General features: G+C 62.1%; 51 protein-coding genes (1 of these 51 running past the window's edge). 25 read left to right on the top strand and 26 right to left on the bottom strand.

The genetic code is table 11. From position 1 onward, the window contains the following. A protein-coding gene (locus tag R3175_RS04900; RefSeq protein ID WP_318942754.1) for a nitrate/nitrite transporter crosses the window boundary here: on the bottom strand, positions 1-1,343 show its 5' portion. It extends 73 nt beyond the left edge of the window; the window shows 1,343 of its 1,416 coding nt (coding positions 1-1,343); the start codon lies at positions 1,341-1,343; its stop codon lies beyond the left edge, outside the window. Positions 1,344-1,599: 256 nt separating this feature from the next. On the opposite strand from R3175_RS04900, the gene R3175_RS04895 reads away from it, so the two are divergent. The 9 genes from R3175_RS04895 to R3175_RS04855 all read left to right on the top strand — a co-directional run bounded on the left by R3175_RS04895 (position 1,600) and on the right by R3175_RS04855 (position 10,678). Beyond that, positions 1,600-2,001, top strand: coding sequence for a putative zinc-binding protein (locus R3175_RS04895; protein WP_318942753.1), 402 nt, complete (start codon positions 1,600-1,602; stop codon positions 1,999-2,001). Beyond that, positions 1,998-2,402 carry a ribonucleotide reductase subunit alpha gene (locus R3175_RS04890; RefSeq protein ID WP_318942752.1) on the top strand — a complete coding sequence of 135 codons (405 nt, stop codon included), beginning with the start codon at positions 1,998-2,000 and terminating at the stop codon, positions 2,400-2,402. The genes R3175_RS04895 and R3175_RS04890 overlap by 4 nt, the downstream gene beginning before the upstream one ends. Before the next feature lie 161 nt (positions 2,403-2,563). Then, entirely contained in the window at positions 2,564-4,699 is a 2,136-nt protein-coding gene (gene nosR, locus R3175_RS04885) for a transcriptional regulator NosR (RefSeq protein ID WP_318942863.1), read from the top strand. Between the two features lie 59 nt (positions 4,700-4,758). Further along, a complete protein-coding gene (gene nosZ / locus R3175_RS04880) occupies positions 4,759-6,660 on the top strand; it encodes a TAT-dependent nitrous-oxide reductase (RefSeq protein WP_318942751.1) in 1,902 nt (633 codons plus the stop codon). A gap of 56 nt (positions 6,661-6,716) precedes the next feature. Further along, positions 6,717-7,982, top strand: a complete 1,266-nt coding sequence (locus tag R3175_RS04875; RefSeq protein ID WP_318942862.1) for a nitrous oxide reductase family maturation protein NosD — start codon at positions 6,717-6,719, stop codon at positions 7,980-7,982. A gap of 2 nt (positions 7,983-7,984) precedes the next feature. Then, positions 7,985-8,896, top strand: coding sequence for an ABC transporter ATP-binding protein (locus tag R3175_RS04870; RefSeq protein WP_318942750.1), 912 nt, complete (start codon positions 7,985-7,987; stop codon positions 8,894-8,896). A 1-nt stretch (position 8,897) separates the two neighbouring features. Beyond that, a complete protein-coding gene (locus R3175_RS04865) occupies positions 8,898-9,728 on the top strand; it encodes an ABC transporter permease (RefSeq protein WP_318942749.1) in 831 nt (276 codons plus the stop codon). Beyond that, complete coding sequence (locus R3175_RS04860) at positions 9,728-10,351, top strand: nitrous oxide reductase accessory protein NosL (RefSeq protein ID WP_318942748.1); 624 nt, start codon at positions 9,728-9,730, stop codon at positions 10,349-10,351. The genes R3175_RS04865 and R3175_RS04860 overlap by 1 nt, the downstream gene beginning before the upstream one ends. Before the next feature lie 12 nt (positions 10,352-10,363). Continuing rightward, positions 10,364-10,678, top strand: coding sequence for a c-type cytochrome (locus tag R3175_RS04855; RefSeq protein WP_318942747.1), 315 nt, complete (start codon positions 10,364-10,366; stop codon positions 10,676-10,678). A gap of 14 nt (positions 10,679-10,692) precedes the next feature. Here the strand turns inward: R3175_RS04855 and moaA are convergent, their stop codons facing one another. From moaA to ytfE, 3 genes are all read right to left on the bottom strand, one after another. Next, positions 10,693-11,685 carry a GTP 3',8-cyclase MoaA gene (gene moaA, locus R3175_RS04850; protein WP_318942746.1) on the bottom strand — a complete coding sequence of 331 codons (993 nt, stop codon included), beginning with the start codon at positions 11,683-11,685 and terminating at the stop codon, positions 10,693-10,695. Positions 11,686-11,969: 284 nt separating this feature from the next. After that, on the bottom strand, positions 11,970-14,255 hold the full coding sequence (locus R3175_RS04845; protein ID WP_318942745.1) for a nitric-oxide reductase large subunit: 2,286 nt from the start codon (positions 14,253-14,255) through the stop codon (positions 11,970-11,972). Beyond that, positions 14,248-14,931 (bottom strand): iron-sulfur cluster repair protein YtfE, encoded by a 684-nt coding sequence (ytfE, locus tag R3175_RS04840; RefSeq protein WP_318942744.1) that lies wholly within the window; start codon positions 14,929-14,931, stop codon positions 14,248-14,250. The genes R3175_RS04845 and ytfE overlap by 8 nt, the downstream gene beginning before the upstream one ends. A 129-nt stretch (positions 14,932-15,060) precedes the next feature. Between ytfE and R3175_RS04835 the strand changes: the two genes are divergently transcribed. The 3 genes from R3175_RS04835 to R3175_RS04825 all read left to right on the top strand — a co-directional run bounded on the left by R3175_RS04835 (position 15,061) and on the right by R3175_RS04825 (position 16,190). After that, complete coding sequence (locus R3175_RS04835) at positions 15,061-15,276, top strand: hypothetical protein (RefSeq protein ID WP_318942743.1); 216 nt, start codon at positions 15,061-15,063, stop codon at positions 15,274-15,276. A gap of 68 nt (positions 15,277-15,344) precedes the next feature. Continuing rightward, positions 15,345-15,707, top strand: coding sequence for a YbaN family protein (locus tag R3175_RS04830; protein ID WP_318942742.1), 363 nt, complete (start codon positions 15,345-15,347; stop codon positions 15,705-15,707). Positions 15,708-15,752: 45 nt separating this feature from the next. Next, entirely contained in the window at positions 15,753-16,190 is a 438-nt protein-coding gene (locus R3175_RS04825) for an Rrf2 family transcriptional regulator (protein ID WP_318942741.1), read from the top strand. Between the two features lie 89 nt (positions 16,191-16,279). Here R3175_RS04825 and R3175_RS04820 read toward each other — a convergent pair whose 3' ends face one another. After that, positions 16,280-17,359 carry an acyl-CoA desaturase gene (locus R3175_RS04820; protein WP_318942740.1) on the bottom strand — a complete coding sequence of 360 codons (1,080 nt, stop codon included), beginning with the start codon at positions 17,357-17,359 and terminating at the stop codon, positions 16,280-16,282. 70 nt (positions 17,360-17,429) lie between these two features. Next, positions 17,430-18,521, bottom strand: coding sequence for a ferredoxin reductase (locus R3175_RS04815; protein ID WP_318942739.1), 1,092 nt, complete (start codon positions 18,519-18,521; stop codon positions 17,430-17,432). Positions 18,522-18,862: 341 nt separating this feature from the next. On the opposite strand from R3175_RS04815, the gene R3175_RS04810 reads away from it, so the two are divergent. Continuing rightward, on the top strand, positions 18,863-19,498 hold the full coding sequence (locus tag R3175_RS04810; protein ID WP_318942738.1) for a TetR family transcriptional regulator: 636 nt from the start codon (positions 18,863-18,865) through the stop codon (positions 19,496-19,498). Between the two features lie 11 nt (positions 19,499-19,509). On the opposite strand, the gene R3175_RS04805 is transcribed toward R3175_RS04810, so the two are convergent. The 3 genes from R3175_RS04805 to R3175_RS04795 all read right to left on the bottom strand — a co-directional run bounded on the left by R3175_RS04805 (position 19,510) and on the right by R3175_RS04795 (position 22,641). Next, positions 19,510-20,952, bottom strand: a complete 1,443-nt coding sequence (locus R3175_RS04805) for a wax ester/triacylglycerol synthase family O-acyltransferase (protein ID WP_318942737.1) — start codon at positions 20,950-20,952, stop codon at positions 19,510-19,512. 310 nt (positions 20,953-21,262) lie between these two features. Then, entirely contained in the window at positions 21,263-21,856 is a 594-nt protein-coding gene (locus tag R3175_RS04800) for an HD domain-containing protein (RefSeq protein WP_318942736.1), read from the bottom strand. Positions 21,857-21,870: 14 nt separating this feature from the next. After that, complete coding sequence (locus R3175_RS04795) at positions 21,871-22,641, bottom strand: class II aldolase/adducin family protein (protein WP_318942735.1); 771 nt, start codon at positions 22,639-22,641, stop codon at positions 21,871-21,873. A 119-nt stretch (positions 22,642-22,760) separates the two neighbouring features. Here R3175_RS04795 and R3175_RS04790 point away from each other — a divergent pair, with 119 nt between their 5' ends. The 4 genes from R3175_RS04790 (at position 22,761) to R3175_RS04775 (ending at position 27,869) form a co-directional block, all read left to right on the top strand. Beyond that, positions 22,761-23,453, top strand: a complete 693-nt coding sequence (locus R3175_RS04790; RefSeq protein ID WP_318942734.1) for a Crp/Fnr family transcriptional regulator — start codon at positions 22,761-22,763, stop codon at positions 23,451-23,453. A 96-nt stretch (positions 23,454-23,549) separates the two neighbouring features. Further along, a complete protein-coding gene (locus R3175_RS04785) occupies positions 23,550-24,452 on the top strand; it encodes a bile acid:sodium symporter family protein (RefSeq protein ID WP_318942733.1) in 903 nt (300 codons plus the stop codon). A gap of 162 nt (positions 24,453-24,614) precedes the next feature. Then, positions 24,615-25,694, top strand: a complete 1,080-nt coding sequence (locus R3175_RS04780) for a putative solute-binding protein (protein WP_318942732.1) — start codon at positions 24,615-24,617, stop codon at positions 25,692-25,694. 36 nt (positions 25,695-25,730) lie between these two features. Beyond that, the gene (locus R3175_RS04775; protein WP_318942731.1) at positions 25,731-27,869 is read left to right on the top strand and encodes a TRAP transporter large permease subunit; all 2,139 of its coding nucleotides are present in this window, start codon (positions 25,731-25,733) and stop codon (positions 27,867-27,869) included. Between the two features lie 13 nt (positions 27,870-27,882). On the opposite strand, the gene R3175_RS04770 is transcribed toward R3175_RS04775, so the two are convergent. The 5 genes from R3175_RS04770 to R3175_RS04750 all read right to left on the bottom strand — a co-directional run bounded on the left by R3175_RS04770 (position 27,883) and on the right by R3175_RS04750 (position 35,199). Beyond that, positions 27,883-28,596 (bottom strand): transporter substrate-binding domain-containing protein, encoded by a 714-nt coding sequence (locus tag R3175_RS04770; RefSeq protein ID WP_318942730.1) that lies wholly within the window; start codon positions 28,594-28,596, stop codon positions 27,883-27,885. Then, positions 28,590-30,290, bottom strand: coding sequence for an ABC transporter substrate-binding protein (locus R3175_RS04765; RefSeq protein ID WP_318942729.1), 1,701 nt, complete (start codon positions 30,288-30,290; stop codon positions 28,590-28,592). Before R3175_RS04765 ends, R3175_RS04770 begins: the two co-directional genes overlap by 7 nt. Before the next feature lie 131 nt (positions 30,291-30,421). Beyond that, complete coding sequence (locus R3175_RS04760) at positions 30,422-31,966, bottom strand: SpoVR family protein (protein WP_318942728.1); 1,545 nt, start codon at positions 31,964-31,966, stop codon at positions 30,422-30,424. Continuing rightward, on the bottom strand, positions 31,963-33,249 hold the full coding sequence (locus R3175_RS04755; protein ID WP_318942727.1) for a YeaH/YhbH family protein: 1,287 nt from the start codon (positions 33,247-33,249) through the stop codon (positions 31,963-31,965). The genes R3175_RS04760 and R3175_RS04755 overlap by 4 nt, the downstream gene beginning before the upstream one ends. Before the next feature lie 27 nt (positions 33,250-33,276). After that, a complete protein-coding gene (locus R3175_RS04750; RefSeq protein ID WP_318942726.1) occupies positions 33,277-35,199 on the bottom strand; it encodes a PrkA family serine protein kinase in 1,923 nt (640 codons plus the stop codon). 447 nt (positions 35,200-35,646) lie between these two features. Here R3175_RS04750 and R3175_RS04745 point away from each other — a divergent pair, with 447 nt between their 5' ends. After that, positions 35,647-35,976, top strand: a complete 330-nt coding sequence (locus tag R3175_RS04745) for a CPCC family cysteine-rich protein (RefSeq protein ID WP_318942725.1) — start codon at positions 35,647-35,649, stop codon at positions 35,974-35,976. A 15-nt stretch (positions 35,977-35,991) separates the two neighbouring features. Here R3175_RS04745 and tmpT read toward each other — a convergent pair whose 3' ends face one another. After that, positions 35,992-36,651, bottom strand: a complete 660-nt coding sequence (gene tmpT, locus R3175_RS04740) for a thiopurine S-methyltransferase (protein WP_318942724.1) — start codon at positions 36,649-36,651, stop codon at positions 35,992-35,994. A 97-nt stretch (positions 36,652-36,748) separates the two neighbouring features. Between tmpT and R3175_RS04735 the strand changes: the two genes are divergently transcribed. Next, on the top strand, positions 36,749-37,711 hold the full coding sequence (locus tag R3175_RS04735) for a D-2-hydroxyacid dehydrogenase (protein ID WP_318942723.1): 963 nt from the start codon (positions 36,749-36,751) through the stop codon (positions 37,709-37,711). Positions 37,712-37,777: 66 nt separating this feature from the next. After that, entirely contained in the window at positions 37,778-39,097 is a 1,320-nt protein-coding gene (locus R3175_RS04730; RefSeq protein WP_318942722.1) for a YihY/virulence factor BrkB family protein, read from the top strand. A gap of 22 nt (positions 39,098-39,119) precedes the next feature. Here R3175_RS04730 and R3175_RS04725 read toward each other — a convergent pair whose 3' ends face one another. The 4 genes from R3175_RS04725 to R3175_RS04710 all read right to left on the bottom strand — a co-directional run bounded on the left by R3175_RS04725 (position 39,120) and on the right by R3175_RS04710 (position 43,811). After that, positions 39,120-40,145: an HDOD domain-containing protein gene (locus tag R3175_RS04725; RefSeq protein ID WP_318942721.1), complete on the bottom strand. Its 1,026-nt coding sequence runs from the start codon at positions 40,143-40,145 to the stop codon at positions 39,120-39,122. Between the two features lie 144 nt (positions 40,146-40,289). After that, positions 40,290-41,525, bottom strand: coding sequence for a hypothetical protein (locus tag R3175_RS04720; protein ID WP_318942720.1), 1,236 nt, complete (start codon positions 41,523-41,525; stop codon positions 40,290-40,292). Positions 41,526-41,708: 183 nt separating this feature from the next. Continuing rightward, a complete protein-coding gene (locus tag R3175_RS04715) occupies positions 41,709-42,458 on the bottom strand; it encodes a 16S rRNA (uracil(1498)-N(3))-methyltransferase (protein ID WP_318942719.1) in 750 nt (249 codons plus the stop codon). Between the two features lie 3 nt (positions 42,459-42,461). Next, entirely contained in the window at positions 42,462-43,811 is a 1,350-nt protein-coding gene (locus R3175_RS04710; protein ID WP_318942718.1) for an adenosylmethionine--8-amino-7-oxononanoate transaminase, read from the bottom strand. A gap of 272 nt (positions 43,812-44,083) precedes the next feature. On the opposite strand from R3175_RS04710, the gene R3175_RS04705 reads away from it, so the two are divergent. Beyond that, positions 44,084-44,572, top strand: a complete 489-nt coding sequence (locus R3175_RS04705; RefSeq protein ID WP_318942717.1) for a DUF2505 domain-containing protein — start codon at positions 44,084-44,086, stop codon at positions 44,570-44,572. A gap of 62 nt (positions 44,573-44,634) precedes the next feature. On the opposite strand, the gene R3175_RS04700 is transcribed toward R3175_RS04705, so the two are convergent. The 7 genes from R3175_RS04700 to R3175_RS04670 form a co-directional block, all read right to left on the bottom strand. Further along, complete coding sequence (locus R3175_RS04700) at positions 44,635-45,381, bottom strand: amino acid ABC transporter ATP-binding protein (protein ID WP_318942716.1); 747 nt, start codon at positions 45,379-45,381, stop codon at positions 44,635-44,637. A 13-nt stretch (positions 45,382-45,394) separates the two neighbouring features. Next, positions 45,395-46,066 (bottom strand): amino acid ABC transporter permease, encoded by a 672-nt coding sequence (locus tag R3175_RS04695; RefSeq protein ID WP_318942715.1) that lies wholly within the window; start codon positions 46,064-46,066, stop codon positions 45,395-45,397. A 104-nt stretch (positions 46,067-46,170) separates the two neighbouring features. After that, positions 46,171-46,920: a transporter substrate-binding domain-containing protein gene (locus tag R3175_RS04690; protein ID WP_318942714.1), complete on the bottom strand. Its 750-nt coding sequence runs from the start codon at positions 46,918-46,920 to the stop codon at positions 46,171-46,173. 212 nt (positions 46,921-47,132) lie between these two features. Next, the gene (gene metF / locus R3175_RS04685; protein WP_318942713.1) at positions 47,133-48,002 is read right to left on the bottom strand and encodes a methylenetetrahydrofolate reductase [NAD(P)H]; all 870 of its coding nucleotides are present in this window, start codon (positions 48,000-48,002) and stop codon (positions 47,133-47,135) included. Positions 48,003-48,027: 25 nt separating this feature from the next. Then, entirely contained in the window at positions 48,028-49,422 is a 1,395-nt protein-coding gene (gene ahcY, locus R3175_RS04680; RefSeq protein ID WP_318942712.1) for an adenosylhomocysteinase, read from the bottom strand. Between the two features lie 144 nt (positions 49,423-49,566). Further along, complete coding sequence (metK, locus tag R3175_RS04675; protein WP_318942711.1) at positions 49,567-50,757, bottom strand: methionine adenosyltransferase; 1,191 nt, start codon at positions 50,755-50,757, stop codon at positions 49,567-49,569. 146 nt (positions 50,758-50,903) lie between these two features. Beyond that, positions 50,904-51,911 (bottom strand): metalloregulator ArsR/SmtB family transcription factor, encoded by a 1,008-nt coding sequence (locus R3175_RS04670; protein ID WP_318942861.1) that lies wholly within the window; start codon positions 51,909-51,911, stop codon positions 50,904-50,906. Between the two features lie 211 nt (positions 51,912-52,122). Between R3175_RS04670 and tkt the strand changes: the two genes are divergently transcribed. From tkt to R3175_RS04650, 4 genes are all read left to right on the top strand, one after another. Next, entirely contained in the window at positions 52,123-54,123 is a 2,001-nt protein-coding gene (gene tkt, locus R3175_RS04665; RefSeq protein WP_318942710.1) for a transketolase, read from the top strand. Next, entirely contained in the window at positions 54,123-55,151 is a 1,029-nt protein-coding gene (gene gap / locus R3175_RS04660) for a type I glyceraldehyde-3-phosphate dehydrogenase (protein WP_318942709.1), read from the top strand. Before tkt ends, gap begins: the two co-directional genes overlap by 1 nt. A gap of 35 nt (positions 55,152-55,186) precedes the next feature. Next, entirely contained in the window at positions 55,187-56,347 is a 1,161-nt protein-coding gene (locus R3175_RS04655; RefSeq protein WP_318942708.1) for a phosphoglycerate kinase, read from the top strand. Between the two features lie 43 nt (positions 56,348-56,390). After that, a partial coding sequence (locus tag R3175_RS04650) for a class II fructose-bisphosphate aldolase (RefSeq protein ID WP_318942707.1) occupies positions 56,391-56,702 on the top strand: 312 nt, incomplete at its 3' end.

Genomic DNA, 56,702 nt, shown 5'->3' with positions numbered 1-56,702 from the left:
GCAGCAGGTTCTGGCTCGCCGCCTTCGTGGCCGTAGTCCGGCTGGATCTCCGGCAGGTAGCGGGACGTTTCGTCGTTCTGGATCTCGGGGTAGCGGCGGGCCTCCATCCGCACGATGGCGCCGTGCATCCACAGGACGGACACCAGGACGATGACGAACAGCAGCATGAAGCAGCTGGTCCAGACACCCACCAGGTCGTTCATCAGACCGAAGGTAATGGGCAGGATGAAGCCGCCCAGGCCGCCAATCATGCCGACCAGGCCGCCGACGGAGCCAACGTGGTCCGGGTAGTAGACCGGAATGTGCTTGTACACCGCGGCCTTGCCCAGGGACATGACAAAGCCAAGGCCGACCGTCAGCACCACGAACAGAGAAACCGGTACCACGATGGAGAATTCAATCGGCCCCTCGATGCCGCTGACGACATAGTCGGTGGCGGGGTAGCTGAGGATGAACAGGCACAACAGGGAAACCGCATACATCCAGTACATCACCCGGCGGGCACCGAAGCGATCGGACATCCAGCCGCCCAGGGCTCGGAATACCGAAGCCGGCGCCGTGTAGAGGGCGGCCAGCATGCCGGCCTGCTCCAGGGTCATGCCGTAGGCGCCAACGTAGTAGCGCGGCAGCCAGGAGGCGAGCGCGACAAAGGCACCGAAGACGAAGAAGTAGTAGAGGGAGAAGCGCCAGACCTGCAGGTTCTTCAGGGGGGCCAGCTGGGCGCTCAGGGGCATGGCGGCAACGCCTTCCTCGGCGCGCTTCTTCAACCGGGGATCGTTTTCGGTCAGCAGGTAGAAGCCGATGGCGATGCCCACCAGGACAGCGGCGTAGACCTGGGCGGTGCTCTCCCAACCCAGCGCCACCACCAGGAACGGGGCGGCGAAGTTGGTCACCGCTGCACCGACGTTACCGGCCCCGAAGATGCCCAGAGCCGTGCCTTGATGGTCCTTGTCGTACCACTCGGAGATATAGGCCACCCCGACGATGAACGAGCCCCCGGCCAGGCCAACCCCGAGGGCCGCCAGCAGGAAGAGTTCGTAGGTCTCGACGGAGGAGAGCAGGTAGACCGCCACCGCGGTGGTCAGCATCAGTACCGTGAACACCAGGCGACCGCCGAAGCGTTCGGTCCAGATGCCCAGGAACAGGCGGCTGATGGAGCCGGTCAGGACCGGTGTCGCCACCAGCAGGCCAAACTGGGTCTCGGACAGGCCGAGTTCCTGTTTGATCTTGACCCCGATGATGGAAAAGATCGTCCACACAGCAAAGCAGGTGGTGAAGGCGAGCGTCGAAAACAGCAACGCCTTGTGGGCTTTGGGCGGGTTGTAGTCCCTTTCACTCAACATGGTGTAAACCCCCGGTTTCAGTCAGGTGTGAGCCGATTACGTCACACCGGCGCTTTCACCAACCTTGATGAAAATCAAAAAGCCTGGGGGCCTACCCCATAAGCGCCATCGGGGGTACCTCCCTATCCGGCCGGGGGGTATCCGGGCTACCCACAGCTATCCATTTTGCTCCTGCCAACTACCTCCAATGGGGAAGCGTCATCCGCAATCCGATTTCATACCATGGTTTGGAATGTACCGATTGGGGGAGGGCGTTATGGCTGCCCGCAAAGACCGACCACTGGTCTATGCCTGTTCCGGGTGTTCGGACGTGGCGCAACTGGCCAACAACGCGGCGGTGAGTCTCGACCACAGCGGCGAGTTTGAGATGTCCTGCATTTCCGGCGTTGGCGGCCAGGTACCGGCATTGGTCCGGGTTGCCCGTTCCGGTCGTCCCATCACCGTCATTGACGGTTGCCCATTGCACTGCGCCCGGGCTTGCCTGGCCAATCTCGGCATCGAACCGGATGACCATGTGCGACTCTACGAATTTGGCTTTCGCAAACGCTATGGCCGCAGCTATGACGAGGACACCGTCGATTCGGTGTGCCAACTGATCCGCGAGCGCCAGGGCGGTCGCGACCAATCCCCGGAAAACACCGTCAGGACACTCTCATGATCAACAGCTACCCGGACCTGATTCACGCCGCCTGCCACCAGCCACTGCCCCAGCGCCTGCTGTTCGTTTTCTGTCGGGCGGAACTGCCGGAGGATGCCAGCGAGTCCGAACGCAGGGCCTTCGAGGCCGGTGAGGGCGGGGCCCTGGTGCCGGTGGTCTGCGTCGACAAGCTGCCGCAGGAGGTGGTCGAATTCGACCGGTTACGGGAGGAATCCCGCCATACGGGGCAAGCCTGGGACATCGTCTTTGTGGCTGCCATGGAAGGACGCGGCGGGGTCGCGCCGTCGTCGGACGAAGCCCAGCAGCCGCTCACCATGATGGTGGAAACGCTGCGGCTGGGGCAGCCCGGAAACTACCTGCCGTTCGACCAGAATGGCGAGCTCGTGTCCCTGGGTCCGTGATGTCTCGGTCCCGGCGCCAAGTTTTACCCATTGAGATTCAGGGGAGGCTGCTTTTAGGGGCTCCCCTGGCAGTGTTATTTGGTTTTTTACAACGTCGGGTCTTAGCTGAAAGGTGGTCAAGGTATGGACCGGAGCGCCCCGTGAGTTGGCAACATGCAGGGATGTGGTTGTTACTTGCTTTTGTTCTTGCCCTGATCGATGTCCAGCCGGCAAGGGCGGAGGATTTGTCCGGACTGGAACCGGTGGCTCAGCGCCTGGTGATTCAGGAGGTGTTGCCGACGGTTGAAGAGGTCCGCCCCCGGGACGGCAACCGCTCTGTCCTGGAACTGTACGGGCAGGACCAGCTGCTCGGCTACGCCTACCAGACCCTGGACTTTGTCCAGACTCCTGCTTATTCCGGCAAACCCATCAACGCGGTGGTGGTGCTGGATACCGAGGCCAACCTTCTGGCCGCCACAGTGATCGAGCACCACGAACCCATTTTGCTGGTGGGCATCCCCGAACAGCGGCTGCACGATTTTACCGACCAGTACATCGGCCTGGCGGCGGACCAGCGGGTCACCGTTGGCGGCAGTGGATCGCAAAGCCGGGTAGCGGTGGACGGTGTCTCGGGTGCCACGGTCACGGTGATGGTGGTTAACGAAGTGCTTATGCGCTCCGCCCACAAGGTGGCGGCGAACCTGGGCCTGATTGCCGACCACGGCCAGCAACGACCGCCAATGGCTGAGATCGGCCACTCGGGCTTCCAGCCCAAAAGCTGGCAGACCTTGACCGGAGAGGGCTCTATCCGCCGCCTTCACCTGAGCCAGCAGCAGGTCGATGACGCCTTTGCCGACAGCGCAGGGGGGGAACGCCAAAGGGCCCGACAAGGTCGTCAGGATGGGCCGGTGATCGACCTGTACACCGCCTACCTCAATGCCCCGGACATCGGTCGCAACCTGCTGGGTGAGCGCCAGTACGAATGGCTGATGTCAGAACTGCAGGAAGGCGAGCACGCCATCGCGGTGCTGGCCAACGGTCAGTATTCCTTCAAGGGGTCCGGTTATGTCCGGGGTGGTATTTTCGACCGGATCCAGATTCGCCAGTTTGGCGACACCTTCAACTTCCGTGATCTGGACCACTACCGGTTGAGCGACGTGTACGCCGAGGGAATGCCCCGTTTCGGGGAAATGGCCATCTTCATTGTGCGCCAGCAGTACCAATTCGATTCCGGCAGCGAATGGACCCTGGAATTGACCGTCAAACGCCAGACCGGCCCGCTGGACAGCGAGTTCCGGGTGTTCCCCCTGAGTTACCAGCTACCGGACCAATACTACCAGCGGCCGGAACCGGCGGTCTCGGAAGCGGATACCCTGGCGGAGCAGCCCATGTGGGTGCAGGTGTGGTACCAGCGCCAATTCCAGATTGCGGCCCTTGGAGTGGGGATCGTGGTGTTGCTGTTTATCCTGTTCTTCCAGGATTGGCTGGTACAGAGGCGGCGGCTAATGCGCTACATCCGTCAGGGATTCCTCATCTACACACTGGTCTTTATCGGCTGGTACGCCCTGGGCCAGTTATCCATCGTCAATGTGTTGACCTTCGTGCACAGCGTGATTGATGGCTTTAGCTGGCAGACCTTCCTGATTGACCCCATGCTGTTCTTACTGTGGACGGCGGTGGCGGGCATTGTGCTGCTGTGGGGACGGGCGGTGTATTGCGGCTGGCTGTGTCCGTTCGGCGCCTTGCAGGAACTGGTCAATGAGGTTGCCCTCAAGCTCAAGGTGCCGCAGTTCAACCTGCCGTTCGCCGTCCACGAGCGCTTGTGGGCCATCAAGTACCTGGTCCTGCTGGTTTTGTTCGGGGTGTCGCTGGAGTCCATGGCCACTGCCGAGAAACTGGCCGAGGTGGAACCGTTCAAGACCGCCATCACCCTCCACTTCGACCGGTCCTGGCCGTTCGTCACCTACGCCCTGTTGCTGGTGGGGGTGAATGTGTTCACCCGCAAGGCTTTCTGTCGCTACCTCTGTCCACTCGGGGCGGCCCTGGCCCTGCCCACCCGTTTCCGCATCTTCGACTGGCTCAAACGTCGCCGGGAGTGCGGCAACCCCTGCCGCCGCTGCGAGAAGGAGTGCGAGGTCCAGGCCATTCACCCGGACGGCACCATCAATTACATGGAGTGCCACTACTGCCTGGATTGTCAGGTGACCTATTTCAATGACCACAAGTGTCCGCCGCTGATCACCAAGCGTCGTGGGCGCCGGCGCGGCCAGAATGCGCCGGACAGACCGGAGCAGATACCAGCGGTTCAGCTCGACTGAACCCGGCTGTCGCAAGAACGCACACACTGTCTATCGCAACAACAACGGAGTTGGATGCCATGAAAAACGAAGAATCGAAGGTCGAGGGAGCAAGCGAACCGTCAAAGGGCGGGTTGAGCCGCCGGCATTTCCTGGGGGCTACCGCTGCTGCCGGGGTTGTGGGTGCCACCGGTTTGGGCTCGGCGGTGATGTCCCGGGAAACCTGGGCCGCCGCGGCTCAGGAGGCGATGAACAAGGCTGTAGTTCATCCCGGTGAACTGGATGAGTACTACGGTTTCTGGAGCGGCGGCCATTCCGGGGAGGTCCGGATACTGGGGGTGCCGTCGATGCGTGAACTGATGCGGATTCCAGTATTCAATGTGGATTCCGCCACCGGCTGGGGCATCACCAATGAGAGCAAGGACGTGCTGGGCCACGACAACACCTTCCTCAACGGCGACGCCCACCATCCTCACATCTCCATGACTGACGGTCGCTATGACGGCCGCTACCTGTTCATCAACGACAAGGCCAATACCCGGGTCGCCCGCATTCGCCTGGACATCATGAAGTGTGACCGGATCACTCACGTGCCCAATGTACAGGCGATTCATGGCCTTCGCTTGCAGAAAGTACCCAAGACCAACTATGTGTTCTGCAACGCCGAGTTCGTGATTCCTCAGCCCAATGACGGTACCAACATGGAGAACATGGACGGTCACTACACCATGTTCAACGCCATCGATGCCGAGACCATGGAAGTGGCGTTCCAGGTCATCGTCGATGGCAACCTGGACAACACCGATGCCGACTATACGGGGCGTTTTGCCGCGTCCACCTGTTACAACTCCGAAAAGGCCCTGGACCTGGCGGGCACCATGCGCAATGACCGGGACTGGGTGGTGGTGTTCGATATCGAGGCGATTGCCGCGGCGGTGAAGGCCGGCAACCACCAGACCATCGGCGATTCGAGTGTGCCAGTGGTGGATGGCCGCCACGGCTCCGAGTTCACTCGCTACATCCCGGTGCCAAAGAACCCCCATGGCCTGAACACCTCGCCGGATGGCCAGTACTTCATCGCCAATGGCAAGCTGTCGCCGACCGCCACCATCATCGCCATCGACCGGCTCGGTGACCTGTTTGCCGGCAGCCTGGACAACGAGCGGGATGTGGTGGTCGGCGAGCCGGAGCTTGGCCTGGGACCCCTGCACACCACCTTCGACGGCCGGGGCAATGCCTACACCACGCTGTTTATCGACAGCCAGGTGGCCAAATGGAACATCGAGGATGCCATCCGCCACTACAACGGCGAGGATGTGGACTACATCCGTCAGAAGCTGGATGTGCACTACCAGCCAGGCCACAACCACGCCTCGCTGACCGAGTCCCGGGATGCCGACGGCAAGTGGCTGGTGGTACTGTCCAAGTTCTCCAAGGACCGTTTCCTGCCAGCCGGACCGCTGCACGCCGAGAACGACCAGCTGATCGATATTTCCGGGGAAGAAATGAAGCTGGTGCACGACGGGCCCACCTATGCCGAGCCCCACGATTGCATCCTGGTGCGCCGGGACCAGATCAAGACCCGTAAGATCTACGACAGGGACGACCCCATCTTTGCCTCCGCCCGGGCCCAGGCCGAGAAGGACGGAGTGACCCTGGAGACGGACAACAAGGTGATTCGCGACGGCAGTCAGGTGCGGGTGTACATGACCTCGGTGGCGCCCACCTACGGGATGACCGAATTCAAGGTCAAGCAGGGGGATGAGGTGACCGTGTACATCACCAACCTGGACACCGTGGAGGACGTCAGCCATGGCTTCTGCATGGTGGACCATGGCGTGAGCATGGAGATCAGCCCACAGCAGACCAGTTCCGTGACCTTTACCGCGAACAAGCCCGGGGTCCACTGGTATTACTGCAACTGGTTCTGTCACGCCCTGCATATGGAGATGCGTGGCCGAATGATTGTGGAGCGGGCCTGAGGCGTTTCGGCCCGCCGGACTTCTCCGGTGGGCCGATACCGGTGCCTGATCGCATGATGTTGATGAACCTTTGCCGTTGTCTGGTTGTCGTGCTGGCCGCAGGCTGGTGCCTGGCCGCCGAAGCTGGTGTTCAGGCCGTCCTCGATGGTCTTCAGCCTGGCGACACCCATACCCTCCCACCCGGGGACATTCCACCGTTCCGTGTCCCGGTGGCGGACGTTACCGTACGCTGCTCCGGCGCCACGGTGATCGACGGTGGGGGCACTGGCAATGCCGTCACGATTACCGCGCCGGGGGTAAGGCTGACGGGCTGTACTATCCGCAACTGGGGGGCGGATCTCAACGAGCTGGATACCGGCATCTTCGTGGCCCGCGACGCCACCGGGACGGTAATTGAGGGTAATACCCTGACCGGTCCGGGTTTTGGTATCTGGCTGGATGCCACCCCGAACGTGACCGTGCGGCACAACCGCATCCAGGGTGATACCAACCTGCGGTCCCAGGACCGGGGTAATGGCATCCACCTGTTCAACACCCAGGCCGCCCGGATCGAGGGCAACCACATTCGCCAGACCCGGGATGCCATTTACGTTGAAACGGCCAATCACAACGAGATTCTCAACAATGTCATGACCGACCTGCGTTATGGCATCCATTATATGTATTCCCACAGCAACCGCCTGGAGGGCAACCTGACCCGCAATACCCGCACCGGCTATGCCCTGATGCAGAGCAAGCGGCTGACGGTGGTCAACAACCGGTCCGAGGGCGACCGCAACTACGGCATCCTGATGAATTTCATCACCCAGTCCGAGATTCGTAACAATGTCATTACCGGCGTCCGCCAGGGCCAGAGTGCCGGGGTGGACATTGAAGGCGCGGAAGGCAAGGCGGTGTTCATCTACAACTCCCTGTACAACACCTTCAGTGGCAACGTGTTCCGGGACAGCGACATCGGCATTCACCTGACCGCCGGCTCCGAGGATAACCGGGTGTTCGCCAATGCCTTCATCGACAACCGGCGCCAGGTCAAGTACGTCGCCACCCGCACCCAGGAGTGGTCCGAGGCCGGCCAGGGCAATTTCTGGAGCGATTACCTGGGGTGGGACCGCGACCAGGATGGCGTGGGCGACGTGGCCTACGAGCCCAACGACCAGGTGGATCGGCTGCTGTGGACCTACCCGGAGGCACGGGTGCTGATGTACAGCCCGGCGGTGGATACGCTGCGCTGGGTGCAGCGGGCCTTTCCCGTGGTCAAGGCGGCGGGGGTGGCGGACCATCACCCGTTGATGCGGGTACCGACAACGCTCGAGGTGGAGTAAGCATGCGCTGTTTTGAACTGGACGGGGTGCACTTTGGCTACGGTCGTCAGCCGCTGTTGCAGGATATTGGCCTGAATCTGTATCCGGGACGCATCCTTGGTCTGTTTGGCCACAACGGTGCCGGCAAGACCACCACCATCAAGCTGATCCTGGGCCTGATGCGCCCGGACCGGGGCCGAATCCGGGTACTGGGAGGCATGCCGGGGCAGCCGGAGATCGCCCGGCGGATCGGCTACCTGCCGGAGAACGTGGTGTTTTATCCACAACTGACCGGGCGGGAGATCCTCCGTCATTTCGCCCGCCTCAAGGGCGCACATGAGAGCCAGGTGCGGGAACTGTTGGCACAGGTCGGCCTGACCGAAGCCGGCGACCGCCGGGTCAAGACCTATTCCAAGGGCATGAAGCAACGACTGGGCCTGGCCCAGGCGCTGCTGGGGCAGCCGGAGCTGCTCATGCTGGATGAGCCCACGGTGGGGCTGGACCCGGTGGCCACGGCGGAGCTGTATCGCCTGTTGTGCCGGCTGCGAGAGCAGGGCACGGGGATCGTACTCTGCTCCCACGTGCTGCCGGGAGTGGAGCCCTATATCGACCAGGCGGCCATTCTGGTCGATGGCCGTGTGTGGGCGTTGGGCGATCTGCCATCGCTGCGCGAGCAGGCCCGCATACCGGTGCGGCTGACGGTTCGCAGTCGCGATGGCGAGGCGCTGTTGAATCGGCTGAATGGGAGCGTACCGCGGCTGAGCACCCTGGCCCGGGACAGTCATACCATCGAGCTGGATGTCCGGCCCCAGGACAAGATGGCCGCCATCCGCTCCTTGATGGCGGCGGAGCCCGAGGACCTGCAGATTCACCAGCCCACCCTGGAAGACCTGTATTGCCATTTCACCGGCAGTGACCGGCAGGGAGGAGCCTGACGTGTATTGCATCTGGACCATTGCCCGTAAGGAACTCAGCGATAGCCTGCGCAACCGCTGGCTGTTGGCCATCAGCCTGGTGTTTGCCACCCTGGCCCTGGGCATTGCCTGGTTTGGCGCCGCCGCCTCAGGTAGCGTCGGCTATGGCACCACGCCTGCCACCATCGCCAGTCTGGCGAGCCTGGGGATCTTCCTGATTCCGTTGATCGCCCTGTTGCTGTCCTATGACGCCATCGTGGGGGAAGACGAGAGCGGAACCCTGCTGCTGTTGCTGACGTACCCCCTGACCCGGGGGCAATTGCTGCTGGGCAAGTTCCTTGGCCACGGTTTTACCCTGGCCCTCGCCACTGTGTTGGGGTTTGGGCTGGCCGGGGTCGTTATCGCTACGCTGGTGGAAGAGGTGGCGGTGGTATCACTGCTGGAGGCCCTGGCGCGTTTCATCCTGTCGTCGGTGTTGCTGGGCTGGGGATTCATTGCCCTGGCCTACCTGGTCAGTGTCCGGGTGAGTGAAAAGCCGGTGGCGGCGGGGCTGGCGCTGGGGCTGTGGTTCCTGTTTGTGCTGGTGTTCGACTTGTTGTTGCTGGGGACGCTGGTGGCCAGCAAAGGGGCGATCAACCCGGAGTTGTTGCCGTGGTTGTTGATGCTCAACCCAACGGACGTTTATCGTTTGCTGAATATTGTTGCTTTCCAGGACGCAGGACAGCTGACCGGAGTATTGAGCCTGGGACACGACCTGCCGGTGGGGCCTGCCGGACTCTGGACGGCGCTGATGGTCTGGGTTGCTGTGCCGTTTGCTGCTGCCTGGGGTTTGTTCCTGAAACGGAGGGTTTGATGTTTACAAGTGGCCGTAGTGTTGTACTTGATCATGGGTATTGGGTCGGATTGGCCCTGTTGCTGATGTGGTTGGCAGGCTGTTCGCCTTCTGGTGACGGTGTAACAGGTGCCCACAAGCCTGTGCATTTTGAGTCTGGCGATGAGTGCCACGTTTGCGGGATGGTTATCCAGCGCTTTTCCGGGCCCAAGGGACAGGCCATTGGCAGCAATGCTGAAGAGGGAGAGATCGTCCGTAAATTCTGCTCAACCCGGGATCTTTTTGCCTGGGTACTGCAACCAGAGAATATCCACCGGAACTTGACCCTCTACGTACACAACATGGCGCAAACGGACTGGAAGAACCCGGCGGATACGGCGTTAATTGATGCCCGGGAGGCGTTTTTCGTAGTCGGCTCCAGTCGTGAAGGTGCCATGGGGCCGAGTCTGGCTTCCTTCGCATCGCAGCAGGCGGCGGAAGATTTCGCCGAGCGGTTTGGCGGTTCTGTACTGGAGTTCAGTCACGTGACGTTGGCGCATCTACAATCGGGTACAGGTGGGCAGGGGACGCCAGGTAACCAGCCTGATCGTCGATCCATGGGGGCGATGACGCCCTATGGGGAAGATAACCAACACCCTGAATGAGAGGGGGGCATTATGAAAAGAACGTTGTTAGCCATTGGTATCACTGCAAGCGTTTGGGGTGCAGCACCGCTACAGGCCCAGGATGGCGAAGCCCTGTTCAACAGCAAGCCGTGCGTGGCCTGCCATCAGATCGACACTAAGATGGTCGGGCCTGCGTTGAAGGAAGTGGCGGCGAAGTACGCCGGTGAGGATGGGGCGGTAGAGATGTTGGCCACCAGCATCAAGAACGGTTCCAGCGGCAAGTGGGGGCAGGGGGTCATGCCCCCGAATCCGGTGACGGAGGAAGAAGCACGTACGCTGGCGGAGTGGGTGTTGAGCCTGAAGTGATGTCGGCTTGGGGGCTAGCCCCCAGTCATGTTCATGAACCGCAGGATCTGAACGTCGCCATCGCCGGCGAAGTGGTGGCGTTCGGGCTTGAGGTCCATGGCCCGGACAATGGTGTCTTTGAGTTTGTCATCGTTGACCGGGTGACCCCGCAGGATTCGCCGCAGATCCACCGCATGTTCGTTGCCAAGGCATAGCAGTAGCCGGCCTTCCACGGTGACCCTTACCCGATTGCAGGTGGCGCAGAAGTTGTGGGAGTGGGGCGAGATGAAGCCCACCCTGATGGGGCTGTTCGGCATGCGATAGTAGCGGGCCGGACCACCGCTGTCGGCGGTGGTGGGCACCAGCTCATGGTGCGGGTGGATCAGCGCTCTTACCTGGTCGCTGGTGCACAGGCTTTCACCGCGGTTATGCCCGGTGATCTGCCCCAGGGGCATCTCCTCGATAAAGCTGATGTCGATCCGTTTGCGGCGGGCAAATTCGATCAGCTCGGGCACTTCGTCGTCGTTGCGGCCTTTCATCACCACCACGTTGAGTTTGATCCCTTCGAAACCGGCGCCGCGAGCGGCGTCGATGCCGTCCAGGACCTGGTTGAGCTGTCCGGTACGGGTGATGGCGTGGAAGCGTTCGGCGTCGAGGGAGTCGAGGCTGATGTTGAGGCGTTTCAGGCCCGCCCGTTTGAGTGGTTCCGCCAACTTGCTCAACTGACTGCCGTTGGTGGTCATGGCGAAGTCGCGCAGGCTGAGGCTGCCGATCTCTTTAACCAGGTCGACGATGTCTTTGCGGACCAGGGGTTCGCCGCCGGTGAGGCGGATTTTTTCGGCGCCCAGGCTGGTGAAAGTGCGGGCCAGGCGGGCGATTTCTTCCAGGGTGAGGACCTGCTGACGGGGCAGGAAGGTCATATCTTCGGCCATGCAGTAGACGCAGCGGAAGTCGCAGCGGTCGGTGACCGAGAGGCGCACGTAGTTGATGGTGCGGCCGAAGCGGTCGGTCAATTTGGCTTGAGGCATGGTTAGTGTCCCGTCTGAAATTGGTGTCAGTATCGCAAATCCTTGGCGGTGGTTTGATACCTCTGGGGGGGTAACCCCGGTTTCGGAAAGTAGCCTGCTTGTATTGGGAGGTTGGCAGGGGGAGGCCACTGACGCCGCCGCTTGGACGGCACGTTCCTGTGCCGGCCAAGCTACCGGGGCGTCCATGCCCCTGCTCTGTCAGGGGCCTCCCCCTGCCTGTGGACTTTTGAGATATGTCTACCTGTTCAAATACAACGGGGAGCATATCCCATTAATAACTGCCGTCAGCGCTGTTCGGCAGTTGCTGCAGCCACCGGCAACGCCTCCTCTCTCAATATCGGGAAGAACAACCCCTTCACCACCTGCCAGGTCACCGCTAGGGCACCAACGATGAATACCACGTCGCCGAAGGTGCGGACCCAGCGCAGGGTCTGCAGGATGTCGGTCTGCATGAAGGCTTCGCTGCGGGCGTACCACAGGCCCTCGCCGGCGCTGGCCAGGAACTGGAGGATACCGACCGGCAGCAGGCTGGTGGCCAGCATCAGTACCAGGCCGCCATTGAGCCACCAGAAGCCGACCTTCATCAGGCGCTCGTCGAACACCAGTCCGGGCCGGATGTAGCGGAGCACCAGCAAGGTGAAGCCCAGGGCCAGGAAGCCGTAGACGCCAAACAGGGCGGCATGGGCGTGGGTCGGGGTGGTGTTCAGGCCCTGCACGTAGTACAGCGAGATCGGCGGGTTGATCATAAAACCGAACACCCCGGCACCGAGCATGTTCCAGAACGCCACGGCGATGAAAAACATCAATGGCCAGCGCACGTTTTCCATCCACGGGGCGCGTTGTTTCAGACGCCAGTTCTCCCAGGCTTCGTAGCCCAGCACCACCAGGGGTACTACTTCCAGGGCGCTGAAGGTGGCGCCGACGGCCATCACCGGGGTGGTGGTGCCGGCGAAGTAGAGGTGATGGAAGGTGCCGGGCACGCCGCCGAGCATGAACAGGGAGGCGGAGGCCAGGCTGGCGGAGGTCGCCACCGTGCGGGACACCAGGCCCATGCTGCAGAAGATGAAGGCCAGGGCAGTGGTGGCGAAGACTTCGAAGAAACCCTCCACCCACAGGTGGACGATCCACCAGCGCCAGTATTCCATGATGGAGATGTGGGTGCGTTCGCCGTAGAAGAAGCCGGCGCCGTAGAACAGGCCGATGGCCACCACGGAGGCGGTGAGCAGGGCCAGCAGGTTCTTGTCGCCGGGCTGGCGCAAGGCGGGGACGATCCCGCGCAGCATCAGGACCAGCCAGAAGGCGATGCCGGTGAACTTGCCGATTTGCCACAGCCGGCCCAGGTCGACGAATTCATAGCCCTGGTGGCCGAGCCAGAAGTTCCATTCCGGCGGCATGATCTGGGCGATGGCCAGGTAGTTACCGATGAAGGAGCCGACCACGACCACCACCAGTGCCCAGAACAGCGCGTCGACGCCCAGCTTCTGGAACTTCGGGTCCTTTCCGCCGTTGATGATGGGAGCCAGGAACAAGCCCGCGGCGAGGAAGCCGGTGGCGATCCAGAACAGTGCGGACTGGATGTGCCAGGTGCGGACCAGGGAGTAGGGGAACCACTCGGAGACGTTGATGCCATAAAAACCCTGGCCCTCGACGGTGTAGTGAGCAGTGAAGCCGCCGAGCATGACCTGGAAGGTGAACAGCGCTACCACCAGCAGCAGGTATTTGCCCAGGGCCTTCTGGGAGGCGGTCAGGGCGAAACCGGTCAAAGGGTCCTCGGAGGGGGTGGCCGGGTCGTGTTCGTCGTGGCGGCTAAGGAACGCCCAGGCCCAGACCAGGCCGCCGACACCAGCGATCAACAGCACCACGCTGACGATGGACCAGACCACGTTCTCGGCGGTGGGTTCGTTGTTGATTAGCGGTTCGTGGGGCCAGTTGTTGGTGTAGGTGGCATCGCTGCCCGGCCGTTCGGTAGCGGCGGCCCAGGCGGTCCAGAAGAAGAACTCGGTGAGCCGCTGCCGGCGCCCGGCATCCGGCAGGGTGTTCTCCTTCATGGCGTAGTTTTCCCGGGTGGGTTGCAGTGCCGGGTCATTGCTGAACAGGTCGCTGTAGTAGGCGGCGGTGTCGCGGATGGCTTCAACACGACGCTCGGAGAGTACCAGTTCACCGGAAGCCGGATTGAACGTGTTGGTCCGGTAGGCCTGCTTCAGCTCGTACTCCAACTGATTCTGCTGGGCGCCGGTCAAGTCGTGGAAGGCCTGGCCATAAGTATCGCGGGCGGCCAGGTCGAGCCAGGCCATCAGCTCCCGGTGCAGCCAGTCGGCGGTCCAGTCCGGGGCCTGGTAGGCACCGTGCCCCCAGATGGAGCCCAGCTGCATGCCACCGACGGATTGCCAGGCGGTCTGGCCGTCTAGGATGCTGTCTTCGGTCATCAGCAGGTTGCCGTGCTCGCTGACAACCCGGTCCGGGATCGGTGGCGCGGCACGGTATACCTCGGCACCAAAGTAGCCAAGCATGGCGAAGGTGATCGCTAGCACGGCGATCAGGGTGAACCAGAGGCGACGGTAGTTAGCCATGGTGTGCACCTCCGATTTGGCCGTCCACCCGCTGGAACAGCACGTTGTTCTCCAGGTGGATGTGTTCCATCAGGTCGTTCTTCAGGGTGTCCAGGCCCCGGTAGAGGGCCTGCCAGGTGTTGCAGGCGCCGTCCGGCAGGGTCAGGCCGTGGGCCAGGTCCACCAGCCGGTCCAGTGCGGCGCCGTGGTCGTCGTGCTCATGGCGCATGGCCTGTACCGGTGCCACTGCGATGCCGCCAACGCCCCGGGCAATCATCGGGAACAGGATCTGTTCTTCCTTTTGCATGTGCATTTCCAGCTCGTCCCGCATCTGCTCCAGGTGGGCACTGAGTCCCGCCGGACACTTGGGGTGGTCGCCGTGAACCCGCTCCACCCGCTGGGACAGGCGGATCAGTTCCGGAAACTGCTTGCGATGGACGTCGTGGAAACGGGTCAGGATGTGTTCGATCAGTTCCTTCGTGTTCAGTGCCGTCAGTTGTTGCTGGTTGGCGGCCGCCGGTTGCAAGGCCCTTAGCTCCGCCTCGATGGCTGCAGCTTCCAGGCCCTTGCGGGCGGCGGCGTCGGTCAGGGAACGGCTGCCACCGCAGCAGAAATCCAGTTTGTACTTGTGGAAGACCGCGGTGGCCCCGGGCAGGTCACGGGCCAGTTGTCCCAGGGATTGGTTGGCGAGTGTCATGGTCTGTCTCCTCTTCGCTCTCTCATAAAGTGGCTTTCAAAATACATCTTTAGTGAGTAAGATGTAAATCGAATATTTCTTTATGGGGGTGGCGATGCCGTGTCCCTATCCCCAAGGAGGTAACGTTCGATGATTCGACTGTTGAAACTGGCCAACGGTGGTCTGCTAGTGTGTCTGCTGGCTCTGGTGGGGACTCTGCTGCTGGCCTATCCTTTGGCAGAGCAGTTCTCGATGTCGGCACAGATAGCCGCCCATATTGGTACCCTGCTGTTCGCGACAGGAATCAAAGTGACCTATATCCTGCGACTGGTGTCGCTCAGAGCACTTGCAAGACCTGTACATTGAATACAGGTACACTGAAGGCTATGGTTCCTGACGGGACGGCGGAATCAGCAACGGGAATGTCGACAACGATGTCCATCAGCAAGGGCGGTTACAGGATTATTGCCTATCTGAGCGTGGGCCTGGCAATTGCAGGCGCCATCCTGCCGTTGTTGCCGACGACGGTCTTTGTGCTGATTGCTGCCTGGGCAGCGGGGCGCAGTTCCCCGGAGTTTGAAAGCTGGCTGCTGAACCATGAGCGGTTTGGTCCCACCATCCTGAACTGGCGTGCGCGGCAGGTGGTGCCTCCCAAAGCCAAGGCCCTGGCCTGTATCATGCTGGCGGTGAGTTGGTTAATCCTGTTCTACAACGGCGCCCCAGTCTGGCTCCTGGCGTCCCTGGGCGCGTTTTTTTGTGGCCTGGCGACCTATTTGCTGTCCCGCCCTTCCTACTAGTGAACAGGAAGTTAGCGTAATCCTTTCGCGCATCGGAGACGTTGGATGCACATCACCCGCTACACCGATTACTCCCTCCGGGTCTTGATCTATCTGGCTTTGCAGAAAGACCAACTGGTGACCATTCAGGAAATCTCGGACAGCTATCAGATATCCAAGAACCACCTGATGAAGGTGGTCCATCAGTTGAACAGGAAAGGCTACATCGAAACGGTTCGGGGCAAGAACGGTGGCATGCGCCTGCTGATGTCGCCGCAGGACATCAACATCGGGGTGTTCGTGCGGGAAACGGAGCAGGATCTGGATCTGGTGGAATGCTTTTCGCCGGGGAGCCAGTGCGCCATCACGCCGGTCTGCGGGCTCAAGGGCATCTTTGCGGAAGCTTTGCAGGCTTTCCTGACGACGCTGGACAAGTACACCCTGGCGGATATCCTGCCGGAAAAACAGAAACCGCAACTGGTGCGGCTTCTGCAGATTGGCTGATCCATCTGATTGGCGACAGACTGAAGTCTGTCTCATCCTCAACGATGATCTCGGGGACAGGTTTGAAATCTGTCCCCTCTAGCGGGTCGTTACGCCGGCTGGGCTTCCAGTTTCAGTCGCATCCGGTCCGGCAGCGAGAACTTGCCGATGCGCTTGAGCACGGTCCAGTACTGGCGGGCAAAGCTGTCGGTGTTGTAGTGGATGCCGTGCTTCTCGCACACCGCCTGCACCTTGGGTGAGATCTCCCGATAGCGGTGGGCCGGCAGGTCCGGGAACACGTGGTGCTCGATCTGGTAGCTCAGGTGCCCGCTGAGCAGATGCACAAAATTGCTGCCGGTGAAGTTGCTGGACCCGGTGAGCTGGCGCAGGTACCAGTGGCCCTTGCTTTCGTTCTCGCACTCTTGCTCGGTGAACGTCTCGGCGTCCTGGGTGAAATGGCCACAGAAGATTACCGTGGACGACCACAGGTTTCGGATCAGGTTGGCGCCGATGTTGCCCGCCAACACGATGGGTGCCACCGGGAAGGTCAGCAGCGGGAAGAACACATAATCCTTGAACGCCTGGCGCCCCCCCTTGCGGAAGAAGTCCTTGAGGAACGGCAGCTTGGATTTCCAGGTGATCTCCCGGCGACGCAGCCGCTCGCTCTCCAGCTCGTGGACCCCCACGCCCCACTGGAACAGCACCGTCAGCAGGATGTAGTTGATGAACTGGAACAGGTGACCCGGGTGCCATTTGACGTCGTCGCTCAATCGCAGCACCGCGTAACCGTAGTCCCGATCCTTGCCGATCACGTTGGTGTAGGTGTGGTGTTCGTAATTGTGGGTACGGCGCCAGGATTCGCTGGTACAGACGGTGTCCCACTCGTAGGTCTGGGAATGCAGGGACGGGTCGTTCATCCAGTCGTACTGGCCGTGCATGACGTTGTGGCCGATTTCCATGTTCTCAATGATCTTGGCCAGTCCCAGTGAAGCCGTAGCTGCTACGAACACCGGCGGAATAAAACCGAAGGGCATCAGGACGCGGCCACCAATTTCCAGAGTCCGGTGGAGCCGGACAACCCGGCGAATGTACTTGGCGTCGCGCTCACCGAGATCCGCCAGGACTTCGTCGCGGATGGCGTTGAGGTCTTGCTCCAGCTCCTGGAGTTGCGTTTCGTTCAGTTTCTTCATTGTCTACTCCTTGTCGGGCCCGCTATGGGACCCGTCCTTATGTTCTCGAATTCGGGTCAGATCGTGGTGATCAAAGATCGATGTTGACCGGTCCCTGTGGGACGGAAACGCACAGCTGGATGCTCTCCTCACCCGGGCCGGACGCCTTGCCGGTCAGTCGGTTGATCACCGTGCCGCTGGTCTTCTTGCAACTGCATTGATGACAGATGCCCATGCGGCAGCCGTATTGCGGGGACAGCTGAGCGGCTTCGGCGATGTCCAGCAAGTTGGCATCCCCTTCGGATTCCACTTTCACGCCGCTGCGCTCGAACTGCACTTCGCCGCCCAGGTCATCGCTGGGCAGGGCCGCCTGTGAGGCGGAGAAGAAGGTGCAGTGAATGCGGTCCTCGTGGATGCTGCGTTGGTGCAGCAGATCGTTGGCCAGGTCCATCAGGCCCTTGGGGCCGCACAGGTAACAGCGCCGCGCGCCAATGCCCGGTACCGCGTCCAGGTGGCCGTCGTTGAGGTATTCCGGAGTCTCGCCCACGTCAGTGGCCACCACGTGCAGGGTCAGGGCGGGCCAGCGTTGGCGCAGGGCGTGCAGCTTCTCGGCACCGATCACATCGGCCTGCGTGCGTACAAAATAGAGCAGGGTCACCGGCGCCCGGTATTCATCGGCGGCCAGGGTTTCCAGCAGGCTCAGCACTGGGGTCACACCGCTGCCACCGGCAATGAATAGCAGGGGTTCCGGCTGTTCAGGTGCCAGGAAGTCGCCGAAGGCGTCAGCAAGCCCCAGGGTAGAACCCACTTCCAGGTGGTCGTGCATCCAGTTGGTGACCTTGCCACCCGGCAGGCGCTTGATGGTCAGCGTTACAGTGCCGTGCTGCAGCCACTGCTTGGGCGAGCTGGACAGGCTGAAGGTTCGGTTGAGCCGGACGCCATCGATTTCGATACAGATGTTCACATGTTGCCCGGCCTCGAAACCGGTCCAGCGAGCAGCCGGCTTCAGCACGAATGTTTTGGTGTCGGCGGTTTCGTCGACAATGGCGGTTACCTTGGCCGGCACGTACTGCCGCACCAGCATGGGATCGACACTGGCGAGCAGGGGATCGAAGAACGCAGCCGGGTCTTCCCGATTGAAAAGCTGCTTGCCGAGCCAGCGAAGGGGGCGATTGTTTTCCATTAAAGACAGCATGGTTTCCTCTCCATGTGTACAAGTGTTCACGTGTTGTGTACGAATGTACACAAGGAGAAGTTGGCCTGTCAACAGATTTGTTGTCAACGGGTGGGCCGTCTCCAGTGGCCGGCTGGCCCGGGCCGCTCTGGGCGTTTGGGCGTGGGACTCTTTTCAGGTGTTGGGGAATGCCGCCGTTAGGGCCTTTAATGACAGGAAGTGTGTCGCACCGATGGCTTTTTTGTGTACACTTGTTTGCCATCCTGTGTCTGCTGGCGGCTAATGCGCCGTCAGACGGTACCTGACAGGCGCATGGCCGCTATCGATTAGGGAAAGAGAAGTCGTTCGTTATGGCAGAACGTAAGCGTCGCAAGCCGGGAGAAACCCGGGAAAAGCTGATGGAAGCTGCGCTGACCCTGGTGGGGAAGGGGCGCCACTTTGCCAGCCTGGGTATTCGCGAAGTGACCCGGCAGGCCGGGGTGGTCCCGACCGCCTTCTACCGCCACTTCCGCAACATGGATGACCTGGGGTTGCAGTTAGTGGACGAGCTGGGGCTGGTGTTGCGGCGGATGATGCGGGAGGCTCGCCAAAACGTGCTGCAGGCGGACAAGTTGATGGAGGAGTCGGTCGCCATCTTCATCAGTCATGTGCAGCAGAACCGAAACTTCTTCATCTTTATGGCACAGGGGCTGGCGGGGGAAAGCCGGGCGGTTCAGGAAGGGATTCGCAGTGAGCTGCGCTTCTTCTCCAGCGAGCTGAGCAACGACCTGCGACGCCTGCGGCTGGCCGACCACCTCAGCGATGCCGATCTGGAGCTGACCTGTGACCTGGTGGTGCGTACCGTCGCCTTCAGCCTGACCGACCTCATCGGCGTGTCTCCGGACGACGAATACCAGGTTGACCAGATCAAGGTCCGAACCACCCGCTTCCTGCAGCTGATCTTCGTCGGGGCGGCCAACTGGCGGACCGCCAGCCGCCCCGAGTGATGGTCGCTGGATCAGGCCTTGGCGGCCACCTGGTCGGTGATATCCTGCGCTTCCTCAGCCGGCGGCAACAGCAACTCTTCCAGCTCGTCCAGGGCCTCGCCGGTGAACACCGCCAGTCGCTGCATGCTCGGCAGGGTATCCCGGCAGCCGGTAAAGCCGAAGTTCAGTGAGCCGTCGTAGCTCAGGCAGGTGATGTTGAGGGCGCCACCGTGGGCAATCAACGACACCGGATACATGGCTTCCAGCTTGGCGCCCTCGTAGTACAGGGTGCGGCTGGGTCCCGGCACGTTGGAGATGGTGACGTTGAACACCGGCCGCATGCGGCCGCCCATGCCCGACATCAGCTGCAGGATGTAGGGCGACATCAGCATCATGGTGTACTGGGTCAGCGCTTTCTTGGGCAACTTCTGCAAGTGTTCCTTGGCTCGGCGGGTGGATTCCTTGATGGTGCTCAGCCGGGTCAGCGGGTCCCCTTCGTCGGTGGCCAGGGAGGCGATCATGAAACTGATCTGGGTGCCGGTACCCTGATCGTCCGCCGGGCGGATGTTGACCGGAATACCCGCGGTCAGCGGCGTGTCCGGCAGCTGATGCTGATCCAGCAGGAAACGGCGCAGTGCCGTGCCGCACAGATACAGCACAATGTCGTTCATTGAGGCGTGAGCGAGCTTGGCCAGCCGGCGGAGCCGGGCAAGCTGGTAATGCTGGGTGGCCAGGCGCCGCTGCGGGGTGACCCGGTGATTCAGCAGCGAGACAGGGCCGGTAAACGGCGCGGTCAGGCCGTCTTCGGGGTGACGGGCGGAGCTCGCCAGCCGGGTCATGGCGCCCCACAGCCGGGGGGCAATGTCGGTCTGCAGCTTGAGGGCCTCTTTCGCCTGGGACCAGGCGCCGTGGAGCGAGGCTTCCCTGTCGGTCTTGCTGGCCCGGCGTTGCTCGGGACGTACCGCCCAGGGAGGGAGCATGTTGGTTTCGTTGGGATCGGTGGACAGCACCCGTTGCATCAGGCGCACACCACTGATGCCGTCGATCATCGAGTGGTGCATCTTGGTGTACATCGCAAACCGGTTATTCTCCAGCCCTTCGATGATGTGGCATTCCCACAGTGGCCGGTTGAAGTCCAGGTGATTGGAATGCAGGCGGGACACCAGGATGCCCAGTTCCCGTTCGCCGCCGGGCTTCGGCAGCGCCGAGTGGCGGACGTGGTAATCCAGGTCAATGTCGTCGTCGATCTTCCAGGCCGGTGCCACCACACGGCCCAGGTGGCCGGGGAAGGCGAGCTTGCAGCACCAGGGCTTTTCCACCTGCCGCGCCGCTTTCATGCGGGTGACCAGGTCGCGGAGGAAGGTATCCGAGGCTCCCTCCGGCAGTGAAAAGATTTGCAGGTTGCCCACGTGCATTGGGGTGTTTTCCGATTCCACCGCCAGCCAGGATGCATCCAATGTTCCCAAACGTTTCATACTTCGTCCTCTTGCCTCTCCCCGACAACCCATGGGTCCGAGAGTGTCGTTTTATGTGTTGAGCCTTGGCCTCGATATGGGGCCGAGTCCAGGCTGCACCGCTTCCATACTTGCGTGTCTTGGCGCACGCTTCGACGTTGTTTCCGATAACAATCCAGATTAAGAAAAAACGGTTATTATCGGCCAAAGGTTCCATGTAATTCTTCCGAGTATACGTATAACCACGTAGCGAGACGAGTGAGACTTACGGTGGAGGGGGCAGGGGAGAAATGCCTGGCCCCCGAACGAGGGCCAGTGCCTGCGGAGCCGGTTACTCCATGACGGCCTCGGCTTCCCTGTAAAGGGAGCGCACCGGCTGGGCAAACACCTTGCGCACCATGGGCTCGAAATAGTCCAGGGGCAGGGTTTCGCCGTCCGGATCGAAGGCCGGGGCGTCGTACTTGCTGACAAACTCGATGGTCTGCATGAAGTGGGCGTGGTCCCGGTAGTTGTCCCGCTGGTTACGATCCATGCCCAGATAGTGGAAGAAGTAATAGCCCTGGAAGATGGCGTGGTGCTTGATCATCCAGTGGTTGGCCTCACTGACGAAGGGCTCGAGCAGCACCGCGGCGACGTCCGCATGGTTGTAGGTGCCCAGGGTGTCGCCAATGTCGTGGAGCAGGGCGCACACCACGTACTCGTCGTCCTTGCCATCCCGGTGGGCCAGGGTGGCGGTTTGCAGGCAGTGGGTGAGGCGATCCACCGGGAAGCCTCCAAAGTCGCCTTCCAGCAGTTTCAGGTGTTCCAGGACACGGTCCGGCAGAGTCCTGGCGAATCGGCCGAACGACTGGGCAATGACTTGCCAGTCTTCCGCAGTGCCGTCTTTCATATGGGTAAACGTTGCTTGAGGGGCGTTGCTGTCCATGTTCCTGTTCCTCCTCAGTCCCGGAAACCCGAATCGATCCGATCCAGCTTGCGCAGCAGGCCGGGCCAGGCCAGCTTGCCGCCCATGCCCTTGGTCACCTGCTCCGCCTGCTGACGAATGGTGTCGACAATGCCTTCGGGAATCGGCGTCAATGCACGGTTACCCGCCAAGGCCTGAATCTGCACCTCGCAAGCCTTCTGCAGGATGTACATGCCCAGGAAGGCGTCGGCAATGCAGCCGCCGGTGGTCAACAGGCCGTGGTTGCGCAGGATCATGAAGTTGTTGTCGCCCAGGTCCGCCTGCAGGCGGGCCTTCTCGTCTTCCCACAGGGCCACGCCTTCGTAGTCGTGATAGGCCAGGTTGGACAGCGGGAACAGGCTCTGTTGGGACAGCGGCAGCAGGCCTTCCTGTTGGGCGGACACCGCCACCCCCTCGGTGGTGTGGGTGTGCATCACGCAGACCACATCCTCCCGCACCGCGTGAATGGCGCTGTGGATGGTGAAGCCGGCCGGGTTGATGTCGAAATCCTCCGGATTGAGCTTGTTGCCGGCCTGGTCGACTCGCACCAGGCTGGAGGCGGTGATTTCCTCGAACATCATGCCGTAGGGGTTGATGAGAAAGTGGTGATCGTCGCCGGGAATGCGGGCAGAGATGTGCGTGAAAATCAGATCGTCCCAGCCGTTCAGGGCAATCAGCCGGTAGGCCGCAGCCAGGTCGACGCGAAGCTGCCACTCCTCGGCGCTGACCTGGTCTTTCTTGGACGGAATCGCCAGTTGTTCAGACATGGTCCATTCTCTCTCGGTGGTGATTGTTGTTGGGTGCTTAGTGAGTGTAGGCAGGAGCCGGAGCACAAAACTGTCAAATGGTTTACATTGTGTCGGGTGACAACTCTGTAGACTTTTCCATGACCGATATCAAAGCGGTACTGAAAGGCTGTCCGTTACTGGCGGGGCTGCCGGAACAGGCATTCGATGAAGCCGTCGCCATGGCCCGTTTGCGACGCTTTGCGTCCGAAAAGATGATCTATGCCAAGGGCTCGATGCAGTCCGCCCTGTGTGTGATCGCCTCGGGCACTGTGCGGATCAGTTCGGTGAACGCCGCAGGCCGGGAGGCGACGCTGATCATCTTCGATGCCGGCGCTTGGTTTGGTGATACGGTGTTTTCGCCGGGCACGCCACGGGTCTATGGCGCCACGGCCCACGAAGACGTCACCATCGTCGAGTTGCCAGGAGAGGGGTTCCAGCGGTTACTGGCCCGTTACCCGCAGGCTTATCCGGTGGCCCTTGACCTGGTCAGCCGGCGTCTGTGGTCGGCCATGTCGATCATCGAAGACGATGCCCTGCGGGGGATCGAGGCGCGGATCGGCCGACGCCTGCTGTTCCTGGCACAGATCCAGGGGGCGGGGGAGGTCAGTTCCGAGCCGGTGACCTTCCGGCTGACCCGGGAACACATGGCCAATATGATGGGGATGACCCGTCAGGGAGTGCACAAGGTGATCAAACGCTTTGAAGAGGCAGGGCTGATACGGCTGGACTACGGTCGCATCACCATCACCGACCCCCGGGCGTTGCTGGCTTACCTGAAAACGCTCGACTGAGAGCGCCCCGGTTCGGTCCGTCGTGTCGTGCTGACGCAACAATAACCATACGGCCACAACAGGTGGTTAATAACAATAACTATCCAGGAGACACTTATGGAATCCAGCCCGCTCATCTCCATCGGACTGCCGGTTTCTCTGTTCATCATCATGATCGGTATTGGCATGACCCTCACCCTGAGGGACTTTCGCCAGGTCACCGTCAACCCCCGGGGCATGGTGGTCGGCACCATCGCCCAGATCCTGCTGATGCCGCTGGTGGCCTTCGCCCTGGCCTGGCTGCTGGGGCTGGCGCCGGCCCTGGCCGTCGGTCTGGTGATCATCGCAGCCTGTCCCGGTGGCACGACCTCCAACCTGTTTGTATTGCTGGCCCGGGGGAACGTCGCCCTATCGATCCTGTTGACGGTCTCCGCCAGCCTGATCACCATCCTTTCCCTGCCTTTCTTCACCAACTGGGCGTTACAGGTTTACTTCGGCGCTCAGGAGGACATCGTGTTGCCGGTGGGTAAGACCATCGCCATGCTGGTTGGCATCGTGCTGTTTCCGGTGGCCATCGGCATGGTCATCCGAACCCGGACGCCCGCCACGGCACAGCGGGCTGAAGGGGTGGTGAGTGTCTTCGGCGGGATCGTACTGGCCCTGCTGATTGTCGGGTTGTTGTACGGCATCCGGGACCGTCTGGGAGAGTTGCTGGCCGGTGCCGGGCCTGCCGCGATCGGGCTGAACGTGGCGGGCATCGTGGTGGGACTGATGGTCAGCCGCCTGACCGGCCTGTCACAACGGGAATCCCTGGCCGTTGCCATGGAACTGGGCATCAAGAACGGCACCATTGCCCTGATGGTCACGCTGACCCTGCTGGAGTCCAGCGAGATGTCCATTCCTGCTGCGGTCTATGGCGTGCTGATGTTCGTCACCGGGTTCGTACTGGTTGTTGTCGGTCGACGTCTGATACCCGGGGCCGCCCTGTCCGGAGTCGAACCCGTCCAGGGCAAACCGTAATTCTGCGAGCAAGATCCCGTCCGCTGGCCTGACGAGACAGGTTGTCAGGACCGGAAAGTTGATAGTCTTGAAGCCGGTGGACCTCGCCGTCCACCGGTTCTCTCATCGACAGGAATAACAACAATGCTTGCCCGACACCTCCCGTTACTCCGGCACTGCCTCGTGGCGCTGCCACTCCTGCTGTGCCTGTCCCTGCCGGCCCTGGCGAACGAATCGGCGTTGCGGGAACAGGTCTATGACCAGAGTCTGCCACTGCAGGAACGGATCGACGCCATGCAGGCGCTGACCGGTCTGGAGCCCGACCCCAATCGCACCTACCGGGTCTGCATCTGGGACATCTTTGGACGTTCCGGTCCGATCTTCGCGGCGGCCCAGGATCAGCGCCGCAAGATACTCCAGTACGGCATCAATGTGGAAATGGTGCCTTACACCAGCGAATCCATCATGGTGGAGGAGCTCAAATCCGGTACCTGCGACGCAGCCCTGATGAGCGGGCTGCGGGCCCGGCTGTTCAACAAGTACACCGGTACGCTCGATTCCATCGGTGGCTTTCCGGAGCGGGCGCAGATGCGCCTGGCCCTGCAACTGATGGCCGATCCCCGCAGTGCCGACCGTATGGTGAGCGGCGACTATGTGGTGATGGGGATCGCCCCGGGCGGCGCCGCCCATGTCTTCGTTAACGACCGTTCCATCAATACCCTGGCCAAGGCATCCGGCAAGCGGGTGGTGGTGCTGGACTACGACCCGACCCAGGCGCGGATGATCGCCGGAGTTGGCGCCACTCCGGTGGTGGCGGACATCGTCAATGCTCCCAACATGTTCAACACCGGGGTGGTGGATGTACTGGCAGCGCCGCTGGCGGGCTACGAGGTGCTGGAGTTGCACAAGGGCCTGGAGCCCAACGGTGGCATCATTGATCTGCCGCTGACCCACATCACCATGCAGCTGATTGGTCGTGCCGAGGTGGTGCCCAACGAGCTGGCCCAGTTCGTCCGTGAGGCCTTCTACCAGGGCTTCGACGAGATCATCAGCCGGGTCACCATGGAAGAGGCCAAGGTGCCGGAGAAGTGGTTCATCGAGATTCCCGAGCAGGATCGCCTGGAGTACGAACGGATGATGCAGCAGGCCCGCCTGCAACTGCGGGAGGAGGGTTATTACAGTGGCGATATGCTGACCCTCCAGCGCAAGATCCGCTGCCGTGCCGACGGCAGCCGGGAAGAGTGCACCCATCCCGTCGAGTAAGCCGGGTCCCTCATCATACTGCCGGTTGAACAAGCCATGGCTTCACAATCCGATACCCTGAGCCGTCCGGGGGCGCTGAGCCTCGCGCGCTGGATGTCCGGCCTGCCCATGCTGGCGATCCTGCTTCTCACGCTGCTGGCGTCGGTGGGGGAAACCCTGCACTCCCGGCTGCTGGAGATCGGCGGCGCCACCTGGCCGGACTACTTCCATTTGCGGGTGATCGATCACCTGGATGCGCCCACCTGTGAGCCGCAGCCGGATCTGGAGCGGGCGGTTGAGCAGGCAGTCCGTGTCAAACAGGCCGAGCTGGCCAACGATCCGTTCGCCGATGTCTTTGGCGGCCAGCTTGACCGCTCGGCCATTCGCGACTCCCTGCAGAGCAAGGCCGAGGCCTGTCGCCGGGAGTGGGCCAACTGGCACCGGTTGCAGGCGCTCGATACGCCGGCGGTTGGGGCCTTTGCGGCAATGGAAGCGGGGCTGTCCCAGGCAGTGGTACTGGTCACCGGCAACCGGCGGGTGTTGCTGGGGCTGATGCTGCTGTTCTGCGCCGCGGCGGCCACGTTAAGACGCCAGCATATAGCCTTGCGTCCGGTGGAAAGCCAGCGGGACGATCGGGTGGCCACCGTGGCTCAGCTGATCGCCAACGCCCTGTTGACCCTCTCCGCCTGGCTCTACCGCCAGCAGGAGTTGGCCCAGGCCGCCGCCGGCATGCCCCTGGCACACCTGTTCATGCACGATGTCTGGGTGATCGGCTTCGGTCTGCTGACCGTGATTTCCGGCTATCAGTTGACCCGGCCCCGCACCGATCTGCCGGCGAGCGGCTCCTGGTCCCGGGCCCTGCTCAGCGTGCCGCTGTACAGCTTCATGTGCCTGAGCGCGGCGTTGCAGTTTGCCTATCACGGTTTTTACCACGGCATCGCGGTCTACCTGAACATGATGGCCGAGCTGTCGGCGCTGTTTCTCAGCCTCGGCCTCTATGTCTGGGTGGGCATGTTGCTGGCGCGCAGCCACCTGCCGCGGAAGGTGTTCGATGTGATCCGGCCCTGGCAGTTGCCCCCCAAGTGGCTGGGGGTGGTGGTGCTGCTGCTGACGGCCCTGCCCACGGCCTACAGCGGCGCCTCGGGGATCTTTATCCTGGCCGCCGGCATGACCCTGTACCGGGAGTTGCGACGGGCGGGCACCTCGGAGCAGTTGGCCCTGGCCACCACCGCCATCTCCGGTTCCATGGGGACCATGTTGCGGCCTTGTCTGCTGGTGGTGATCGTGGCCACCCTCAACAACAGCGTCACCACCGACGAGCTGTTCAGCGCCGGTGCCCGGGTGCTGTTGCTGACGGCGCTGGTGTATACCCTTTTCGTGCTGCTGCTGGGCGGACGCTCCACCCTGAGGATCGCCTCGCCGGCCCGGGCCATTCCGGGCATGCTGCGAGCATTGGGGCCGCTGCTGCCCTATGTGGCGGTGTTCGCCGCCGTCATCCTGGCGTGGGAACTGCTGCTAGGCCGGGGCCTGGATGAGTTTTCCGCGCCGGCCATCCTGCCGCTGGTGATGCTGTCGATCCTGGCCATGGAGCGGCTGCTACTGAACGAACCCGATCCGGAGCACAACGACCCGCATTCACCGGATCAACAGCCTGCTCCGGTGGGGTATCGACAGGCGGTCCTGCGGGCCACCGACGACTCCACCGCGCTGATTGGGGCTTTGCTGATGCTGATGGCGTTGTCGGTCAGCGTCGGCGGCCTGATCGAGCGATCCGGCCTGCTGGAGCTGTTCCCGGACAGCCTGGGCTCGGTCTGGCTGACCCTGGCGCTGCTGATGGGGATGCTGGTGGTGATCGGGATGATCATGGACCCCTACGGGGCGGTGTTGCTGGTGAACGCGACCCTGGCGCCCATCGCCCTCAATAACGGCATCGAGCCGCTGCATTTCTGGGTGATGACCGTGCTGGCGTTCGAGATGGGCTACCTGACGCCTCCGGTGGCCCTCAATCACCTGCTGACCCGGCAGGTGGTCGGTGTGCCGGAGGCCTGGGAAAGCCTGCATGGCTCTTTCTGGCAGCGCAACTTCCGCTTCATCCTGCCGGTGCTGGTGATGGGCTCCGCGTTGCTGATCGTGACCTTCACACCGCTGCTGTCGGAGACAGGCCACAGCCTGTTGCTGGCGACCGGGTGGCCGTGATGTGCGCGGGCATTCAGGGCTCCAGCTGCAGAATGTCCTGCAGTTCGCCACTGTTGTAGAGCTCCAGCAGGGCGGTTTCCAGCGCCGCCAGTCTGGCCGGGTCGGTGTCGCGGTTACAGCCCAGGGATCTGAGGGTGGTGAAGAACACCAGCTCCGGCTCGCCCAGTTCGACGCCGAGGCGCTCGGCGATGATGGGGGCGGAGCGGGTGTCAGAAATCCACAGATCCACCCGGCCCGCCTGCAGCATGAGCAGTCCCAGGTGGTTCTGGGTGGCCAGGTGAACCTTGTAGTCCAGGCTCTGCAGATACTCCCCCACGCCGCTGCCCAGATAGCTGCCAATGGTATAGGGCCGGGCATCGGTCAGGCTGCGGAGGGTGTAGGGGCGGGCCGGGGCGCTGTAGAAACCGTGTCGGGCGACGGAGACCGGCCCGATCCAGCTCAGGCTGGCTTCCCGCTCCTGGGACCGGTCAATGGGGAAGACACAGGTGCCGGGGGTGTCGATGGCACTGCGCATGGCCCGTTTTACCGGTTGGATCTCCAGTTCGTAGTCGTCCCCCGCCCGGTCAAACATCCGACGCACGACGTCAATGGCATAACCGGAGGGGGCGGCCCGGTTCGACAGGGACACCAGCGGCGGTATGTGGAAGGTCACCAGCTTCAGGGGCTCCGCCGAGACCGCCTGACTGGCCAACAGCCCCAGCAGCAGGATCGCGATGCGTGTTACCACTGTTTGATGGCCTCCTCGTAGGGCAGGGTCCAGGGGGCGACGTCGGTGTCCCTGGCGGGCTTGGGGGCGCCGGGCCGGGACAGCCACGTCTCCCGGGGTTCCTCGGGATGCAGCTTGGGGGCGCAGCTCCGGTCCGGTTTCCGGGCCAGATGCGCCAACTGGGCATCCACCTGTTTGGCCATGTCTGCCATGGCCTCCTCCGTGCTGACCTCCCTGCGCACGGCCCGGCCCACCTGCTGCCACCAGTAGCCGGACAGGGCGGCGTAATCCGGCACGTTGGTGCCGGTCGGGGTCCAGATGTTGCGGGCGGGACTGCGATAGAACTCCACCAGGCCGCCGAGTTCGCGGGCGTGGGCTCCGAAGAGGTCGGACTCGATGTCCGAAGCCCGGATCGGGGTCAGGCCCACCAGCAGTTTACGCAGCGAGACGGTCTTGGAGACGGTGAATTGGGCATAGAGCCAGGCGGCGGCCAGTCGGTCCGGCGGGGTGTTGCGCAGGAAGGTCCAGGCGCCGGCATCCTGGTAACCGGATTTCATGCCCGCCTGCCAGTAGGCCCCCCGTGGTGAGGGCGCAATCCGCCACAGAGGCTGGCCGTCGTCGTCCACCACCTTGGTGTCGGGCCGGGTGACGGCCGGCAGGAAGGCGGTATACCAGAAGATCTGCTGGGCCACCTGGCCCTGGGCTACCCATTCGCCGGAGGTGGTGAAGGTCATGTTGTAGGCTTGCGGCGGTGCAAACCGCTCCAGCCATTCGATGTACTTGTCCACCGCATAGATGGCTGCCGGGCTGTCCAGGGCGCCACCACGGGCCACGGAGGCGCCAACCGGATGGCAGCCTTCCACCCGGATGCCCCAGTCGTCCACCGGCAAGCCGTTGGGCAGCCCCGGGTCACCGGCGCCGGCCAGACTGAGCCAGGCGTCGGAGATCCGCCAGCCGAGGGAGGGGTCGGTGCGGCCGTAGTCCATATGCCCCCAGACCCGCTGGCCGTCAATCTCGCCAACCTGGTTGGTAAAGAAGTCGGCAATGTCTTCGTAGGCCGCCCAGTTCTGGGGCACCCCGAGCGGGTAGCCGTAGCGATCCTGGAACCGTTGCTGAAGGTCTTCCCGGTTGAACCAGTCGTGGCGGTACCAGTACAGGTTGGCGAACTGTTGGCTGGGTAACTGGTACAGCTTGCCATCGGGTGCCATCCCGAAGGCCAGGCCGATGAAATCGTCCAGGTCCAGGGTGGGCAGGGTGACCCCAGCGCCGTCTCCGGCGATGTAGTCGGTCAGGGCCACTGTCTTGCCCCGGCGGTAGTGGGTGCCAATGAAGTCGGTATCGTTGATGTAGGCGTCGTAGATATTGAGGCCGGTGTCCATCTGGGCCTGGATCTTCTTCACCAGATCGTCTTCGCCGGTGATTTCATGAATTACCTGGATGCCAGTAATGTCTTCGAAGGCCCGGGCGAGCACATTGGCCTCGTAGGCGTGAGTGTCGATGCGTTCCGAAACCACGCGAATGGTCATGCCCCGGTAGGGTTCGGCCGCCTCGGCAAACCAGCGCAGTTCTTCCCGCTGTTGCGCGGGGGCGAGGGTGGATTGCTGGAATTCCTCGGTGAGCCAGTGCTCAATGGCGCTCTCGGAGGGGCCTGTCTCTGCCACCCCCACAGCGGGAAGGACTGCCAGGACGGCAAGCCTGACCGGGTTGAACTTCATCTGGGCTCCCTGGGCGACGAACCTAAAGTAATAACTAGTTCCAAGTGTAGGACATTCTGGGAATTTTTCCGATGCTGCCACACAGCATTCCAGGCCGGATCCGCAGTCCCGGCCCGGACCCCGGCCCTGACTCAGTCGTCCAGATCCCGGGGCGGACAGTGGAACTCCTGGACCACGGTGCCATCGTCAACACTCTCCAGATGGACGTCGAAGCCCCACAGCCGATGGGTGTGGCGCAAGACCTCGTCGGTGTCCTCGTCCAGCGGTACCCGGTCCGCCGGCACGTGGCGCAGGGTGAGGGAGCGGTCACCACGCAGATCCACATTCCAGACCTGGATGTTGGGCTCCCGGTAACTCAGGTTGTACTGGCGGGCCAGCTTCTCGCGCAGGACACGGTACCCGGACTCGTCGTGAATGGCGGTCACCCGGTAAAAGTCCTCCTGATCATCGTCTTCGATGGCGAACAGTTTCATGTCGCGCATGACCTTGGGGGACAGGAATTGCTGGATGAAGCTCTCGTCCTTGAAGTTCTTCATGGCAAAATGCAGGGTCTCCACCCAGTCGGAGCCGGCAATATCCGGGAACCATTCCCGGTCCTCGTCGGTGGGGTCCTCGCAGATCCGGCGCAGGTCGGTGTAGATCGAGAAACCCAGGGTGTAGGGGTTGATGCCCGAGTACCAGGGGCTGTTGAACGGCGGTTGGTAGATCACCGCGGTATGGCTTTGCAGGAACTCCATCATGAAGCCGTCGGTGACCAGGCCTTTTTCATAGAGCCGGTTGAGCAGGGTGTAGTGCCAGAACGACGCCCAGCCTTCGTTCATCACCTGGGTCTGGCGCTGGGGGTAGAAGTACTGGGCGATCTTGCGCACGATGCGGATGATCTCCCGTTGCCAGGTTTCCAGCAGGGGCGCGTTCTTTTCAATGAAGTACAGCAGGTTCTCCTGGGGTTCCTGCGGGTAACGCTGCTTGCGCCGGTTCTTCTCCTCCTCGTCCTCCGGGCCCTTGGGAATGGTGCGCCAGAGATCGTTGATCTGCCGCTGCAGGTATTCCTCCCGCTCCTTCTGACGGCGCTGTTCCTCGCTGGCGGAGATGGGGGCGGGGCGTTTGTAGCGGTCGACCCCGTAGTTCATCAGCGCGTGGCAGGAATCGAGGATCTCCTCCACCGCTTCCACCCCGTACCGCTCCTCGCATTCCGAGACGTAATTACGGGCGAAGACCAGGTAATCGATGATGGCGCTGGCGTCGGTCCAGGTGCGGAACAGGTAGTTGTTCTTGAAGAAGGAGTTGTGGCCATAGCAGGCGTGGGCAATGACCAGCGCCTGCATGGGCAGGGTGTTTTCCTCCATCAGGTAGGCGATGCAGGGGTTGGAATTGATGACAATCTCATAGGCCAGCCCCATCTGGCCACGCTTGTACTGCTTCGACGTGTTGAGGAACTGCTTGCCGAACGACCAGTGGTGATAGCCCACCGGCATGCCCACGGAGCTGTAGGCATCCATCATCTGCTCGGCACTGATGACTTCGATCTGGATGGGGTAGGTCTCCAGCCCATACTCCTGGGCACACTTGGCGATTTCCTCGTTGTATTTTCCGATCAGCTCGAACGTCCATTCCGAGCCGGTGGAGATCGGTTTACGCTCGGTCGCCTCGGGGGCCTGATCGATGGTGTCGCTCATGCAGCCTTCCTCTCGAATAGGTGTCGGAATACCGGATAAATCTCGCTGGCATCGGCAATCTGTTGCATGGCGAAGCTGTGGGGATTTTCCTCCATGATTTTTTCGTACTCGTACCACAGCATCTGGTGATCCTGGGGGGTGATCTCGACATAGGCAAAATACTGCACCAGCGGCAGGATGCCGTCTTTCAGCAGCTTGCCGCACACCGGCGAGTCATCGTTCCAGTTGTCGCCATCGGAGGCCTGGGCCGCGTAGATGTTCCATTCCGACGGCGAGTAGCGGGCCTCGACGATCTTCTTCATCAGCTTCAGGGCGCTGGAGACGATGGTGCCGCCGGTTTCCCGGGAGTAGAAGAACTCCTCTTCGTCCACCTCCTTGGCGCTGGTGTGGTGGCGAATGAAGACCACGTCAATCTTCTTGTAGTTCTTCTTGAGGAACAGGTAGAGCAGGATGAAGAACCGTTTGGCGATGTCCTTGTGCATCTGGGTCATCGACCCGGACACGTCCATCAGGCAGAACATCACGGCACTGGTGGCCGGTTGCGCCTGCTTGCGGTGCTGGCGATAGCGCAGATCGATCTCATCAATGAAGGGAATGCGACGGAGGTTGCTCTTGAGCCGCGTAATCTCATCCTCCAGGGCCTGGATCTGGTCCTCCTTGCGAAAGGCGGGGTCCTGCTCTTCCGGCGCCGCCTTCAATTCGGCCAGTTGCTCCTCCAGATCCCGCAACTTGCGCCGCCGTGCGCCCCCCAGGCTGAGGCGCCGGGCATGGGCGCCGCGCAGGGAGCGGACAATGTCGAGTCGCGCCGGGACCCCCTGGGTCGAGTAGCCAGCCCGGACCCACTTGAAGGTCTCGGTGTCTTTCAGCTGCTTGCGGGCCAGGTTCGGCAACTCCAGGTCATCGAACAGGAAGTCGAGGAACTCTTCCTGGGTGATCTGGAAGGCAAACTCGTCCATGCCCTCGCCATCGGGGCTGGCCTGGCCGCCGCCCTGGCCGCCACCGCCCCCCTGGGGTTTGGGGAGAGTGTCCCCGGCCACATATTCGCGGTTGCCCGGGTGCACGATTTCCCGCCGGCCGCCCTGGCCGTGGCGGAAGATGGGCTCCTGGATGTCCCGGGACGGAATGCTGACACTCTCGCCCCGTTCAATGTCCGTGATGGAGCGACGCTGGACCGCGTCCGCCACGGCTTTCTTGATGTGCTGACGGTAGCGGCGCAGGAACCGTTCCCGGTTCACTGCGCTCTTGTTCTTCCCGTTCAGGCGTCGATCAACGATGTGGGTCATACCCATTGCTGCACCTCGCTTACTGCATTACTGGGATTTCCGCACTCGCAGATACCATTCCGCCAACAGGCGAACCTGTTTCTCGGTGTAGCCACGGTCGACCATCCGCTCGACGAACTGCTTGTGTTTCTTCTGGTCTTCCTGACTGGCTTTCGGGTTGAAGGAAATCACCGGCAGCAGATCCTCGGTGTTGGAGAACATTTTCTTCTCGATCACGCTACGCAGCTTCTCGTAGCTGAGCCAGGACGGGTTCTGCCCCTGGTTGTTGGCCCGGGCCCGCAGTACAAAGTTGACCACCTCGTTGCGGAAATCCTTCGGGTTGCTGATGCCCGCCGGTTTCTCGATTTTCTCCAGCTCGTCGTTGATGGCAGAGCGGTCGAGGATCTCGCCGGTCTCCGGATCGCGGTACTCCTGATCCTGAATCCAGAAGTCGGCGTAGGTCACGTAGCGGTCGAACAGGTTCTGGCCATACTCGCTGTAGCTTTCCAGGTAGGCGGTCTGGATTTCCTTGCCAATGAACTCCACATAATGCGGTGCCAGGAATTCCTTGATAAAGCGCAGGTAGCGTTCCTGGACATCCGCCGGGAACTGCTCCTGTTCGATCTGCTTCTCCAGCACGTACAGCAGGTGCACCGGGTTGGCCGCCACCTCGGTGGTGTCGAAGTTGAACACCTTGGACAGGATCTTGAAGGCGAAGCGGGTTGACAGCCCCTCCATGCCCTCGTTGACTCCCGCCGAATCCCGGTATTCCTGGATCGATTTGGCCTTGGGGTCGGTGTCTTTGATGTTCTGGCCGTCGTAAACCCGCATCTTCGAGAAGATGCTGGAGTTTTCCGGCTCCTTGATTCGGGACAGCACGGAGAACTGGGCCAGCATGCTCAGGGTGTCCGGGGCACAGGGCGCACCGGACAGGGAGCTGTTCTTGAGCAGCTTCTGGTAGATCTCGATCTCTTCGGTGACCCGCACGCAGTAGGGCACCTTGACGATGTAGACCCGGTCCAGGAATGCCTCGTTGTGCTTGTTGTTGCGGAAGGTCTGCCACTCGGACTCGTTGGAGTGGGCCAGGATGATGCCATCGAAGGGCACCGAGCCCATGCCCTCGGTGGTGTTGTAGTTGCCTTCCTGGGTGGCGGTCAGCAAGGGGTGCAGAACCTTGATCGGGGCCTTGAACATCTCCACGAACTCCATCAGCCCCTGGTTCGAGCGGCACAGCCCGCCGCTGAAACTGTAGGCGTCCGGGTCGTCCTGGGAATAGTCTTCCAGCATGCGGATATTGACCTTGCCCACCAGGGACGAAATGTCCTGGTTGTTCTCGTCACCGGGCTCGGTCTTGGAGACCGCGATCTGGTCGAGGATAGACGGGTAACGCTTGACCACCCGGAACTTGCTGATGTCGCCCCCAAACTCGTGCAGTCGCTTGACCGCCCAGGGTGACATGATGGTGTTCAGGTAGCGGGTGGGAATGCCGAACTCTTCTTCAAGGATGGGGCCGTCTTCCTCCGGATCGAACAGGCCCAGCGGGGTTTCATTGACCGGGGAATCCTTGATCGCGTAGAAGGGCACCTTCTGCATGAGCTGCTTCAGTTTCTCGGCGAGGGAACTCTTACCGCCCCCCACCGGGCCCAGCAGGTACAGGATCTGTTTCTTCTCCTCCAGGCCCTGGGCGGCGTGGCGGAAGAACGAGACAATGTTCTCCACGGCGTCTTCCATGCCGTAGAACTCGGAGAATTCCGGATACCGCTTGATGACCTTGTTGGAAAAGATACGGGACAGCCGGGCATCCCGTGAGGTGTCCACCAGCTCCGGCTCGCCAATGGCCAGTAACATGCGCTCGGCGGCCGTGGCGTATGCGGATTTGTCCTGTTTGCAGATCTCCAGGTATTCCTCCAGGGAATACTCTTCCTCCTGGGTTGCGTCATACCGTGTCTTGAAGTGCTGCACTATGCTCATGGTTCACCCTCGCTCTAGCGACGGGACCACTGAACTTGGAATTGTGTTGGTGCCGACGGTGTTGTCGTCAGCGTTCAGCAGTCCTGTCTGTCATTCGTGACTCACGTAAAAATCCCCGTTCCAGTTGGCAACGCCAGCGGCGTTTGGTGTTTTAGTTGGATAGTTGAGAATGGTGTCGACCGAACCGTTACCCAACCTGAGGGTACCGCCGTCGATACTCTCAGCTTAGTTCAGTCTTTGGCTCTTGGACAGCTTGACCATCGCTTTTGTTTCCAGAAGGTTCAAGGTTATCTCTGGTCTAACCTGCCCCCGGTTGGCCGGTTGGTAGGGGTGGGCCGGCCTCATGTGCCTGTGGAGTTGTGCCCTGAAATCAGTACACTGCACGCCTCGTGCCATGAGTCCAGGAGTGGGCTGGTGGCGATGGAACATTTTGGACAGCAGTAGACCATGTTCAGTTGGATCAAGCGCGCCTTTGGCAAGAACGACACCCTCCTTTGGGACGGGCCGGTGGGCACCGAACCCCGGGCCCAGTGCCCCTGTTGCGACTACATTACGCTGGCCGAGCGGGGCAGCTATCAGATCTGCCCCGTCTGCTTCTGGGAGGATGATGGTCAGGACATTGATGAGTTGGATCAGGCGTCCGGCCCCAATCGGGGCATGACCCTTCGGCAGGGGCGCGAGAACTTCGAACTGTTCGGGGCCTGCGAACAGGCCATGGTCCGGCATGTGTTGCGGCCGGATCAGCGGCACCGCTACCGTCAGGAGCGGCGTCTGTAGCCCGGATCACCGATGCTACAGCTTGCTGAGCCGAAACACGCCTTCGGTGGCCCGGTGGAGCCCCTTGCGTTTGGCAAAGGGACTGTCCGCCGGCATGTCCTGTTTCAGCAGCAGCTCGACATCGTAGTCCTCCCCGTACAGGGCCCGGACCTCTTCGTCACTGACGTTGAACGGCGGGCCCTGGACGTCCTCGTTCTGGTAGTCCAGGGTCAGCAGCAGGATGTGGCTGCCGTCGGGAATCACCGCCGTCAGGTGCTCCACGTAGTCCCGGCGCATGGCCGGTGGTAGCGCAATCAGGGCGGCGCGGTCGTAGACCAGGCGTACGTTCTTCAGGTCTTCGGGAACCAGTTGGAAGAAATCGCCACACCAGAGCTCCAGGGTGTCGTGGCGGAACTTGATGAAGGGTTCACCGGGATGCACCGAAGCCTTCTCCTGCGCCTCGGCGAAGAAATCCTTGCAGGCAACTTCGCTCAGCTCGACACCGATGACCGGGTGGCCCAGGTCGTTCAGCCACCACATGTCGTGAGACTTGCCGCACAGGGGCACCAGCACCGTGTCGTTGCTGTTGCCATCCACCATCGTGGACCAGTGATCGTGGAGGAACTGGTTGACGCTGCCTTCGTGAAAGCCGATTTCGTTGTTGGCCCATCGGTTATGCCAGAATTCGTGTTCCATGGCCGTTCTCTTTCTATGGTCGGGAAAGCATCTCCCATTGAGTGTAATCTACTGGCAGCAAGTTGAAACCCTCGAAACGTCTGAGTAAGGATACGGTATGAAAGCGGTATTTCTGGATGCCATGACCCTGGGCGCCGACGTGGACCTGGAACCCATCGAGCGCGTCACGGATTCGTTGACCTGCCATGAGCGGACCGCACCGGAGCAGGTGCTGGCGCGCCTGCAGGGGCACGACACCGTGCTCACCAACAAGGTGGTGCTGACCCGGGAGCACTTTGAGGCCTGTCCCGAGCTGAAGCTGGTGGCGGTAGTGGCTACCGGTGTCAACAACATCGATCTGGAAGCGGCGCGGGACCATGGCGTCCGCGTGGTGAACGTGGTGAAGTACGGTCGCTCGACCGTGGCCCAGCACACCATGGCGCTGATGCTGGCCCTGGCCACCCGCTTGCTGGACTACCACCGGGACGTACAGGCCGGGAAGTGGGCCGCCAGTGACATGTTCTGCCTGATGGGGCACCGGATCATCGAGCTGGAAGGCCGCACCCTGGGCATCGTGGGCTACGGCGATCTGGGCCGGGGCGTGGCGGAGCGGGCCCGGGCGTTTGGCATGAAGGTGCTGTTGGGGGCCCGGCCGGGCCAGCCCCGGGGCGAGGTGGACGGCTACCAGCGGCTGCCCCTGGACGAACTGCTGCCGAAGGTGGATGTGCTGTCCCTGCATTGCCTGCTGACCGAGCAAACCCGGCACCTGATTGGCGTCCGGCAGCTGCAGCAGATGCCGGCCCATGCGCTGCTGATCAACACCAGCCGCGGCGGCCTGGTGGATGAACAGGCGCTGGCCGATGCCCTGCGTAGCGGCACCATTGGCGGCGCCGGCTTCGATGTGCTGAGCGAGGAGCCACCCCGCAACGGTAACCCCCTCCTGGCCGATGACATCCCCAACCTGATCGTCACCCCGCACTCGGCCTGGGCCAGCCAGGAGGCCCGCCAACGCATTGTCTGGATCACCGCCAGCAACCTGGAGGGTTTCCGGTCCGGGACCAGTGCCCACTATGTGGTCTGAGTCGGCTATCCTAAGCAATATTCGCCGCAACGACTTTTGGGATTCAGCAAGTTAACAGGACAGCCCGTGACCTCGCGCCAAATCAAAGACCGATTGAAAGCCGTCGAAACCTGGATTCTTGCCAATCCGAATCCGCCCCAGCACCGCCCCTGGACCTGGCTCTACACCAGCGGTCGGACGGCCTATGCCCTGGCGAGGGACCTGCTGCAGGGCAATCTCACACTGCACGCCATGAGTCTGGTCTATACCACGCTGCTGAGTATCGTGCCGTTGCTGGCGCTGAGTTTCTCCGTGCTCAAGGCGATGGGGGTACACCAGAAGCTGGAGCCGTTCCTGTTCCAGTTTTTCGAGCCCATGGGCCCGCAGGGGGTGGAACTCGGCAACCGGATCCTAGGCTTTGTCGATAACATGAAAGTGGGTGTGCTGGGGTCGGTGGGGCTGGCACTGCTGGTGTACACGGTGATCTCCCTGGTGCAGAAGATCGAGCGTTCGTTCAACGTGATCTGGCGAGTGCCGGATATGCGGTCAATGGCGCAGCGCTTCAGCAATTACCTCAGCGTGATCATGATCGGTCCGCTGTTGATGGTGTCGGCGCTGGGCATGACCGCGACCATCCTGTCGTCGGCCTTCGTGCAGCGGCTGATGGAGGTGGAGCCCTTCGGCATGGTGATTCTGTCCATCAGCCGGCTGATGCCCTTCTTCCTGGTGGTCGGAGCCTTCACCTTCGTCTACGTCTTCATGCCCAATACCCGGGTCAAACTGCGCTATGCCTTCGTCGGTGGCCTGCTGGCCGGCATCACCTGGCAGGGGGGCAGCATGCTGTTTGCCTCCTTTGTGGCCGGCTCGGCGAAGTATGCAGCCATCTACTCCAGTTTTGCCATCGGCATCATCCTGCTGATCTGGGTGTACGTGAACTGGATGATCCTGCTGCTGGGCTCCAGCATCGCCTTCTACCTGCAAAACCCGGGGGCCGTCGCCAAACGGTTTCGCGTACGACCATCGGCGGAGCTCCAGGAAAACGCGGCGCTGGTGCTGATGTGGCTGGTCTGCAAGCCGTTCAGTGAAGGACGACCGGCGCCCCAGCAGGAGGCGCTGGAAAACCGGCTGCGGGTGCCGGGGGAGGTGACCCGGCAGCTCAGTGACAAGCTTATCCGCGCCGGCCTGCTGTCCCTGGCCGGCGAGAATGGCGATCTGTTGGTGCCCGGCCGTTCCCTGGACCTGATTACCGTGGCGGACGTGCTCCGGGCGGTGCGCCGGGACGATGACCGGATGGTGGACCGGCTGCCGCGGGTATTGCCGGCAGAACTGTTAACCCGGCCCATTCCACTGGGGGAGATGACGTTTGAGGCGTTACTGAAACAGGAACCCGAAACACCGGTGGAGTGACGGTGCGGTTCCGCGAAGAACGCTAATGCCCGTCACGAAGCATGTTGACCAGCTCGCTGCGGACCGTGTGGAACTGCCCTTCAGTCAGTGAAAGCAGGGCCGCCAGCTCGTCCTCCCCCATGTTGCGCTGGTGGGCGTGACGCAGGATTTCCCGGGTTCCGAGGATGATGCCATCGTTCAGTGGCGTGTGCTGTTGGCGGGGCGATGGTCGTTCCGCCGCCAGCAGGTAGGAGGTATGGCGGGGAGGCAGGTTCCAGTGATTGGCGATCTGCTGCGAGATACGCCAGTCAAACCGCTGCAGCGCCTGCAGGACGACCGCGGGCTGGACCTCAGGCCCCGCCAGGGCGCCGCGATAAATTCGCAGGATTTCCCGGTACAGGGTGAGGTAGGACAATGCCGGCAATAGCCCCACCATGAAATAGGCGCTGGCATCCTTGCCCTGGAGGCGGGCAATCAGCTCGGCGGCGCGGGCGCAACTGAGTCCCCAACGCCAGGCTCGCTGGGCGAACAGCGCCTCACCGCTGTTGCGGGCCGCCATCATCGGCCGCAGGATGGCGGCCGCAATGACGCTGCGAATGCCATCCATCCCCAACAGAAACACCGCCTGATCCACCGACTCAATGGTCTGGTCGCCGGGCCGGAAGAAGGGGCTGTTGGCGACCAGTAACAGTTGGTCGGTCAGTGCCGGGTCGTTGAGGATGATGTCGGTAATTTCCTTGCGGCTGATGTCCGGGTCCGACAGGGCCCGCATCAGCATCGGCAAGGTCATGGGTTGACGAGGGAGTTCGTCCAGCTTGCCCTGCTGCACCCGCTTGCTCAGTTCTTCCATGATGGAATGGGTGTCCCCGCTGTCACGGGTCAGTTCGCTGGGGGGGGTGTCGAGCAGCCAGCAGAACAGGTGCTGTTCCAGCTTGTCCAGGCTGGCGTCGGTGGCGGCGAGGTCATTTCCCGGGGACGTGGAGGGATTGAGTAGGCGTGAGCGGGCAGGGGGAGGGGCCGGGCTCTTGTCGCCGAACAAGCCAGAAACCCAGGATAGAAAACCTGGCATGCATTGCCCTCCCTGCCGGACCAGGTGGTATCGTGTTTCCCGCGATAGGTACCCCGCCCAGGTTAACGCATTAACCGCAGCGGGACACAAGTACCTCCGGATCATCTCTGACGTTCAGAGGCTCCCGGCAAGTATAGAGGGCAATCAGAAAAATTTCAGGGATTGGCCGAAGACGAAGACGAACTGACAGGCCCCCGCGACAAAGCCGAGGAAGGCGCCCACCAGGATCAGCTTGATCTCGTCTTCCTGGAAGCAGGGGCGCAGCAGGTCCTGGAACTCTTCTGACGAGAGCGCCACCATTCGCTCCACCATGATCGATTCCACTGCCTTGGCCCGGTCCTGCTCGAACACCGGGTTGTTGAACGAGGTGCGGGAGATCTCCAATGCTTTTTCCCCCACCTGGTTCTTCAGGGTGGCGAAGCCGGTGGGGCCGAAAGCCATCTGGGTCAGTGCCTTGCCCATGCCCGCGGTTTCGTCCACCAGCGGTTTGATGTGCTTCTTGACCATGTTCTGGGCCCGCTCGCTGCTGGGGCCGGTGAGCACGGCGTTGATGATGTTGCCGACGGTGAGAATCTCGTGAGTCACGATATGGCAGAACGAGTGGGCCACCTCGGTCTGGCGGCGCAGGAACAGTCCCTGGACCTTGAACGGTCCCACTTTCCTGGGGCGCAGGGGCCGGAAGATGACGTTGAGGGCAATCCAGTTTGTGGCCCAGCCCACCAGCAGGCCAAAGAACGGCAGCACCCACCAGCCCTGGTAGAAAAACCAGACGCCCATCTGGACCAGCCCGAACAGAAAGCCGAAGTAGAGGCCGGAATTGACGATGAAGCGGAACTCCACCTCGCCACACTCCAGGAAAATACGGTTGAGCAGCCGTTTGTCGGTAGCCAGGCGGTCGATGACCATGCCCTTGATATCGAGCAGGTCCTCGATGTTGTCAGCGAGGTCGTCCACCAGGTTGTCCACCAGCAAGGGGGTGGATTTGCGCACCCGGTCGTAGACCATGCGCCGGGCAGACATGGGCAGGTTCTCCCAGAAGGTGGGGTATTCCCGCAGCATCATCTCGTCGACGTATTCCTCCACCCGGGGGTCTACCGACGCCACGATATGGGCCGCCAGCACCTTGGGGTCGATCTGTTCGAAGATTTCCTGCACGGTGCCGATCTTGGAAATGGTGGCGTCGACACTGATGGCGGCCATCTTGCGGGCCTTGGAGGGAATGATGCCCTGCCAGCCCCAGATGGGGCGCTTACCGATGAATTCGAGGGGGTAGAACGTCATCTTGATGGCCAGCCAGTTGGTGGACCAGCCAATCAGCGCGGCAATGACCGGAATACTGAGGTACTGCCAGAATTCAGCTTGGTAAAAAAGATTCGTCATCCGGAACTCGCGTGTTGTTTTATCGTTTTGATTTTACTGTAGCCACAGACCTGGCCGGAGCGGTCGGCGGCGCGCATCGCCAAAATTGGGTTCCTGAAGCAACCGCTGGATAATGTTGCCAGCAGTTCGCATTGTCAATGACTGCTGTGCCGGGCCCCGGCGGCATTCGTGCCTTGATGGACGTCAGTTTTTTTCCGGTGGCTGGGCGAAATCTCCCCACAGCCACTGGCACACCGCCATCGCCGCAACCGGCGCGGTTTCGGTGCGCATGACCCGGGCTCCCAGGGTGGTGGGCAGGAACCCCGCCCGTTCGGCGGCCGCAATTTCCTCTTCGGTCAGCCCCCCCTCCGGGCCGATCAACAGGGCCACTTCTGCGGGCCGGGGCAGTTCCGTGAGGGCCTGGCTGGTGCGGTGATGCAGCACCAGTCGCACCGCCACCTCACGAGTATGCTGGAACCATTGGTCCAGGGACATCACCGGCAGAATCTCCGGCACGCGGGCCCGGCCACACTGTTCGGCGGCACTGATGGCGACCGCTTGCCAGTGACGCAGGCGCTTCTCCTCGCGGTCGCCCTTGAGCCGGACGTCGCAGCGGTCCGTCGCCAGAGGCACGATGGTGGTGACCCCCATTTCCACGCTCTTCTGGATGGCGTAGTCCATACGGTCGCCCTTGGACAGGGTTTGCCCCAGCGTCAGGCGCAGGGGCGATTCACAGCGGTTGGGCTGGGGTCTGCCCAGGGACACCGTCACCCTGCGTTTGCCGACTTCGGCAATGGTGGCCGGATAGTCCAGGCCGTCGCCGTTGAACAGCAGCAGGGCCTGGCCCGGCTGCATTCTCAACACCCGGCCCACGTGCTGGGCGGCCTTCTCGTCCAGGTCTAGGGAGCCGCCGGTGGCCAGCTCGACCGGGGTATGGATACGGGGGATTCTCATCGCTCAGTCCCGAACCGCGATCTCGATGCCCTCGGTAGCCACTTGGGCCAGATGGCGGATCTGTTCCTCGGTGATGATGTAAGGCGGCATGAAATAGACCACATTGCCCAGCGGACGCAACAGTGACTGGCGGGTCAGGGCGTGCTGGTAGACCCGAAGGCCGCGGCGTTCCTGCCAGGGGTAGGGGGTCTTGCTGGCCTTGTCCTTGACCATCTCGACGGCCAGGGTCATGCCGTGCTGGCGGATGTCGCCCACGTGGGGATGATCCGCCAGATGGGCCACCGAGTCCGCCATGCAGGCGGCAAGCTGGCGGTTGCTCTCAATGACGTTGTCGTCACGGAAAATGTCCAGCGTCGCCAGGGCCACCGCACAACCGATGGGGTTGCCGGTGTAGCTGTGGGAGTGCAGGAAGGCCCGCAGGGTCTCGTAGTCGTCGTAGAAGGCGTTGTAGACGTTGTCGGTGGTCAGTACCACGGACAGGGGCAGGTAGCCGGCGGTCAGGCCCTTGGACAGGCACATGAAATCTGGCGAAATGTCCGACTGCTCGCAGGCGAACAGGGTGCCGGTGCGGCCGAAGCCGACGGCAATTTCATCGGCAATCAGGTGCACCCCGTAGCGGTCACAGGCTTCACGCAGCTTGGTGTGATAGATGGGATGGTGCATGCGCATGCCGCCGGCGCACTGGATCAGCGGCTCCACCACCACCGCGCAGATTTCCTCATGCTGCTCGGCGAGGATCTTCTCCATCGCCTCGAACTGGCGCAGCGCGTACTGCTCGTCGGTTTCCCCCGGCTCCTTGTTGAAGGCGTCCGGTGACGGGGCGGTAATCACCTCCATCAGCAATGGCTGGTAGGTGTCCTTGTACAGGGCCACGTCCCCCAGGGCCAGCGCGCCCAGGGTCTCGCCGTGGTAGCTGTTGCCCAGGTTGACGAAGTTCTTCTTGCCCGGTTTGCCGTGATTCTTCCAGTAGTGGTAGCTCATCTTGAGCGCCGCCTCGATGGCGGAGGAGCCATTGTCGGCATAGAAGCACTTGCTCAGGCCTTCCGGGGTGATGTCGATCAGCCGTTCCGACAGGTTGACCACGGGTTCGTGGCTGAAGCCGGCCAGGATCACATGTTCCAGCTGACTGATCTGGTCCTGAATGGCGGCGTTGATCCGGGGATTGGCGTGTCCGAACAGATTGACCCACCAGGAACTGACGGCGTCGATGTAGCGGTTGCCCTCAAAGTCTTCCAGCCAGACGCCTTCGCCCCGCTTGACCGGGATCAGTGGCAGGCTTTCGTGGTCTTTCATCTGGGTGCAGGGGTGCCAGACGGACTTGAGGTCTCTCGCGACGAGGTCGGCATTGCGCATGGTGATCTCTCCTGTCGGCCCTGGAGTGCGAATGGCTGCTGCGCTGGCAGGGAGTGTTACCCCCTTGGCATGCGACCTTGGTATGGGTCGGTTGCAACCGTTTCCAGGTGGTGGTCATATGGCGAGCCCCAATCATACTGGGGTCACCCCGGCAGATGCCAGCATTGCGGGCCCAAATGCTGACTGCAATGCCCGCTATGCCTGACCTGCCGGCCAATGTCCGGACCTGGCGGGCGCTGGAGAATTCCAGTTAACAAGATTCGGAGGCCGCTATGGAGCTGGAAGTAACACACGCCTATGACTCGAACCTGGATCGGGTGCTGGGCGCTTTCTTTGATGAACAACACATCCTGCAGAAGAACGCCGAGGTGGGTGCCCGCAATGTCCACGTTGACGAATGCACGCTGTTGGACCAGACCGGCAAGTTGGTGATTTCCCGCGAGGTGAAAAGCGCCCAGGAAGTGCCGGGCTTTCTCGCCAGCTTCCACCGGGAGTGGAACAAGGTGAGGCAGGAGGAACACTGGTTCCGTAAGGACGAGAACGAGTGGCACTGTGAGTTCCGCGTTCACGTCGAAGGCGTGCCCGCCAAGATCAAGGGCAGCATGCGCCTGCAGGGCGACCAGAATAACTGCATCAACCAGGTATCCCTGAGCGTCCGTTGCGACCTGCCGCTGATCGGCAAGAAAGTGGCCAAGTTCCTGCTGGAGGACTCCCGCTTGAAGATGGACCGGGAGCACCAGGTCTCCAACGCCCTTCTGTAAGGCGTCCGCGACGGACTCCGCTGATCGATTGAGAGCCTGCCGGGCAATGGCGCCCGGCCTGATCAGTGACTCAGCACCCGGGACAGGAAGGCCTGGGTGCGTTCGTTCTTCGGGTGATCAAAGACGTCGTCCGGCTTGCCCTGTTCCACAATCTGGCCTTCGTGAATGTAGATCACCCGGTCGGCGACCTCCCGGGCAAAGCCCATTTCGTGGGTGACTACCATCATGGTCATGCCCTCCCTGGCCAGCTCCCGCATGACATCCAGCACCTCGCCGATCATTTCCGGATCCAGGGCGGAAGTGGGCTCATCAAACAGCATTAGCCGCGGCTCCATGGCCAGTGCCCGGGCAATGGCGACACGCTGCTGCTGGCCACCGGACAGCTGGGCCGGGTATTTCTCGGCCTGGTTGCCGATACCCACCCGGTCCAGCAGCCGCAGCGCGGTTTTCTCCGCCTCGGCCTCGGATGCCCCCTTGACCTTGATCGGCGCCAGCATGATGTTCCGTTTCACGGTCAGGTGCGGGAACAGGTTGAACTGCTGGAACACCATGCCGACTTCCTTGCGGATGGCGTAGAGGGATTTCTGGTTGCCCCCCTTGGGGGCGAGGGGACGGTTGTCCACCGTGAGCTGGCCGGATTCGTACTCCTCCAGGCCGTTGACGCAGCGGATCAGGGTGGATTTGCCGGAACCGCTGGCGCCGATGATGACCACCACCTCGCCCGCTTCCACCGTCAGCTCGATATTCTTCAGGACATGCAGGCTGCCAAAGTACTTATTCATGCCCTTCATTTGAACGATTTGTGCCATAGTGACCGTTACCTCACGCAGAACCCAGACCGCGGCGTTCCAGGAAACGCAGCACCAGCGACAGCGACAGGGTGATCGCCAGGTACAGTACCGCGACCGCAAAGTACACCTCGAAGGCGGTAAAGGTGTTGGCGATGTAAACCTGGCCCTGGCGAACCAGTTCGCCGACACCAATCACCGAGAACAGCGACGTGTCCTTGATACTGACGATGGCCTGGTTGCCCAGCGGCGGGATCATGCGCCGGAAGGCCTGGGGCCAGATGATCGACCAGAAGGTCTGGCTGCGGGACAGGCCCAGCGATAACCCGGCCTCGGTCTGGCCACGGTCAATGGACTGGACGCCGCCGCGGACCACCTCGGAGATGTAGGCGCCGGAGTTGAGGGCGATGGCGGCAATGCCGGCCACCAGCGGATGGATGGGGGCCCCGATGATGTCCGGCAGGCCGTAGAAGATGAACAACACCTGGACCAGAATCGGCGTGCCACGGAAGATCTCGATGTAGGCCGTGGCGGGCCATCTCAGGACCCGGTGCTTGTTCAGGCTGAGCAGGCCGAACACCAGGCCCAGGATAAAGCCGATGGCCAGCCCGCCAAAAGAGATCAACAGGGTATAGGGAATGCCCTTCAGCAGGTACGGTAGGGAATGGATGGCTGCCTGCCAGTCAAACTCGAACTGGAATTCCACGAGCAGTGTCTCCCTCGGGCAGTGAAAAAGGCGGCGCCGGGAAAGGCGGTAATCCGGAGATTACCAAGCCGCCCGTGTGGGGCCCGGCGCCCAGGAGAAAAGCCTTACTCCGGCATTGGGCCGAACCACTTTTCGTAGATGGCCTTGTAGGTGCCGTCTTCCTTGATGCTGGCCAGGGCCGCGTTGACCTCGTCCAGCCATTCACTGCCCTGCTTGAGGGCGATACCGTATTGTTGACCTTCGTACAGCGGGCCGATGGTCTTGACCCGGCCCTCGCCGCGGGTTCGGGCGAAGTAGCCGACGTTGGGGGCATCGTAGAACACCGCATCCACCGCGCGGGACATCAGCGCCATGTACATGTCCGAGCTGCCGGGGTAGGGCGTCACGCCGTCGTTGTCCTCCAGGTTGGACACCAGGAAATCGTAGCTGGTGCTGCCGATCTTGGTGCCGATCTTCATGCCCTCCAGGTCCCCCAGTTCCGCCACATCGTCGTTGCTTTCCCGCACCATGATGCGCAGGCCGGAGTCGTAATAGGGATCGGAGAAGTCGACGATCTCCTCCCGCTCCTCGGTGATGGTGATACCGGCAATGGCAATGTCCACGTTACCGGTTTGCAGCGCCGGGATGATGCCATTGAAGTCCATGGTCTGCAGTTCATAGTCAAAGCCGGCCCGTTTGGCGACTTCGGCAATGATCTCCATGTCGAACCCAATCATTTCTCCGGTTTCCTGGTCCATCATTTCGAACGGCACGAAACTCGGGTCGGTGACCACGCGCAGGGGCTCCGCCTGGACGCTGCCCGCGGTGACGATCAGGGCGCTCGCCGCGAGAGATTTCAGCCATTTGTTAATCATGGGTGCTCCTTGTCTTTCTTTTTAAGACCCGCGAGGGGCCGAAGAACAGATGCATCGTTCTCAGTCTAGACCATGGAAGCAAGGGACGCCGGGAATCAAAAAGTTAGAAAGGCAGAAAGGCGTTGCCAGGAAGCGGGGAGCGGCGGCGGTGGCGAGGGAAAGGCACCGGCCGCCTGACTTGGGCGGCCGGGGGAGGTGACGGGAGCGGATGCCTAGAACGCGATCTTCTCGCCCTGGCCGATGCCGAGGTTCTGCCAGATGTTGAGGCTGGGCTCGGCCTGGTTGAGGGTGTAGAAGTGCAGGCCGGGGGCGCCGGCATCCAGCAGCTTCTGGCACATCTCCGTGACCACTTCCTCGCCGAACTTGCGGATGCTGTCGGTGTCGTCGCCGTAGGCTTCCAACTGCTTGCGGATCCAGCGCGGGATTTCCGCTCCGCACATCTCCGAGAACCGCACCAGGTTGGAGAAGTTGACAATGGGCATGATGCCCGGCACCACCGGAATGGTGACGCCCATCTGCTCCAGGCGCTCGATGAAGTAGAAGTAGCTGTCCGGGTTGAAGAAGTACTGGGTGATGGCGCTGTTGGCACCGGCCTCAACCTTGCGGGCAAAGTTCTTCAGGTCTTCCTCGGCGTTGCGGGCCTGGGGGTGGAACTCCGGGTAGGCGGCCACCTCGATGTTGAAGGTATCGCCGCTGTGCTCACGGATGAACTCCACCAGTTCGTTGGCATAGCGCAGCTCGCCGGCGGCGCCCATGCCCGAGGGCAGGTCGCCCCGCAGGGCGACGATGCGGTTGATGCCGTTCTCCTTGTAGAGATCCAGCAATTCCGCCACGCTTTCCCGGGTGCCGCCCACGCAGGACAGGTGGGGCGCGGTGGAGATGCCCTGCTGGTGGAGGTTGGTCACGGTTTCCAGGGTGCGGTCGCGGGTGGAGCCACCCGCGCCGAAGGTCACCGAGAAGAAGTCCGGGTTGACCGTCGCCAGGCGGTCGCGCACCGCCTGGAGCTTTTCCTTGCCCTTGTCGGTTTTGGGCGGGAAGAACTCGAAGCTGAAACGTCGCTTAAACTGCTTTTGGGATTCCATTTTACTGCTCCCTGATCCGGATCGATCAGTACTTGTAACTTTCTGGCTTGTACGGGCCTTCCACCGGTACGCCGATGTATTGTGCCTGCTCCGGGGTCAGCTTGGTGATCACCCCGCCGAAGCCTTCCACCATGGCCCGGGCCACTTCCTCGTCCAGCTGTTTGGGCAGGACCTGGACATACACGCCCTTGGCCTTGGCCTCGTCCGGCAGGTCGGCGAACTTGCGCTCGAACAGGTGCATCTGCGCCAGCACCTGGTTGGCGAAGGAGCCGTCCATGATCCGCGACGGGTGACCGGTGGCGTTGCCCAGGTTCACCAGGCGGCCTTCGGACAGCAGGATCAGGTGGTCGTTGCTGGCCTTGTCGCGGTACACAACATGCACCTGCGGCTTCACTTCTTCCCACTCCCAGTGCTTGCGCATGTAGGCGGTGTCGATCTCGTTGTCGAAGTGACCGATGTTGCACACCACGGCGCCGGACTTCAGGGCCTTGAGCATGTTGGCGTCGCAGACATTGAAGTTGCCGGTGGTGGTGACCAGCAGGTCGGTGTTGCCCAGCAACGCCTTGTCGACGCCGGCTTCGGTGCCGGTGTTGATGCCGTCAAGGTACGGGGACACCACCTCGAAACCGTCCATGCAGGCCTGCATGGCGCAGATCGGGTCGGCCTCGGTCACCTTGACGATCATGCCTTCCTGGCGCAGGGAGGCGGCAGAGCCCTTGCCCACGTCGCCATAGCCGATCACCAGGGCCTTCTTGCCGGCCATCAGGTGGTCGGTACCGCGCTTGATGGCGTCGTTGAGGCTGTGACGGCAGCCGTACTTGTTGTCGTTCTTGGACTTGGTGACCGCGTCGTTGACGTTGATGGCCGGGACCTTGAGGGTGCCCTCGCGCAGCATTTCCTGCAGGCGGTGGACACCGGTGGTGGTTTCCTCGGTCACCCCGTGGCAGTTGGCCAGGATGTCCTGGTACTTGTCGTGGAGCAGGGCGGTGAGGTCGCCGCCGTCGTCCAGGATCATGTTCGGTTGCCAGCCGTCGACGTCGGCACCCACGGTACGCTCCAGGCACCACTCGTACTCTTCCTCGGTTTCCCCCTTCCAGGCGAAGACCGGAATGCCCTGGGCGGCAATGGCGGCCGCAGCGTGGTCCTGGGTGGAGAAGATGTTGCAGGAGGACCAGCGCACGTTGGCGCCCAGCTCCACCAGGGTTTCGATCAGGACCGCCGTCTGGATGGTCATGTGGATGCAGCCCATGATATTGGCGCCTTTCAGCGGCTGCTCCGCCTTGTACTTGTTGCGCAGGGCCATCAGCGCCGGCATCTCGCCCTCGGCGATCTTGATTTCCTTGCGGCCATAGTCGGCGAGGGCAATGTCGCGGACCTTGTAATCCTGCTTGGCGTTCAGTTGTTCTGCCGGAGTGCTCATGGTGTTCTCCTGTCGCTTGCTGTATTGGCTGGCAGTCAGGGGATGGCCCTGCACTGCTGAATCGTGGGTGACGGTCGCGGGGGGGGACGCCCCCGCGACCCCGCAGACTTCTGGCTGTTGCCGTCGACGGTATTGCGCTGGCGGTTAAACGCCCGCCGCGTCCTTCAGGGCCGCCGCCTTGTCGGTCTTCTCCCACGGGAAGGCGGTGAAGGTGTTGCCGTTCACGGTCATCTCGTACGGATCGCGACCGAAGTGGCCGTAGGCCGCCGTAGCCCGATACATCGGATGCAGCAGGTCCAGCATGCGGGTGATGGCGTAGGGGCGCAGGTCGAAGTTGTCACGGACCAGGGCGATGATCTTGTCGTCGCTGATCTTGCCGGTGCCGAAGGTGTTGATGGAGATGGAGGTGGGCTCCGCCACGCCGATGGCGTAGGACACCTGGATCTCGCAGCGGTCGGCCAGGCCGGCGGCGACGATGTTCTTGGCCACGTAACGGCCGGCGTAGGCTGCGGACCGGTCGACCTTGGACGGATCCTTGCCGGAGAAGGCGCCACCACCATGACGGGCCATGCCGCCGTAGGTGTCGACGATGATCTTACGACCGGTCAGGCCGCAGTCGCCCACCGGGCCACCGATCACGAACTTGCCGGTGGGATTGATGTGGAACTTGGTGTCGGCGTGCAGCAGCTCGGCCGGGATCACGTGTTTGACGATCAGCTCCATCACCGCTTCGCGCAGATCGGCCTGGCTGACGTCTTCGTCGTGCTGGGTGGACAGCACCACGGCGTCAATGCCGGTCACCTTGCCGTCTTCGTAGCGGCAGGTGACCTGGCTCTTGGCATCCGGGCGCAGCCAGGGCAGCAGGCCGCTCTTGCGGGCCTCGGCCTGGCGCTCCACCAGGCGGTGGGCGTAACAGATTGGGGCCGGCATCAGCACGTCGGTCTCGTTGCTGGCGTAGCCGAACATCAGGCCCTGGTCGCCGGCGCCCTGGTCTTCCGGCTTCTGGCGGTCAACACCCTGGGCGATGTCCACGGACTGCTTGCCGATGATGTTGATCACGCCACAGGTGTCGCCGTCAAAGCCAACCCGGGAGGAGGTGTAACCGATGTCCTTGATCACTGAGCGAACCAGCTCTTCCAGATCCACCCAGGCGGAGGTGGTGATTTCACCGCCAACGATGGCCACACCGGTCTTGACCAGCGTTTCACAGGCCACGCGGGCGTGGGGGTCTTCCTGCAGGATGGTATCCAGTACGGCGTCGGAAATCTGGTCGGCCAGTTTGTCTGGATGGCCTTCAGAGACCGATTCCGATGTAAAGATGCTGTAATCAGACATAGTTTTGGCTCCTGTATGAGCGGTTACACGTCGGCCGGTTGTCGTTGCCACCGGAATCCAATGGGTTATGGGGTACGAATTGTATATCAAAAAACTTTGATATGGTTTAAAAGTTTCAGTCGTCCGCCGTTAAGTGGCCCAGATTGTTAACTGGTGCCGGAGGATTTCCAGAATTCCCGCACCTGGATCTGAAAACCGTTGCGCAGCCCGATAAACAGGGACTCGCCGGTCGTCAGACCGGCGTCTTCGGCCCAGGCGGTGAGCTCTTCCGGCTCAAAGCCCAGCCACAGGTCGCCGCAGTTCTCCTTGGCCCAGTCCTGGTCGTGGCTGCACAGGTCGCTGACCACGAAACACCCGCCCACGTTCATCAGGGCGGCGGCATCCAGAAAGATATCCGCCGGGCTGGGCACGTGGTGAAGCACCATGTTGGCCACCACCAGGTCAAAGGCATCGCCCCGGGCCAGCAGGGTATCGGTGACCCCTTCAATCAGGTCGATGTTGTTCAGGTGTCGGTCGATGCAGGTGCGGGTTGCCTTGGCCAGCATGTCCCGGGAGTTGTCGAGGGCCACCACGTGGTCGCAGATTGCCGACAGCACCGGCAGAAAGCCCCCCTCTCCGGGGCCAATCTCCAGGGCAGCGCGCCAGTCCTGCCGGTGGGCCCGCTGGCGAATCAGTTCGGCGGTGGGCTCGGCGTACAGGTCAAACGCCGCAATCAGTTCCTGCTGCTCGCGGAACTGCTCCGCGTGGCGCGAGAAAAAGGCCTGGGACTGTTCGGCCCGCTGGTCCCGGATCGCCTCAATCCGGTCCTGCAATGGTTGCGGCAGCGGTACCTGGTCCACTTGCTCGAAAATCTGGCGGATGGTGCGATCGGTCAGGGTATCGCTGTCCAGGTGCAGGGGGCGCCGATAGAAAATGGCGTTGCCCTCCCGCTGAGGCTCCAGCAACCCAGCCTTGTTCATCACCTTGAGATGGTGGCTCATGCCCGACTGGCGCATGTCGAACAGTTGGCTCAGCTCCAGCACCCCGAAGGTGTCCCGGCGCAGCACGCGCAGAATCTCCAGGCGCAGCGGGTCGCCGCAGGCCTTGTAGATGGGCGCCAGGGCGTCGACGGTGGACGCTGCCGGGGCTTGGGGGGGTGTCGCAATGGAAGTCATGGGGGGGGAGTGTAGACCGGTAAAAGTGGTCAATCAATATCCATATCAATATATTTTGATATAGATTAAGCTAAATGGCAGTTCTGGCCGGAACTGCCTCCGGCCAACGGCTGGATCGCCTCTCGGTTTTCCGATTTGCCCCCGCACCTGTTAATCGGCGAAAATACGCGCCCATCTTTTTCTTACTCTTAAAGTCAGTGGAGAACAGTCAATGCCGTCTCGCAAAGATCTCGCCAACGCCATTCGCGCGCTGAGCATGGATGCGGTTCAGAAAGCCAAGTCCGGCCACCCGGGCGCGCCCATGGGGATGGCGGATATCGCCGAGGTGCTGTGGAACGAGTACCTGAGCCACAACCCGGCCAATCCGGCGTGGGCCAACCGCGACCGCTTCGTCATGTCCAACGGGCATGGCTCCATGCTGGTCTACTCCCTGCTGCACCTGACCGGCTACGACGTCTCCATCGAAGACCTGCAGAACTTCCGCCAACTGCACTCCAAGACACCGGGGCACCCGGAATACGGTTACACCCCGGGCGTTGAGACCACCACCGGTCCCCTGGGGCAGGGCATTGCCAACGCCGTTGGCTTCGCCATTGCCGAGAAGGCCCTGGCGGCCCAGTTCAACCGCCCCGGTCACAACATTGTGGATCATTACACCTACGCCTTCCTCGGCGACGGCTGCCTGATGGAAGGCATTTCCCACGAGGTCTGCTCCCTGGCCGGCACCCTGGGCCTGGGCAAGCTGGTGTTCTTCTACGACGACAACGGCATCTCCATCGACGGCGAGGTGGACGGCTGGTTCACCGACAACACCCCGCAGCGCTTCGAATCCTACGGCTGGCAGGTGATCCCCGCGGTGGATGGTCACGATCCGGAAGCGGTCCGTCAGGCCATCGAGCAGGCCCGCGCCAACACCGATCAGCCCACCCTGATCTGCTGCAAGACCATCATCGGTTTCGGTTCCCCCAACAAGCAGGGTACCGAGAGCTGCCACGGGGCCGCCCTGGGTGAGGACGAAATCGCGCTGACCCGGGAGAACCTGGGCTGGAAGCACGGTGCCTTTGAAATCCCCGATGAGATCTACGCCGGCTGGGACGGCCGCGAGAAAGGCAATGCCGCCGAGCAGGCCTGGAACGAGGCCTTCGCCGCCTATGAACAGGCCGAGCCGGAGCTGGCGGCCGAGTTCAAGCGTCGCATGGCCGGCGACCTGCCGGCGGACTTTACCGAGAAAGCCGAGGCCTACATTCGCGAGTGCCAGGAAAAGGGCGACACCATCGCCAGCCGCAAGGCGTCCCAGAACACCCTGAACGCCTATGGTCCGCTGCTGCCGGAATTCATGGGCGGCTCCGCCGACCTGGCCGGTTCCAACCTGACCATCTGGGAAGGCAGCAAGGGCCTGACCAAAGAGGATGCCAGCGGCAACTACATCTATTACGGCGTGCGCGAATTCGGCATGTCCGCCATCATGAACGGCATCGCCCTGCACGGCGGCTTCGTGCCTTACGGCGCCACCTTCCTGATCTTCATGGAATACGCCCGTAACGCGGTGCGCATGTCGGCGCTGATGAAGCAGCGCTCCATCTTTGTCTTTACCCACGATTCCATCGGCCTGGGTGAAGACGGTCCGACCCACCAGCCCATTGAGCAGCTGGCCAGCTTGCGCACCACGCCGAACATGAGCACCTGGCGTCCGGCGGACGCGGTGGAATCGGCGGTGGCCTGGAAGGTGGCCATTGAGCGCCAGGACGGCCCGACCGCAATGGTCTTCTCCCGTCAGGGGCTGCCCCACCAGGCGCGGGATGCCGAGCAACTGGCCAATGTGGCCAAGGGTGGCTACATCCTGTCGGACAGCGAGGGCACGCCGGAGCTGATCCTCATCGCCACCGGTTCCGAGGTGGGCCTGGCCCAGGACGCGGCGGCCGCGCTGCGGGAAGAGGGCCGCCAGGTTCGGGTGGTCTCCATGCCGTCCACCGACGTGTTCGATGCCCAGGATGCCAGCTACAAACAGCAGGTGCTGCCGCTGGAAGTCACCAACCGCATCGCCATCGAAGCCGCCATCGAGGACTACTGGTACAAGTACGTGGGCCTGGACGGCCGGGTTGTGGGCATGAGCACGTTCGGCGAATCCGCGCCGGCGGGTGAGCTGTTCAAGGAGTTCGGCTTCACCGTGGACAACGTGCTGGCGGTGGCCCGGGAGTTGCTGGAAGATTGATGTCCGCCAAGGCGCCTTACCGAATTGCCATCAATGGCTACGGCCGTATCGGCCAGTGTGTGTTGCGCGCGCTGTACGAGAATGGCTTCCGGGACCGGTTCCGGGTGGTGGCGATCAATGAGCTGTCGGACATCGACACCATCGCCCACCTGACCCGTTATGACTCCACCCACGGCCGCTTCCGCGGCGAGGTGGAGGTGGACCGGGACCGGCTGCTGGTCAATGGCGACCAGATTGCCGTGGTCAGTTGTCGTGAGCCGGCTGAGCTGCCCTGGCGGGAACTGGATATCGATCTGGTGCTGGAGTGTTCCGGCGCCTTTTCCGATCGGGCTACGGCGGAGGCGCACCTGAGCGCCGGCGCCAAACGCTTGCTGTTTTCCCAGCCGGCGGAGGCAGATGTTGATCGCACGGTGGTGTTCGGGGTTAATGAGGATTCACTGACCCGGCAGGACCGGATCGTCTCCAACGCCTCCTGCACCACCAACTGTATCGTGCCGGTGATCCAGGTGCTGGATGAGGCGCTGGGTGTGGAGCAGGGGGTGACCACCACCATCCACGCCGCGATGAACGACCAGCCGGTGATCGACGCCTACCACCACCACGATCTGCGCCGCACCCGCAGTGCCCTGCAGAACATCGTGCCGGTGGATACCGGGCTGGCGCGGGGCATTGAGCGGTTGCTGCCGCAGATGAAGGATCGCTTCAGCGCCGTGGCGATGCGGGTACCAACGACCAATGTATCCGCCATCGATATGACGTTGAATGTGCGCCACTCAACCTCCGTCGAGGAGGTGAATGCGCTGCTTCAAACGGTGGCAAAGGGGCGGCTCAAGGGCATTCTTGGGTATACCGATGAGTTGCTGGCCAGTTCCGACTTCAATCACGACGCCCATTCCGGCGTGGTGGACGGCGGCCAGACCCGGGTGACCGGTGGCCGGATGGTGAAGGTGCTGTGCTGGTTCGATAACGAGTGGGGCTTTGCCAACCGGATGCTGGATGTCAGCAGGAGCTGGCTGGAACTGAATTGAACGTAACCACTGAACATTGTTGAAGAGACGACCCTATGGCCATCAAGAAAATGACCGATCTGGATCTCGCCGGTAAGCGCGTACTGATCCGGGAAGACCTGAACGTACCTGTCAAAGACGGCAAAGTGACCAGTGACGCCCGCATCCGCGCCTCGCTGCCCACTATCCAGGCAGCGAAGGACGCCGGCGCCAAGGTTATGCTGATGTCCCACCTGGGCCGTCCGGAAGAAGGCGTCTACGACGAGGCCGCCTCCATGAAGCCGGTGGCCGAGCACCTGTCCGGCCTGCTGGGCCAGGACGTCCGCCTGGTGAAGGACTACCTGGACGGCGTTGACGTGGCCGACGGCGAAGTGGTGCTGTTCGAGAACGTGCGCTTCAACAAGGGCGAGAAGAAGGACGACGAGAGCCTGTCCAAACAGTACGCCGCCCTGTGCGACGTCTATGTGATGGATGCATTCGGCACCGCCCACCGCGCCCAGGCCTCCACCCACGGTGTGGCCCGGTTCGCCCCGGAAGCCTGTGCCGGCCCACTGCTGGCGGCGGAGCTGGATGCCCTCGGCAAGGCCCTGGACAACCCAGCCAAGCCGGTGGTGGCCATCGTTGGTGGCTCCAAGGTCTCCACCAAGCTGGATGTGCTCAACGCCCTGTCCCAAGTCTGCGATCAGCTGATCGTCGGTGGCGGCATCGCCAACACCTTCCTGGCCGCTGCCGGTCATCCGGTGGGCAAGTCCCTGTGCGAGCATGACCTGGTGGGCACCGCCAAAGACATCGCCGGCAAGGTCAACATCCCGCTGCCCACGGACGTGGTCGTGGCCAGTGAGTTTGCCGAGACCGCCGAAGCCACCACCAAGGCCATTGCCGATGTCACCGAAGATGACATGATTCTGGACGTGGGCCCGCAGACTGCCGCCCAGTTCGCCGAGCTGCTCAAATCCGCCAAGACCATCCTGTGGAACGGTCCGGTGGGTGTGTTCGAGTTTGACCAGTTCGGCAACGGCACCCAGGCCCTGGCGGATGCCATCGCCGAGAGCGATGCCTTCTCCCTGGCTGGTGGTGGCGACACCGTGGCGGCCGTTGACAAGTACAACGTCAGCGACCGGATTTCCTACATTTCCACCGGCGGTGGCGCGTTCCTCGAGTTTGTCGAAGGCAAGGTGCTGCCGGCGGTAGCCGTTTTGGAAGAACGCGGCGCGTAAGCGATTTTTTAACCGAATTCCGATTAATTAAGGAGAGTTCCCCATGGCCCTGATTTCGATGCGCCAGATGCTGGACCACGCCGCCGAGTACGGTTACGGCGTTCCCGCGTTCAACGTGAACAACCTCGAGCAGATGCGCGCGATCATGGAAGCGGCGGACAAGACCGATTCCCCGGTGATCGTGCAGGCCTCTGCCGGTGCCCGCAAGTATGCCGGTGCGCCGTTCCTGCGCCACCTGATCCTGGCGGCCATTGAAGAGTTTCCCCACATTCCGGTGGTCATGCACCAGGACCACGGCACCAGCCCGTCCGTGTGCCAGCGTTCCATCCAGCTGGGCTTCAGCTCGGTGATGATG

This window comes from Marinobacter sp. (assembly GCF_033722735.1).
GTDB lineage: Bacteria > Pseudomonadota > Gammaproteobacteria > Pseudomonadales > Oleiphilaceae > Marinobacter.
This window is presented reverse-complemented; position numbering and strand designations above follow the sequence as displayed.

What these genes read in the sequence shown, in the direction of transcription:
- R3175_RS04745 (WP_318942725.1), top strand. Translation starts at nt 35,647, where the DNA reads ATGTTCAGTTGGATCAAGCGCGCCTTTGGCAAGAACGACACCCTCCTT.
- R3175_RS04815 (WP_318942739.1), bottom strand. Translation starts at nt 18,521, where the DNA reads ATGGAAAACAATCGCCCCCTTCGCTGGCTCGGCAAGCAGCTTTTCAAT.
- R3175_RS04830 (WP_318942742.1), top strand. Translation starts at nt 15,345, where the DNA reads ATGTCCATCAGCAAGGGCGGTTACAGGATTATTGCCTATCTGAGCGTG.
- R3175_RS04845 (WP_318942745.1), bottom strand. Translation starts at nt 14,255, where the DNA reads ATGGCTAACTACCGTCGCCTCTGGTTCACCCTGATCGCCGTGCTAGCG.
- R3175_RS04870 (WP_318942750.1), top strand. Translation starts at nt 7,985, where the DNA reads ATGCGCTGTTTTGAACTGGACGGGGTGCACTTTGGCTACGGTCGTCAG.
- R3175_RS04720 (WP_318942720.1), bottom strand. Translation starts at nt 41,525, where the DNA reads ATGACGAATCTTTTTTACCAAGCTGAATTCTGGCAGTACCTCAGTATT.
- tmpT (WP_318942724.1), bottom strand. Translation starts at nt 36,651, where the DNA reads ATGGAACACGAATTCTGGCATAACCGATGGGCCAACAACGAAATCGGC.
- R3175_RS04725 (WP_318942721.1), bottom strand. Translation starts at nt 40,145, where the DNA reads ATGCCAGGTTTTCTATCCTGGGTTTCTGGCTTGTTCGGCGACAAGAGC.
- R3175_RS04750 (WP_318942726.1), bottom strand. Translation starts at nt 35,199, where the DNA reads ATGAGCATAGTGCAGCACTTCAAGACACGGTATGACGCAACCCAGGAG.
- R3175_RS04820 (WP_318942740.1), bottom strand. Translation starts at nt 17,359, where the DNA reads ATGAAGAAACTGAACGAAACGCAACTCCAGGAGCTGGAGCAAGACCTC.
- nosZ (WP_318942751.1), top strand. Translation starts at nt 4,759, where the DNA reads ATGAAAAACGAAGAATCGAAGGTCGAGGGAGCAAGCGAACCGTCAAAG.
- R3175_RS04715 (WP_318942719.1), bottom strand. Translation starts at nt 42,458, where the DNA reads ATGAGAATCCCCCGTATCCATACCCCGGTCGAGCTGGCCACCGGCGGC.
- R3175_RS04700 (WP_318942716.1), bottom strand. Translation starts at nt 45,381, where the DNA reads ATGGCACAAATCGTTCAAATGAAGGGCATGAATAAGTACTTTGGCAGC.
- R3175_RS04805 (WP_318942737.1), bottom strand. Translation starts at nt 20,952, where the DNA reads ATGAAACGTTTGGGAACATTGGATGCATCCTGGCTGGCGGTGGAATCG.
- R3175_RS04785 (WP_318942733.1), top strand. Translation starts at nt 23,550, where the DNA reads ATGGAATCCAGCCCGCTCATCTCCATCGGACTGCCGGTTTCTCTGTTC.
- R3175_RS04810 (WP_318942738.1), top strand. Translation starts at nt 18,863, where the DNA reads ATGGCAGAACGTAAGCGTCGCAAGCCGGGAGAAACCCGGGAAAAGCTG.
- nosR (WP_318942863.1), top strand. Translation starts at nt 2,564, where the DNA reads ATGTGGTTGTTACTTGCTTTTGTTCTTGCCCTGATCGATGTCCAGCCG.
- R3175_RS04760 (WP_318942728.1), bottom strand. Translation starts at nt 31,966, where the DNA reads ATGAGCGACACCATCGATCAGGCCCCCGAGGCGACCGAGCGTAAACCG.
- R3175_RS04875 (WP_318942862.1), top strand. Translation starts at nt 6,717, where the DNA reads ATGTTGATGAACCTTTGCCGTTGTCTGGTTGTCGTGCTGGCCGCAGGC.
- R3175_RS04775 (WP_318942731.1), top strand. Translation starts at nt 25,731, where the DNA reads ATGGCTTCACAATCCGATACCCTGAGCCGTCCGGGGGCGCTGAGCCTC.
- R3175_RS04710 (WP_318942718.1), bottom strand. Translation starts at nt 43,811, where the DNA reads ATGCGCAATGCCGACCTCGTCGCGAGAGACCTCAAGTCCGTCTGGCAC.
- R3175_RS04670 (WP_318942861.1), bottom strand. Translation starts at nt 51,911, where the DNA reads ATGACTTCCATTGCGACACCCCCCCAAGCCCCGGCAGCGTCCACCGTC.
- R3175_RS04705 (WP_318942717.1), top strand. Translation starts at nt 44,084, where the DNA reads ATGGAGCTGGAAGTAACACACGCCTATGACTCGAACCTGGATCGGGTG.
- metK (WP_318942711.1), bottom strand. Translation starts at nt 50,757, where the DNA reads ATGTCTGATTACAGCATCTTTACATCGGAATCGGTCTCTGAAGGCCAT.
- ahcY (WP_318942712.1), bottom strand. Translation starts at nt 49,422, where the DNA reads ATGAGCACTCCGGCAGAACAACTGAACGCCAAGCAGGATTACAAGGTC.
- R3175_RS04825 (WP_318942741.1), top strand. Translation starts at nt 15,753, where the DNA reads ATGCACATCACCCGCTACACCGATTACTCCCTCCGGGTCTTGATCTAT.
- R3175_RS04835 (WP_318942743.1), top strand. Translation starts at nt 15,061, where the DNA reads ATGATTCGACTGTTGAAACTGGCCAACGGTGGTCTGCTAGTGTGTCTG.
- tkt (WP_318942710.1), top strand. Translation starts at nt 52,123, where the DNA reads ATGCCGTCTCGCAAAGATCTCGCCAACGCCATTCGCGCGCTGAGCATG.
- R3175_RS04860 (WP_318942748.1), top strand. Translation starts at nt 9,728, where the DNA reads ATGTTTACAAGTGGCCGTAGTGTTGTACTTGATCATGGGTATTGGGTC.
- R3175_RS04795 (WP_318942735.1), bottom strand. Translation starts at nt 22,641, where the DNA reads ATGTCTGAACAACTGGCGATTCCGTCCAAGAAAGACCAGGTCAGCGCC.
- R3175_RS04895 (WP_318942753.1), top strand. Translation starts at nt 1,600, where the DNA reads ATGGCTGCCCGCAAAGACCGACCACTGGTCTATGCCTGTTCCGGGTGT.
- metF (WP_318942713.1), bottom strand. Translation starts at nt 48,002, where the DNA reads ATGGAATCCCAAAAGCAGTTTAAGCGACGTTTCAGCTTCGAGTTCTTC.
- R3175_RS04765 (WP_318942729.1), bottom strand. Translation starts at nt 30,290, where the DNA reads ATGAAGTTCAACCCGGTCAGGCTTGCCGTCCTGGCAGTCCTTCCCGCT.
- R3175_RS04690 (WP_318942714.1), bottom strand. Translation starts at nt 46,920, where the DNA reads ATGATTAACAAATGGCTGAAATCTCTCGCGGCGAGCGCCCTGATCGTC.
- ytfE (WP_318942744.1), bottom strand. Translation starts at nt 14,931, where the DNA reads ATGACACTCGCCAACCAATCCCTGGGACAACTGGCCCGTGACCTGCCC.
- R3175_RS04800 (WP_318942736.1), bottom strand. Translation starts at nt 21,856, where the DNA reads ATGGACAGCAACGCCCCTCAAGCAACGTTTACCCATATGAAAGACGGC.
- R3175_RS04755 (WP_318942727.1), bottom strand. Translation starts at nt 33,249, where the DNA reads ATGACCCACATCGTTGATCGACGCCTGAACGGGAAGAACAAGAGCGCA.
- R3175_RS04735 (WP_318942723.1), top strand. Translation starts at nt 36,749, where the DNA reads ATGAAAGCGGTATTTCTGGATGCCATGACCCTGGGCGCCGACGTGGAC.
- moaA (WP_318942746.1), bottom strand. Translation starts at nt 11,685, where the DNA reads ATGCCTCAAGCCAAATTGACCGACCGCTTCGGCCGCACCATCAACTAC.
- R3175_RS04790 (WP_318942734.1), top strand. Translation starts at nt 22,761, where the DNA reads ATGACCGATATCAAAGCGGTACTGAAAGGCTGTCCGTTACTGGCGGGG.
- R3175_RS04855 (WP_318942747.1), top strand. Translation starts at nt 10,364, where the DNA reads ATGAAAAGAACGTTGTTAGCCATTGGTATCACTGCAAGCGTTTGGGGT.
- R3175_RS04890 (WP_318942752.1), top strand. Translation starts at nt 1,998, where the DNA reads ATGATCAACAGCTACCCGGACCTGATTCACGCCGCCTGCCACCAGCCA.
- R3175_RS04655 (WP_318942708.1), top strand. Translation starts at nt 55,187, where the DNA reads ATGGCCATCAAGAAAATGACCGATCTGGATCTCGCCGGTAAGCGCGTA.
- gap (WP_318942709.1), top strand. Translation starts at nt 54,123, where the DNA reads ATGTCCGCCAAGGCGCCTTACCGAATTGCCATCAATGGCTACGGCCGT.